Annotated in this window: 47 protein-coding genes, 2 tRNA genes and 3 pseudogenes (1 of these 52 running past the window's edge); 26 read left to right on the top strand and 26 right to left on the bottom strand. The window is 64.3% G+C overall.

Annotated elements, in window-relative coordinates; all coding sequences use genetic code 11:
* From hypF to B4N44_RS14375, 9 genes and pseudogenes are all read right to left on the bottom strand, one after another.
* A protein-coding gene (hypF, locus tag B4N44_RS14415; RefSeq protein ID WP_296702118.1) for a carbamoyltransferase HypF crosses the window boundary here: on the bottom strand, nt 1–1,859 show its 5' portion. 550 nt of this gene lie to the left of the window's left edge; 1,859 of the gene's 2,409 nt are visible here — the first part of the coding sequence; the start codon lies at nt 1,857–1,859; the stop codon falls past the left edge of the window.
* 57 nt (nt 1,860–1,916) lie between these two features.
* A pseudogene (locus B4N44_RS14410) lies at nt 1,917–2,120 on the bottom strand (DUF29 family protein); the annotation flags it as partial.
* 244 nt (nt 2,121–2,364) lie between these two features.
* Nucleotides 2,365–3,342: a sulfite dehydrogenase subunit SoeC gene (soeC, locus tag B4N44_RS14405; RefSeq protein WP_296702116.1), complete on the bottom strand. Its 978-nt coding sequence runs from the start codon at nt 3,340–3,342 to the stop codon at nt 2,365–2,367.
* A gap of 127 nt (nt 3,343–3,469) precedes the next feature.
* The gene (gene soeB / locus B4N44_RS14400; RefSeq protein WP_296702114.1) at nt 3,470–4,192 is read right to left on the bottom strand and encodes a sulfite dehydrogenase subunit SoeB; all 723 of its coding nucleotides are present in this window, start codon (nt 4,190–4,192) and stop codon (nt 3,470–3,472) included.
* A gap of 107 nt (nt 4,193–4,299) precedes the next feature.
* Nucleotides 4,300–7,212 (bottom strand): annotated as a pseudogene (gene soeA, locus B4N44_RS14395) (sulfite dehydrogenase subunit SoeA).
* A gap of 312 nt (nt 7,213–7,524) precedes the next feature.
* Nucleotides 7,525–7,800, bottom strand: coding sequence for a hypothetical protein (locus tag B4N44_RS14390; RefSeq protein ID WP_296702111.1), 276 nt, complete (start codon nt 7,798–7,800; stop codon nt 7,525–7,527).
* A 469-nt stretch (nt 7,801–8,269) separates the two neighbouring features.
* Entirely contained in the window at nt 8,270–9,361 is a 1,092-nt protein-coding gene (gene metA, locus B4N44_RS14385; protein WP_296702109.1) for a homoserine O-succinyltransferase MetA, read from the bottom strand.
* Between the two features lie 22 nt (nt 9,362–9,383).
* Nucleotides 9,384–10,256 carry an ATPase gene (locus tag B4N44_RS14380; RefSeq protein WP_296702107.1) on the bottom strand — a complete coding sequence of 291 codons (873 nt, stop codon included), beginning with the start codon at nt 10,254–10,256 and terminating at the stop codon, nt 9,384–9,386.
* A gap of 348 nt (nt 10,257–10,604) precedes the next feature.
* The gene (locus B4N44_RS14375; protein WP_296702105.1) at nt 10,605–12,521 is read right to left on the bottom strand and encodes an ATP-binding cassette domain-containing protein; all 1,917 of its coding nucleotides are present in this window, start codon (nt 12,519–12,521) and stop codon (nt 10,605–10,607) included.
* Between the two features lie 201 nt (nt 12,522–12,722).
* On the opposite strand from B4N44_RS14375, the gene B4N44_RS14370 reads away from it, so the two are divergent.
* The 6 genes from B4N44_RS14370 to cydX all read left to right on the top strand — a co-directional run bounded on the left by B4N44_RS14370 (nt 12,723) and on the right by cydX (nt 18,032).
* A complete protein-coding gene (locus tag B4N44_RS14370) occupies nt 12,723–13,433 on the top strand; it encodes a Crp/Fnr family transcriptional regulator (RefSeq protein WP_296702103.1) in 711 nt (236 codons plus the stop codon).
* Between the two features lie 292 nt (nt 13,434–13,725).
* Nucleotides 13,726–14,133, top strand: coding sequence for a DUF6858 family protein (locus B4N44_RS14365; protein WP_296702101.1), 408 nt, complete (start codon nt 13,726–13,728; stop codon nt 14,131–14,133).
* 45 nt (nt 14,134–14,178) lie between these two features.
* Complete coding sequence (locus B4N44_RS14360; protein WP_296702099.1) at nt 14,179–14,613, top strand: NifB/NifX family molybdenum-iron cluster-binding protein; 435 nt, start codon at nt 14,179–14,181, stop codon at nt 14,611–14,613.
* A gap of 250 nt (nt 14,614–14,863) precedes the next feature.
* The gene (locus B4N44_RS14355) at nt 14,864–16,483 is read left to right on the top strand and encodes a cytochrome ubiquinol oxidase subunit I (protein WP_296702097.1); all 1,620 of its coding nucleotides are present in this window, start codon (nt 14,864–14,866) and stop codon (nt 16,481–16,483) included.
* Between the two features lie 10 nt (nt 16,484–16,493).
* Nucleotides 16,494–17,636, top strand: coding sequence for a cytochrome d ubiquinol oxidase subunit II (gene cydB, locus B4N44_RS14350; RefSeq protein ID WP_296702095.1), 1,143 nt, complete (start codon nt 16,494–16,496; stop codon nt 17,634–17,636).
* 273 nt (nt 17,637–17,909) lie between these two features.
* Nucleotides 17,910–18,032, top strand: a complete 123-nt coding sequence (gene cydX / locus B4N44_RS14345; RefSeq protein ID WP_093028459.1) for a cytochrome bd-I oxidase subunit CydX — start codon at nt 17,910–17,912, stop codon at nt 18,030–18,032.
* 175 nt (nt 18,033–18,207) lie between these two features.
* On the opposite strand, the gene B4N44_RS14340 is transcribed toward cydX, so the two are convergent.
* Nucleotides 18,208–18,732 carry a hypothetical protein gene (locus tag B4N44_RS14340; RefSeq protein ID WP_296702092.1) on the bottom strand — a complete coding sequence of 175 codons (525 nt, stop codon included), beginning with the start codon at nt 18,730–18,732 and terminating at the stop codon, nt 18,208–18,210.
* Between the two features lie 277 nt (nt 18,733–19,009).
* On the opposite strand from B4N44_RS14340, the gene B4N44_RS14335 reads away from it, so the two are divergent.
* Nucleotides 19,010–19,306: a hypothetical protein gene (locus tag B4N44_RS14335; RefSeq protein ID WP_296702089.1), complete on the top strand. Its 297-nt coding sequence runs from the start codon at nt 19,010–19,012 to the stop codon at nt 19,304–19,306.
* Nucleotides 19,307–19,458: 152 nt separating this feature from the next.
* On the opposite strand, the gene kdsB is transcribed toward B4N44_RS14335, so the two are convergent.
* From kdsB to B4N44_RS14310, 5 genes are all read right to left on the bottom strand, one after another.
* A complete protein-coding gene (kdsB, locus tag B4N44_RS14330; RefSeq protein WP_296702087.1) occupies nt 19,459–20,244 on the bottom strand; it encodes a 3-deoxy-manno-octulosonate cytidylyltransferase in 786 nt (261 codons plus the stop codon).
* On the bottom strand, nt 20,237–21,232 hold the full coding sequence (gene lpxK / locus B4N44_RS14325; protein ID WP_349681095.1) for a tetraacyldisaccharide 4'-kinase: 996 nt from the start codon (nt 21,230–21,232) through the stop codon (nt 20,237–20,239). Before lpxK ends, kdsB begins: the two co-directional genes overlap by 8 nt.
* 236 nt (nt 21,233–21,468) lie before the next feature.
* On the bottom strand, nt 21,469–23,250 hold the full coding sequence (gene msbA / locus B4N44_RS14320) for a lipid A export permease/ATP-binding protein MsbA (protein WP_296702085.1): 1,782 nt from the start codon (nt 23,248–23,250) through the stop codon (nt 21,469–21,471).
* A complete protein-coding gene (locus B4N44_RS14315; RefSeq protein ID WP_349681094.1) occupies nt 23,247–23,765 on the bottom strand; it encodes a biopolymer transporter ExbD in 519 nt (172 codons plus the stop codon). Before B4N44_RS14315 ends, msbA begins: the two co-directional genes overlap by 4 nt.
* Nucleotides 23,762–24,388, bottom strand: a complete 627-nt coding sequence (locus B4N44_RS14310; RefSeq protein WP_296702074.1) for a MotA/TolQ/ExbB proton channel family protein — start codon at nt 24,386–24,388, stop codon at nt 23,762–23,764. Before B4N44_RS14310 ends, B4N44_RS14315 begins: the two co-directional genes overlap by 4 nt.
* A 242-nt stretch (nt 24,389–24,630) precedes the next feature.
* Here B4N44_RS14310 and B4N44_RS14305 point away from each other — a divergent pair, with 242 nt between their 5' ends.
* The 7 genes from B4N44_RS14305 (at nt 24,631) to B4N44_RS14275 (ending at nt 33,234) form a co-directional block, all read left to right on the top strand.
* Nucleotides 24,631–25,212 (top strand): LemA family protein, encoded by a 582-nt coding sequence (locus B4N44_RS14305; RefSeq protein WP_296702072.1) that lies wholly within the window; start codon nt 24,631–24,633, stop codon nt 25,210–25,212.
* A 192-nt stretch (nt 25,213–25,404) separates the two neighbouring features.
* The gene (locus tag B4N44_RS14300) at nt 25,405–27,321 is read left to right on the top strand and encodes a M48 family metallopeptidase (protein ID WP_296702071.1); all 1,917 of its coding nucleotides are present in this window, start codon (nt 25,405–25,407) and stop codon (nt 27,319–27,321) included.
* The gene (gene recJ, locus B4N44_RS14295; protein WP_296702066.1) at nt 27,321–29,048 is read left to right on the top strand and encodes a single-stranded-DNA-specific exonuclease RecJ; all 1,728 of its coding nucleotides are present in this window, start codon (nt 27,321–27,323) and stop codon (nt 29,046–29,048) included. Before B4N44_RS14300 ends, recJ begins: the two co-directional genes overlap by 1 nt.
* Nucleotides 29,049–29,079: 31 nt before the next feature.
* Nucleotides 29,080–29,607, top strand: a complete 528-nt coding sequence (gene yjgA / locus B4N44_RS14290) for a ribosome biogenesis factor YjgA (protein ID WP_296702063.1) — start codon at nt 29,080–29,082, stop codon at nt 29,605–29,607.
* A 92-nt stretch (nt 29,608–29,699) separates the two neighbouring features.
* Nucleotides 29,700–30,746, top strand: a complete 1,047-nt coding sequence (locus B4N44_RS14285; protein WP_296702060.1) for a glycosyltransferase family 2 protein — start codon at nt 29,700–29,702, stop codon at nt 30,744–30,746.
* A complete protein-coding gene (locus B4N44_RS14280) occupies nt 30,743–32,380 on the top strand; it encodes an ArnT family glycosyltransferase (RefSeq protein ID WP_296702057.1) in 1,638 nt (545 codons plus the stop codon). Before B4N44_RS14285 ends, B4N44_RS14280 begins: the two co-directional genes overlap by 4 nt.
* Before the next feature lie 2 nt (nt 32,381–32,382).
* Nucleotides 32,383–33,234 carry a phosphatase PAP2 family protein gene (locus tag B4N44_RS14275; protein ID WP_296702055.1) on the top strand — a complete coding sequence of 284 codons (852 nt, stop codon included), beginning with the start codon at nt 32,383–32,385 and terminating at the stop codon, nt 33,232–33,234.
* A 166-nt stretch (nt 33,235–33,400) separates the two neighbouring features.
* Here B4N44_RS14275 and B4N44_RS14270 read toward each other — a convergent pair whose 3' ends face one another.
* The 6 genes from B4N44_RS14270 to B4N44_RS14245 all read right to left on the bottom strand — a co-directional run bounded on the left by B4N44_RS14270 (nt 33,401) and on the right by B4N44_RS14245 (nt 40,284).
* On the bottom strand, nt 33,401–33,907 hold the full coding sequence (locus B4N44_RS14270; RefSeq protein ID WP_296702053.1) for a DUF302 domain-containing protein: 507 nt from the start codon (nt 33,905–33,907) through the stop codon (nt 33,401–33,403).
* Nucleotides 33,908–33,952: 45 nt separating this feature from the next.
* Complete coding sequence (locus B4N44_RS14265; RefSeq protein WP_296702051.1) at nt 33,953–34,600, bottom strand: c-type cytochrome; 648 nt, start codon at nt 34,598–34,600, stop codon at nt 33,953–33,955.
* A 212-nt stretch (nt 34,601–34,812) separates the two neighbouring features.
* The gene (locus B4N44_RS14260; RefSeq protein WP_296702048.1) at nt 34,813–36,135 is read right to left on the bottom strand and encodes a protoporphyrinogen/coproporphyrinogen oxidase; all 1,323 of its coding nucleotides are present in this window, start codon (nt 36,133–36,135) and stop codon (nt 34,813–34,815) included.
* Nucleotides 36,136–36,264: 129 nt separating this feature from the next.
* The gene (locus tag B4N44_RS14255) at nt 36,265–37,833 is read right to left on the bottom strand and encodes a cryptochrome/photolyase family protein (RefSeq protein WP_296702045.1); all 1,569 of its coding nucleotides are present in this window, start codon (nt 37,831–37,833) and stop codon (nt 36,265–36,267) included.
* Nucleotides 37,826–39,400: an ATP-dependent DNA ligase gene (locus B4N44_RS14250; protein WP_296702044.1), complete on the bottom strand. Its 1,575-nt coding sequence runs from the start codon at nt 39,398–39,400 to the stop codon at nt 37,826–37,828. Before B4N44_RS14250 ends, B4N44_RS14255 begins: the two co-directional genes overlap by 8 nt.
* Before the next feature lie 140 nt (nt 39,401–39,540).
* Nucleotides 39,541–40,284, bottom strand: a complete 744-nt coding sequence (locus B4N44_RS14245; RefSeq protein ID WP_296702042.1) for a ferredoxin--NADP reductase — start codon at nt 40,282–40,284, stop codon at nt 39,541–39,543.
* A gap of 279 nt (nt 40,285–40,563) precedes the next feature.
* On the opposite strand from B4N44_RS14245, the gene B4N44_RS14240 reads away from it, so the two are divergent.
* From B4N44_RS14240 to B4N44_RS14225, 4 genes are all read left to right on the top strand, one after another.
* A complete protein-coding gene (locus B4N44_RS14240) occupies nt 40,564–41,109 on the top strand; it encodes a glutathione peroxidase (RefSeq protein WP_296702040.1) in 546 nt (181 codons plus the stop codon).
* Between the two features lie 439 nt (nt 41,110–41,548).
* Nucleotides 41,549–42,889, top strand: a complete 1,341-nt coding sequence (locus B4N44_RS14235) for a heterodisulfide reductase-related iron-sulfur binding cluster (RefSeq protein ID WP_296702035.1) — start codon at nt 41,549–41,551, stop codon at nt 42,887–42,889.
* A 221-nt stretch (nt 42,890–43,110) separates the two neighbouring features.
* Entirely contained in the window at nt 43,111–43,692 is a 582-nt protein-coding gene (locus B4N44_RS14230; RefSeq protein WP_296702033.1) for a DUF3501 family protein, read from the top strand.
* Nucleotides 43,693–44,508, top strand: coding sequence for an HAD-IIA family hydrolase (locus B4N44_RS14225; protein ID WP_296702030.1), 816 nt, complete (start codon nt 43,693–43,695; stop codon nt 44,506–44,508). It begins immediately after the preceding gene.
* Nucleotides 44,509–45,009: 501 nt separating this feature from the next.
* Here B4N44_RS14225 and htpX read toward each other — a convergent pair.
* Entirely contained in the window at nt 45,010–45,897 is an 888-nt protein-coding gene (htpX, locus tag B4N44_RS14220) for a protease HtpX (RefSeq protein ID WP_296702028.1), read from the bottom strand.
* A 191-nt stretch (nt 45,898–46,088) separates the two neighbouring features.
* On the opposite strand from htpX, the gene B4N44_RS14215 reads away from it, so the two are divergent.
* The 3 genes and pseudogenes from B4N44_RS14215 to B4N44_RS19975 form a co-directional block, all read left to right on the top strand.
* A tRNA-Ala gene (locus B4N44_RS14215) sits at nt 46,089–46,161 on the top strand.
* Between the two features lie 58 nt (nt 46,162–46,219).
* Nucleotides 46,220–46,295, top strand: a tRNA-Glu gene (locus tag B4N44_RS14210).
* Nucleotides 46,296–46,566: 271 nt separating this feature from the next.
* Nucleotides 46,567–47,126 (top strand): annotated as a pseudogene (locus B4N44_RS19975) (restriction endonuclease); the annotation flags it as partial.
* A 355-nt stretch (nt 47,127–47,481) separates the two neighbouring features.
* Here the strand turns inward: B4N44_RS19975 and B4N44_RS14200 are convergent.
* Both B4N44_RS14200 and B4N44_RS14195 read right to left on the bottom strand, forming a co-directional pair.
* Entirely contained in the window at nt 47,482–48,165 is a 684-nt protein-coding gene (locus B4N44_RS14200) for a class I SAM-dependent methyltransferase (RefSeq protein ID WP_296702024.1), read from the bottom strand.
* Between the two features lie 307 nt (nt 48,166–48,472).
* Nucleotides 48,473–48,796, bottom strand: coding sequence for a hypothetical protein (locus B4N44_RS14195; protein ID WP_296702021.1), 324 nt, complete (start codon nt 48,794–48,796; stop codon nt 48,473–48,475).
* Between the two features lie 321 nt (nt 48,797–49,117).
* On the opposite strand from B4N44_RS14195, the gene B4N44_RS14190 reads away from it, so the two are divergent.
* The 3 genes from B4N44_RS14190 to B4N44_RS14180 all read left to right on the top strand — a co-directional run bounded on the left by B4N44_RS14190 (nt 49,118) and on the right by B4N44_RS14180 (nt 51,882).
* The gene (locus tag B4N44_RS14190) at nt 49,118–50,752 is read left to right on the top strand and encodes a winged helix-turn-helix domain-containing protein (RefSeq protein ID WP_296702018.1); all 1,635 of its coding nucleotides are present in this window, start codon (nt 49,118–49,120) and stop codon (nt 50,750–50,752) included.
* A 40-nt stretch (nt 50,753–50,792) separates the two neighbouring features.
* Complete coding sequence (locus tag B4N44_RS14185; RefSeq protein ID WP_296702015.1) at nt 50,793–51,317, top strand: class I SAM-dependent methyltransferase; 525 nt, start codon at nt 50,793–50,795, stop codon at nt 51,315–51,317.
* 280 nt (nt 51,318–51,597) lie between these two features.
* A complete protein-coding gene (locus B4N44_RS14180; protein WP_296702012.1) occupies nt 51,598–51,882 on the top strand; it encodes a hypothetical protein in 285 nt (94 codons plus the stop codon).
* Between the two features lie 79 nt (nt 51,883–51,961).
* Here B4N44_RS14180 and B4N44_RS14175 read toward each other — a convergent pair whose 3' ends face one another.
* Together B4N44_RS14175 and B4N44_RS14170 are read right to left on the bottom strand one after the other, a co-directional pair.
* Nucleotides 51,962–52,264: an RES domain-containing protein gene (locus tag B4N44_RS14175; protein WP_296702009.1), complete on the bottom strand. Its 303-nt coding sequence runs from the start codon at nt 52,262–52,264 to the stop codon at nt 51,962–51,964.
* A gap of 124 nt (nt 52,265–52,388) precedes the next feature.
* On the bottom strand, nt 52,389–52,745 hold the full coding sequence (locus B4N44_RS14170; protein ID WP_296702007.1) for an MbcA/ParS/Xre antitoxin family protein: 357 nt from the start codon (nt 52,743–52,745) through the stop codon (nt 52,389–52,391).
* Between the two features lie 528 nt (nt 52,746–53,273).
* Here B4N44_RS14170 and mfd point away from each other — a divergent pair.
* Together mfd and B4N44_RS14160 are read left to right on the top strand one after the other, a co-directional pair.
* The gene (gene mfd / locus B4N44_RS14165; RefSeq protein ID WP_414718153.1) at nt 53,274–56,738 is read left to right on the top strand and encodes a transcription-repair coupling factor; all 3,465 of its coding nucleotides are present in this window, start codon (nt 53,274–53,276) and stop codon (nt 56,736–56,738) included.
* A gap of 468 nt (nt 56,739–57,206) precedes the next feature.
* A complete protein-coding gene (locus tag B4N44_RS14160) occupies nt 57,207–57,650 on the top strand; it encodes an InlB B-repeat-containing protein (RefSeq protein WP_296702003.1) in 444 nt (147 codons plus the stop codon).
* Nucleotides 57,651–57,671: the final 21 nt, after the last annotated feature.

Here is a 57,671-nt window from a genome sequence, read left to right as displayed (position 1 = left end):
ATCCCGAGCGGCTTGGCGTCGAGCCGCTCGATCGGCGCGAGCCCGGCGAAGCGCTCACGCCACGCCGCCCAACCGCCCGCGCTCTCCAGGTGCGCGTAGAGGTTGCGCCAAGGCTCCAGGATCGCCCGTGTCCCGCCGGGCATGGCCACCGGCTTGAGATGGGCGATCCGCTCGAAGTCCAGATAGTCGCCGAGCAGAAACTCGCCACCCCAGAGTGTGCCGTCGCTGCCATAGCCGAGTCCGTCGAGCAGGATGCCGAGCACGGGTGCGGCGTCCAAGGGCCAGCCGTTGTCCGCCAGCGTGGAGGCCAGGTGGGCGTGATGATGCTGCACCCCGATCAGCGGGGAGCCGTCGCGCGCCGCCCGGTCGCGCCCGATCAGGCTTGATCGGTAGTCCGGATGCAAATCGACGGCGAGCGCCGCGGGGACGACCTGGAAGAGGTCGAGATAGAGTGCGAGGGTCCGCTCGTACTCGCGTGCGGTCTTGGCGTCCTCCAGATCGCCGAGATGTTGGGAGAGGATCGCCTGACCGTCGCGGACCAGGCAGAAGGTCGTCTTGAGCTCGCCGCCCAGCGCCAACAGAGGCGGCGCGTCCTCGAAGCCGGGCGGCAAAGGCAAGGGTGTGGGTGCATAGCCGCGTGCACGCCGGAGCAGGCGCGCCTCCCCCGCCATCACGCGAACCACCGAATCGTCGACCCGGTTGAGGATCGCCCGGTCGTGCAGCAGCAGAACATCGGCCAGCTGCCCAAGCCGCCCGAGCGCATCGGCGTTGTCGATACACTGCGGCTCCTCGCTCAGATTGCCGCTCGTCATCACCAGTGGCCGATCCCAGTCCGCCAGGAGCAGATGGTGGATCGGACTGTAGGGCAACATGACCCCCAAGGTCGTCTGACCGGGGGCGACATCCGGCGCCAAGGGGCACAGCGGATCGCCGCCCTGCTCCGCCCCGTCCAAACCGCCCCGCTCCAACAGCAGAATCGGCGCAGCCGGACACGCAAGCAGCGCCGTATCCCGCCCAGTCACCCGACAATAGCCCCGGATCACATCCAGGTCGCGAGCCATGAGCGCCAGCGGCTTGGCATATCGCCGCTTGCGCCGACGCAGCTCGGCGACCGCGTCCGGGTTGGTCGCATCGCACGCGAGATGGAAGCCACCGATCCCCTTGATGGCCAGGATCCGCCCCTCGGCCAGTTGCCGGCTCGCTGCGGCGATGGCATCCTCGGCACCGAGCGCCATAGGATCCAGGAGGCGCCCCGCGGCATCCTGAAGCCATACCTTAGGGCCACAGGCAGGACAAGCGTTGGGCTGGGCATGAAAGCGTCGGTCCGCCGGATCCTTGTACTCCGCCGCACAGTCCGGGCACATGGGAAAGGCCGCCATGCTGGTCCGGTCACGGTCGTAGGGGATTCCGGCGACGATGCTCAGACGCGGCCCGCAGTGGGTGCAGTTGGTGAAGGGATAACGGTAGCGCCGATCGACGGGATCTCGGACCTCGGCGACACAGGCTGCGCAGGTCGCCGCATCGGCGACGATTCCGGTATGCACGGCGGTCGCCGCGCTCTCCAGGATGACGAAGTCCCGGCTCTGCGCGAGATCGCCCAGCTCCTGCGCATCCGCGATCTGACGGCGTTCGATCGCATCGATGCGCGCCAGCGGCGGGCATTCCTCGCGCAGCCGTTTCAGAAATCCGCTCACGCCGGGATCGTCCCCGTCGTCGCTCCCGCACACCCGAATCAGCACGCCCTCGCCGTCGTTGCGCACATCGCCGGACAGGCCGCACGCGCGGGCCAGACGCCAGACGGTGGGCCGAAATCCCACGCCTTGGACCAGGCCACGGACCCGAATCGACTCGGCGGTCACGCTATTTCAGTCCGATGCTTATCAAGGTGCCGCTCGCCTCGTGCCGATACGCCGAGCTCAAGGATCGCCCGGATAGAAGGTCCGCTCGAGGATCTCGTCGCGCGAAGAGGAACAGTCCTGCGCAAACAGGTGCTCGGGAAGTCCTGTTTCGAAGACCGCACGCTCGACCACATCCGGATCCTCATCGACCAAGCCTTGGTGTAAGAACGGCTTCAGACTCGGGCCGAGCTTGATCGCACGCGCGATGTGGCGGCGCTGCTCCCGGACCGCACTGTCCGGACCACTTCAGTCGCCCGAGCGCGCCCTCGCGGCGGACTGAAGTCCGCTTTTCCGGGGGGCGACTGAAGTCGGCGTACCCGGGGGAGCAGCCGGGATAACGATCAAGGCCTGTGCCGGCTCGCAAGGATCCTCATGACGGTCCGCTTGCGACCTCGCAGTTGATGCAGGTTGCTCGTCTCTTTTTCGGGCATCACTCCGATTGCCGAGGGGGACTGGGACTCACCCGTCAGGAGATGCTCTGATAGTAGAGATTCTGCGGATGCTTGGCCTCGGCGAAGAAGTACCAGCGTTCGGCGATGAGCCCGAGGTACTGGATCAAGAAGGCAAGGATCGGCAAGGTCGTCGATTCGATCAGGTAGGCGCCGGAGATCAAGAGGATCGGAATCGGGAAGACCAGGACCAGGAAGCTGTTGCGCACGAGCCGAACGGTCTCGGGAGTGCGCCCGTGGAAAAACTCACGCGTGTTGAAGCTGCCGCCCATCGCGCCTTGCGCCTTCTGGACGACGGCGGTGTGACGCACGCCGATGGCGGTCTGCACCGTGCTCTTGTGCTTGAGCCGGGCGTTGCGTCTGAGATGCGCAACACGCGAGAGGAGTGCACCCAAGGTCAGCACCACGGCCCAGGTTCCGAAGAAGGACACCAAGGGGTTGCCGATATAGGCCGAGTAGGCGGCGGCCAGCATGAACCCGGAGGCCAGCCCCAAGAGCGTGAAGTTGACGACGGTGAAGGTCGAATGCCATTCCTCGAGGAATTTGACGCTCGCGTAGATCATGGCCGTGGAGACGAAGAGCGCGAAGGAGGCAATCGTCCCGAGCAAGCCCAAGAGCAGTGTTGCATCGACGCCGAGCACCTCGCCGATGTGGAACCAAGGCTGCGTCCAATGCATCAAGTGCGCCACGCTGTAGGCAAACACCAGCGCCATCAGGATCGGCAGGATGATGACCTCGCGCGACAACCACGAGGTGCGCCACATGGCGGCGGAGCGCCAAGCCCGCTCGGGACGCCCGAGATGAAAGAAGGAGGCGCCGAGACCGATCACAAGCAACACGAGCGCGACCAGGCTACCGAGTGCATAAAACTGGTCCTCCTGCGCGGGAAGGAAGCGGGCGAGCGCATAGAGTTGACCGGTGAACATGGCCAGAAACAGGCCCTGACCGGCACCGAGCAGCGTGGTCAGAAAGATGACGGAGAATGCGGGGTGCATGGGTGGATCCCTTTATCCTGAAACGAATGTCGCGTCGGCGCGTCGGATTGATCCGGGTCGGCTCGGGCTGCGCAGACGGGTGTCGCCGTGATCGGCCCGTCCTGCGCGCTCCGACCCGCGGGCATCTCTACCAGGCCACGTCGTCCAAGGTCTCCTCACCCGTGTAGGTGGTGAGATCCTCTTTGCGCAACGGATTGTCGACGCGCGTCAACTCGTCCGGACTGATGTACATCCGGTTCTTCTGACGCGGCAGATAATGATTGGCCGGCTTGGTACCCCATTCGGGCATCAACTGATAGCCGCCGCGCTCGCGGATCGCCACCGAGACCTCCGAGTCCGGGTCGTGGACGTCGCCGTAGAGCCGCGCACTGGTCGGACAGGCGAGCACACAGGCCGGCTGACGGTCGCGATCCGAGAGCGTGGCATCGGTGATGCGGTCGATGCAGAGTGTGCATTTCTTCATCACCTTTTCTTGCTCGTCCAGCTCGCGCGCACCATAGGGGCAGGCCCAAGAGCAGTATTTGCAGCCGATACACTTGTCGTAATCGACCAGCACGATGCCGTTGTCGGCCCGTTTGTGCGAGGCGCCGGTCGGGCAAACCGGGACGCAGGGCGGCTCCTCGCAATGCAGACAGCTCTTCGGGAAATGGACCGTCTCGGTGTTCGGGAAGACACCGACCTCGAAGGTCTGCACCCGATTGAAGAAGGTCCCCGTCGGGCTGCCGTCGTAGGGGTTCTGGTCGACCATCGGACCTGCCCAGCCGGAGGTGTTCCACTCCTTGCAGGAGGTCACGCAGGCATGGCAACCGACGCACACGTTCAGGTCGATGACCAGGGCGAGTTGAGTCATGTGTAAATCTCTCCGTTGTCGGCCGTCAGCCGCGGGATCGGACGTCGGCTTGCGAGCCCGCGATGGCCTTCATCGCCGAGCCCGGAACCGACCGCTGAGGACCGAAGCTACTTCTTCCCGAACACGCCGGCCACATAGGCCTGCCACTTGCCGCGCTGCTTCTCCTGACCGGGTAGGCGCGGCATGGCGTCGAACTGCGGCGAGGTGACCCGCGGCTCGTCCGGACCGGCCTTATAGACGCGGACCCGAACATCGAACCAAGCGGCCTGCCCCGTGACCGGATCCGAGTTGGAGAGATGCTCGCCGGCCGCGCTGGGCGGAAGCTCCTCGGCGATCAGGTGGTTCAACAGGAATCCCTTGCGCGACTCGTCCGCGTTGCCGCCGAGCCCCCAAGCACCGCTGGCCTTGCCGATCGCGTTCCAGGTCCAGACCGNNCGTGCCGGGCTCGACCGCCTCGGAGAAGCGACACATGCAACGCACCTTGCTCAGCGTGGACTCCACCCAGATCCAGTCACCGTCGGCGAAGCCGTGCTTCTTGCCCACCAGCGGATTGACGAAGAGATAGTTGTGGCTGTGGANNGGATCTGACGCAGCCAGGCGTTCTGGCTATCCCAGCTGTGATACATGGCCATGGGACGCTGGGTCAGCGCGTTCAACGGATAGCGCACCGTGTCGACCAGTTGGTCTTCCAAAGGCCGATGGAAGAAGGGCAAGGGGTCGAAATAGGTCTCGACGCGCTCGCGCAACCGGTCCGGCGGCTGTCGCCCGGGCCACTTGCCCTGCGCGGCCAGGCGGAACTTCTGCAGGACCTCGGAGTAGAGATGGATCGTGATGGGCTCGGCATAGCGGATCATGCCGTGCGCACGCGCCCAGTGCAGATAGCCCTTGTTCCAGTTGCGCATGTACTGGTAGCTGGGCGGCAGCTCGTGATGGAAGACGCAGCCATTTTTGGCATACATCTCCCATTGCTTCGGGTTGGGCTCGCCCTTGAGCACCTGATCGCCATCCTTGCCGCGCCAGCCGGCGAGGAAGCCGATGCCCGAGCCGGGCGAGGTCTCGTAATTGACGATGAAATCGGGATAGTCACGGAACTTTCGCTCGCCCTCGGCGGTGACGAAGGCCGGCAGCTTCAGGCGCGATCCCAGCTCGATCAAGACATCCTGGAAGGGCTTGCACTCACCTTTCGGCGGCAGCACCGGGATGCGTACGGCATCGACCGGGCCGTCGAACTCCGAGATCGGCCGATCGAGCATCGAGAGCGCATCGTGACGCTCGAGATAGCTGGTATCGGGCAGCACCAGGTCGGCGAAGGCGACGGTCTCGGAGGAGAAGGTATCGCAGACGACGATGAAGGGGATCTTGTATTTCCCCTCGACATCCTTGTCGACCAGCATCTTGCGCGTTTCGCTGGTGTTCATGGAGGAGTTCCATGCCATGTTGGCCATGAAGAGGAACAGGGTGTCGATCGGATAGGGGTCGCCGCGCCAGGCGTTGGTGATGACGTTGTGCATCAGCCCGTGCACCGAGAGCGGATACTCCCAGGAGAAGGCCTTGTCGATGCGCACCGGTCCGCCGTCGGCGTCGATGAACAGATCCTCGGGCTTGGCGGGCCAACCGAGCGGCATGCCGTCGAGCGGCGTGTTCGGCTGCACGGCCTCGGGTCCGTGCGGCGGCTTGGCGCAGGGCGGGATCGGGCGCGGGAAGGGCGCCTTGTGGCGGAAACCGCCGGGCCGATCGATGGTGCCGAGCAGGGTCATGAGCACACCGAGCGCGCGGATGGTCTGGAAGCCGTTGGAATGGGCCGCCATGCCGCGCATCGCGTGGAAGGCGACCGGGTTGCCGGTGACGGACTGGTGTTCGTTGTCCCAACAGTCGGTCCAGGGGATCGGCAGCTCGATCTTTTGATCGCGCGCGGTGACGCCCATCTCGTACGCAAGGCGACGGATGGTATCGGCCGGAATGCCGGTGATCTCGGCGGCCCACTCGGGCGTGCAGGACTCGAGCCGCTCCTTGAGCAACTGGAACGCCGGTTTGACCGGAATCCCGTCGTCCATGTCGAGCTTGTAGCTGCCCATCAGGCGCGGATCCGCACCCGGGGTGTGGGTGCTGATGGGGCCGTCGATGTTGCGATCCCACCAGAGCTTGTTCTCCGGATCGAAACAGCCCTCCTCCACGTACATTTCTGCCCGATAGAAGAGACCGTGATCCTCGCGCGCCGGATCGTCGATGACCAGCTCGGCCGAGTTGGTATAGCGCACCAGGAAGTCGCGATCGAACAGACCCTGCTTGAGAATCTCGTGCGAGATGGCCATCAACAGCGCGCCGTCGGTCCCGGGCTTGATCGGCACCCACTCATCCGCAATGGCCGAATAGCCGGTACGGATCGGGTTGACCGAGATGAAGCGCCCGCCGCGTCGCTTGAACTCCGAGATGGCGATCTTCAGCGGGTTGGAATGATGGTCCTCGGCGGTGCCGATCATCACGAAGAGCTTGGCGCGATCCAGATCCGGTCCGCCGAACTCCCAGAAGGAGCCGCCGATGGTGTAGATCATGCCCGCGGCCATGTTGACCGAGCAGAAGCCGCCATGCGCGGCATAGTTCGGGGTGCCGAACTGTTTGGCGAAAAGACCCGTGAGGGCCTGCATTTGATCGCGACCGGTGAAGAGCGCAAACTTCTTCGGATCCTCAGCACGCAGGCGCCCGAGGCGCTCCTCGAGCATCTCGAAGGCCTCGTCCCAGGAGATCGACTCGAACTCGGAGGTACCCCGCTCCGCCCCCGCCTTACGGCGCAGCGGCTTGGTGATGCGCCCCGGCGAGTACTGCTTCATGATCCCGGAGCTACCCTTGGCGCAGATCACCCCCTTGTTCAGAGGGTGATTGGGATTGCCGTCGATGTAGCGGACCTCGCCATCACGCATGTGAACCCGGATGCCGCAGCGGCAGGCACACATGTAGCAGGTGGTTTCCTTAACCTCGACTCGCCCGACCGTGCTGTCGGAGTGAGCAATGGGATCCTGCATGTAAGCACCTTTTGGCGAGGAGTGGGCCGGACGATTACTGCATTCTAATATTGGGGCTGTCTATGTTTCAAACTTGATGCCGGCCCGGGAAATTGCAGGGCCGGCCGAGCAGGAGCCCGGCGATCGGGACGCCGGCAGGCGGGAACGGGGACGATCGAGTCGCTTACGTGACGAAGATGTGAGCCGAGGGAGAGGGAGAGGCGAGAAGCCGCTGTACTGCAAACGCGCGCTCGCTCCTCCGGGCGAACGCCCGGAGGTGCGGGTCTCGAGGAGCCTGACGAGAGCCGGAGCCGGCGCGCCCGACGTCGCGGACTAGGCCGCTTGCGCCAGGGTCACCGGGAGCCACGCGGCCAGACGCTCGCGCTCTTGGGCGACGTCGATCGCGAAGAAGTGATTCAGCACCTCCAGTGCCTCGTCGAGATCCTCGCATGGCCACTCGCCGGCGATACTGCGAAAGGTCCAGTCTTCGACGTGGAAGCAGCAATGCCCGCCCTTCGCTGCGCCCTCGGCGTCGTAACGCAGCTTGAACCCGGTGTAGGTTCTGGGATTCCATTTGTAGCGGATCGCGTTTTCGGTTTGCTCGAACATGTTTTTCTCAGTGGAATCTGTTGCTTGGATGCCGATCATCCCGCCCGGGAAAGTCGGTTGAGCTGCCCGCTCGGCAACGAGAGAAACATACCGGCAACAGGCTGTTTCCTTTTCGTCACACACGGCATCTCATGCGTCAAGTTTAGTATCAAAACGCAACAAACAACAACCAGACAACAGCCTTTTTTTCGCTAAATCGATCACATGGGGTGAAAAAAGTCATCGAGCCGATCAGCGGTATCTTTCGAGACAGGAGGACGCACCTGTTGTCGAGATACAACGCGGCGACAATTAAAGATCCCGCGATCGACTTCCGTTCGCGCGTCGGTGGCGAAAAACCACTGAAAAGGACGGTCGCGACAAGGCCCGCTCGGCCTTGCTCATGGACCCGGAGAGGCCGCTCATTCGGATCGGCAAGGTAGACAAACGCGATCTCGAGGATTCCGAGCCGAACGAACCGGGCGCAATCTTAGGTTGAAGCGCGGGGTCGACGCCAACTGAGCGCAAGCGGATCGTCGGGATCCACATCCGCCATGAACGGAAGCCTACGGTCGTTGTTGGTGACCTGATAGATCAACCCCATCCAGTTGCCAAGCACACCTTCGCCGCTGTCGTGCCAGGTGTTGTCGAGCCTGCCGACGATGTGATGCTCGGGGAAGGCGGGCAGCTCGCGACCCTGATCGAGTGCATCGAGTATCCGCTCGCGGTGCTCGTCCAAGATGGCACGCGACTGGACGCCGAAATAGTTCTCGGGGACAGGCGGATACCGGTCGCGCTCTCCAGAGGCGAAACGGTTGACCTCGCGCTTGTACTCCTTGAGCAGCGAGATGATGTCGTACTCGGGGTGGCCCTGAAAGAACACCTGGCGGAAGCCGTCCGGGCTGACCGCGAGATGAACTCCGGCCTCCTCGCTCTCGGCCAGGATGTGCAGGCCGGCCGCCTCGAACTGGTCCCGGCCGATCTCGTTGAAGCGCGAATGCGGCACGTCGAAGCGCGTATTCACACTGCTCACCAAGGGATGGCTGCGGTCGATGACGCGATGCACGTAGACACCCCAGCGCTTCTCGCCGAGCGGACGGCGCCTCTGACCGTAGCGAAACTGCAACACCGCATGCGTCGCCAAGCACGAGCAGAGTGTCGAACTGACGTTGTGATAAGCCCAGTCGACCACCTCGATCAGCGGCTCCCAGAAGGTCTGACTCGCAAGGTCCGGACCCATGACATTGGCCCCGGTGATCACCAATGCATCCAGGCCCTCCGCCCGGATCTTCTCGAATGGCTCGTAGTAGCGCTCGACATACTCGCGGGTGATGGGGCCGCGCTCGAGCGCGTCGAGCGTGAAGGGGTGGACATAGAACTGCGCGATCTGATTGCTCTGACCGATCAGCCGGAAGAACTGTCGCTCGGTCGCCGCAAGCGCGGCATCCGGCATCATGTTCAGCAAGCCGATATGAAGCTCGCGGATGTCCTGCTGAAGCGCGTGATCGGGCGCGAGGATCTTGTGGCCCTCTTCGCGCAGACGCTCGAAGGTAGGCAGGTCGTTGTGGGCGACGATCGGCATGGGTTCGGTCCTGTCGTTCGGGTTACCGCATCTCGGGATCGAAGGCCGGCGTCTCGGCCTGTCCGATCGCCGATTCGATCAACCGCATGAAATCCTGCTCGTCGCGCACCTGCGCGACATCCTCGGACGAGACCGTATAGCCATAAGGACGCGCGATCGCCTCGTAACGCGGCACCCGCGAATGGAACAGGCGCGGGAAGACCCAGCGCGTGAAGTCATCCGGATCCACTTGCGCGACATAGTCGAGTCCATGGACCGACAAATAGTCCTTGAGTGCGGCACGCAGGAAATCGGGGCGATAGTAGAGCGGCTTGGGATCGGCCTGAGCACGTTGAATCAACTTGATCTCGTCCGCCTCCGGGACCCGGATGTAGAGGATCAGGCTGTGCTTGGCGAGTAGATCGATGACCCGCGGCTCATCGAGCTCGCAGAGACTCCCGCCGACGTCGTTGATCAGATGCGGATAGCTGTAGATCTCCTGCGCCTTTCGCACGAAATCGGGCACATCCATCATGGCCGCGATCTCCGCCTCGCGATACAGCGCCTGGCGACGGTTGAACTCGCCCAGCGGCAGCCCGCCGCGCTCGGGGTTACCGAGCTTGCCGACGAAGCTCAGAACAGGCCCCAAATCCTTGATCTTGATATTGTTGTGGATGGCGACCCAATCGTGGCGCAGGAGATCGCGCAGGAAGGGATCGCGCATCGCGTGCGCCTTGATGAGGTCGAGGATGTGCTCGTTGAGATACCGCGTCCCGATCCGGTAGTCGCCGGAGTAGTGAAACCAGTCGTTGCGACGCAACATCTCGGAGAGATGGGTCTTGCCGACCCCCGACATCCCGAGCAACGTGATGCACTTGTGCTTCCAGCTGCGAAATTCATCGACCTTGAACTTCATGGATTGAACCGCGTCCTGAGTGACAACCGATGTTTGGCGGGAAACAGCCGCGTGAGCACCTGGAGAGACTCATGCCCGACGCGGTTCAAATTGGTACAAATTTCACGCGTTGAACAGCGCATTCCGCGACCACAGTGGATTTGTGCGGAGCCGGGCCGACCGTGAAGCACCCGTGTGATGCGGAACACGCCATCGAGCAAACCCGGACCGATCGATGATGGTAGTTCAGGACGCGGACGGCGACAAACGCGCCGTTCGGCGTTCGTCCGTCGGTCGGGCCGAGCGGGAGCGAGGCCCGACACCCGCCGGTCGGTCCGGCTGCGCATGCACGGCCTCGCTCCCGCTGGATCAGCGCCGCGCCTCAAGGGTTTCCCAGCGCGCGTAGGCGGTTTCGAGCTCGGACTCCAACGCCGCCAGACGCGCCTTGACCGCAGCGACCTCCTCGCGAGCGGCCTGATAGAAGGCCGGATCGGCCAGGCGTGCATGCAGCTCGGTTTGTGCGCTCTCCAGCGCCTCGATTCGGGCCGGCAGCTCTGCAAGCTCGCGTGTCTCCTTGAAGCTTAGCTTCTCGCCCTTGGGCGCGGCCTTGGGTTGAGTCGACCCGCCCGCGGGGGCCGACACCGGCGTCCCGGAGTCCGCCGGTTTGGTCTTGAACTCGCCCGAGCGCCGCGGATCGCGTTGACGCACCCAGTCCTCGTATCCGCCGACATACTCGCGGACCCGGCCCTCGCCCTCGAAGACCAGGGTGCTGGTGGCGACATTGTCGAGCAGAACCCGGTCGTGAGAGACCAGCAAGAGGGTGCCCTGGAACTCGACCAGGAGGTCTTCGAGCAGCTCGAGTGTTTCGGTATCCAGATCGTTGGTCGGCTCGTCGAGCACCAGCAGATTGGCCGGGCGGGTAAAGAGCTTGGCCAGCAGCAAGCGATTGCGCTCGCCGCCCGAGAGCGCCCTGACCGGCTGGCGTGCGCGCTCGGGTGTGAAGAGAAAGTCCTTCAGATAGGAGAGGACGTGTCGGCTCTGGCCGTCGACCTCGACCTTGTCGCTGCCGCCCGCGACGTTGTCCTGGACGCTCTTGTCGAGGTCCAACTGGGCGCGCAGTTGATCGAAATAGGCCACCTGCAGGTTGGTTCCGCGTCGGATCTCGCCGACCTGCGGCTCCAAGCCACCGAGCAGCAGCTTCAGCAGCGTGCTCTTGCCCGCACCGTTCGGGCCGATGATGCCGATCTTGTCGCCGCGCAGGATCAGGGTACTGAAGTCGCGGATCACCGGGGTGCCGCCCCAGGCGAAGCTGATCTCGTCGGCCTCGACCACCAGCTTGCCGGAACGATCCGCCTCGCTCAGACGCAGACGCGCCGTGCCCTGCAGCTCGCGCCGCTCGAGACGTTCGCGGCGCATGGATTCGAGCGCGCGCACGCGGCCTTCGTTGCGGGTACGCCGCGCCTTGATGCCTTGGCGGATCCAGACCTCCTCCTCGGCGAGCTTGCGGTCGAACTGCGCCGCGGCCTGTGCCTCGGCATGCAGACGCTCCTCGCGACGACGCAGATAGTTGGCGTAGTCGCCGGGCCAGTCGGTGATCCGCCCGCGATCGAGCTCCAGGATCCGGGTCGCGACCCGTTGCAGGAAGCGCCGATCATGGGTGACGAAGAGCAAGGAGCCTGGAAAGTCGATCAGAAAGTCTTCGAGCCAATCGATCGCATCGATGTCCAGATGGTTGGTCGGCTCGTCGAGCAGCAGCAGATCCGGCTCGGTCACCAGCGCACGAGCGAGCAGGACGCGACGTTGCAGACCGCCCGAAAGCGCGCTGAACCTGGCCTCGGCGTCGAGCCCGAGGCGTGAGATGACACGCTCCGTGCGTTGCTCGATGGCCCAGCCGCCGCCGTCCTCCAATTGCTGCTGGACCCGTGCCAGACGGGTCAGGTCCTCCTCGCTCGGATCACTCCCCAAGCCGTGTGAGAGCCTGAAGTAATCGCTCAGAAGAACGCCCAGATCGCCCAAGCCGGCGGAGACGACCTCGAAGACGCTCCCCTCCTCTCCGCGCGGGATCTCCTGCCTCAGGCGCGCTACCTTGAGCCCGGCAGCCGCGCGGATCTGACCCGAATCGGCCTGGATCTCGCCGTCGATGATCCGCAGCAAGGTCGACTTGCCCGCGCCGTTACGACCGATCAGACAGAGCCGCTCCCCTCGCTCGATGCTGAATGAGATATCCTCCAAGAGCGGCGGCAGGCCATAGGAGAGGGCAACGGAGTCGAGGCTGAGCAAGGTCATCGGTCGTACCGTGTGGAATGAGAGGGGCCAATCCCGCGCGTGAACATGCGATGGGGCGTTCGTCGGGTGGCGGATCCGACAAGGTAGAGAGGGCGACGACGCGACGCAACCCCGCCTGCGCAATGATCTCCCCGAACCGATCGGCTACACTGGGCCATCAGGCACGGCCGTGCCGAGAACGACTGGAGTCCGACGACCCACATGGTAAAAAGTGTCACGCTGCGAGATGCCTGGTCGGGCGAGGCCGATTGTCTCAACTGCTCGCTCCGTACCACCGTTCTGTTCGCCGGTTTGGCCGAGGCCGATTTCGAGCGGATCCACGACCCGATCGACCAATTCACCCTGAAGCCCGGCACCAGTCTTTACCGTACGGGTGATCCGGCCGATCACATGTTTACCGTACGGACCGGTGTCCTGAAACTGGTGCAGTATCTTCCGGACGGGAGTCAGCGGATCGTGCGGATCGCACGGACCACCGATGTCCTGGGCCTGGAGGCCATGCTCGAGGGCGGGACCTATCAGCACGAGGCCGTCGCCCTTCAGCCAACCGAGGTCTGCCGCTTTCCCGCCCGATTGGTCCGCGATCTGGGGGGCAACAACCCGGATCTGCACCGCGAGCTGATTTCGCGCTGGCAACGCGCCTTGAACGAGGCCGACGCCTGGCTGACCGAGCTCTCCACCGGTTCCGCCCGCCAGCGCATCGCCCGGCTCTTGTTGCGCCTGGTGCGCGATCGCGAGAGCAGTGCCTGCCAATTGTTCAGCCGCGAGGACATGGGCGCCATGCTCGGCATCACCACCGAGACCGCAAGCCGCACCATCGCCGAGTTCAAGCGCCAGAGCCTTCTCGTCGAGACCAGCCCCAACCGCTTCCTGCTCGACATCCCCAACCTCAAGCGCATCGCGGAGGGTTGAAACGCGTCCGGTGCGATATGCCCTGTTCGCTGTGATGATCGGCATCGCGCACACCCATGAACCTCGCGAGAGACGCGTTTCAAGAGATTGATTGATTTTTTATCCTGAACCGCGTCTCCGCCGACCCTCTCGGCATGATCCGGCGGCATTTCCAGTGGATCGCCTCGAGGCATACCCCGGACGCAGTTCAGCAGGGTTGACCGATTTCAATGCCTCGAACACCTCCCACCCCCAATGATGGCGCATTCCGCGGTGCCGCACCGCCGCTTGACCGAGGCCGGGAGGGCAGATCATGAAACAGACCCTGCTGCAGGAGACCTTTCCGGTCTATGTGCTCGAGATCGATCGCGAGGAGACCCCGTTCGACTCGGTCGATGCGGTCTGCGGTTATTTCAGGGCCTGCATCGAGGCACATCCTTCGGCCATCTTCATTGCCGAGTTCGATCACCTCCGACACACCCGATCGCTCCCGGATGGACGCATCGGCGAAGGCATCCGCGCTGCTAAGAATCTGGTCTTCTGTTTCGGCATCACTCTGCAGAATCCGCAGGCACTCGCGATGCGCCCACGTTCGATCGGTATCGCCGAGACCGACGACGGCTTCGTGATCACCTTCATTGAATCACCCATGCCGGTGGCGAACGCAGCGATCGAGGACTGGGCGATGCGCCTGCGCCAAGCAGAGGCGGCACCGGCCTGAATCCCGCGGCAGGACAGTCCGACTATCCCACGAGATCCCAAATCCATGACCAAACGAAGCGTCCTCGCCATTCTGAACACGGGGAAATCCATGCGTATCGCCGTCACCAGCCAGAACTTTCGAACCATCACCGGACATGCCGGCAAGAGCCGTCGCTTCCTCGTCTACGAGGCGGACGCCGACGGCAATCCGACCGAGGTCGATCGGCTCGATCTGCCGATGGAGTTGTCCCTGCACGAGTACCACGGCGAGGATCATCCGCTGTTCGAGCTCGAGCTGAACGGGATTGTCACGCAGGGTGCCGGAAATGGTTTTCTCCAGCGGATGGCCCGCCACGGAATCCAGGTCTACACCACCAGTGCGACGGATCCGGTGCAGGCGGTATCGGCCATCTTTGCCGGACAACCCCTGCCCGCGGCGGCTCCGCACACCCATGACCATGACCATGGGGCCGGCGAAGGCGCACACCGTCAGGATTGACATGAGCCGCCAGCCCCGCTCGCTTCGGCGTCATAGCCGCCGAACCGGCCACGAAGCACGTCATCGGCTTTCCTGAAAAGCCTGTTGCGTTTCGTCATTTCAGCCATCTGATGACCGGCCTAGCCTAAGCACCTCCGACCGGCGGGCCAGCCTGATCCGGACCGTCGGCGATCTCCCCGATCGCCGACACCCTGCCCGGCACCCGACAGCCCTCCTCGCGTTCCTGATCTCCAACCTCGGGAATATCGCCATGCTTGACAGCACCATGATCGAGCTCTCGCGGTGGCAGTTTGCCATGACCGCGATGTACCACTTCCTCTTCGTGCCACTCACACTCGGCCTCGCCTGGATCCTGGTGATCATGGAGAGCGTCTATGTCATGACCGGACGCGAGATCTACCGGGACATGACCAAGTTCTGGGGCAAGCTCTTCGGCATCAACTTCGCGTTGGGCGTGACGACCGGGCTGACCATGGAGTTCCAGTTCGGGACCAACTGGGCCTATTACAGTCACTATGTCGGCGACGTCTTCGGCGCTCCGCTCGCCATCGAGGGCCTGATGGCCTTCTTCCTGGAGTCGACCTTCATCGGTCTGTTCTTCCTGGGCTGGGAGCGACTCTCCAAACGCCAGCATCTGACCGTCACCTTCCTGATGGCCCTGGCGTCCAACCTCTCGGCGCTCTGGATCCTGGTCGCCAACGGCTGGATGCAGAACCCGGTCGGCGCCGAGTTCAGCTACGAGACCATGCGCATGGAGATGACCAACTTCATGGAGGTCGTGGTCAACCCGGTCGCGCAGGTCAAGTTCGTGCATACGGTGGCCGCCGGCTATGTGACCGCGTCCATGTTCGTGCTCGGCATCAGCTCCTGGTACATGCTCAAGGGGCGGGATCTGGCCTTCGCCAAGCGCTCCTTCTCGGTCGCGATCGGCTTCGGTTTGGCCGGCATCCTCTCGGTCATCCTGCTCGGCGACGAGTCCGGCTACGAGGTCGGCGACGTGCAGAAGGTGAAGCTCGCGGCGATCGAGGCCGAGTGGCACTCGGAGCCCGCGCCGGCCGGCTTTACGATCATCGGCTTCCCGAGCAACGAGGACGAGGAGACCCACGGCGCGATCAAGATTCCCTGGCTCCTGGGGCTGATCGCCACGCGCTCGCTCGACACCGAGGTGAAGGGACTCAAGGACCTGATGGTGGACCACGAGATCCGCATCCGCAGCGGCATGATCGCCTACGAGTATCTGCAGCGTCTGCGCGGTGATGAGGACACGCCGGAGAACCGCGCGGTCTTCGAGGACCACAAGGCCGATCTCGGCTACGCGCTCCTGCTCAAGCGCTACACGGACGACCCGAGCCAGGCCACCGAGGAACAGATCCGCATGGCGGTCAAGGACTCGATCCCCGAGGTCGCGCCGCTCTTCTGGAGCTTCCGTGTGATGGTCGCGGCCGGATTCTGGATGCTGGCCCTGATGATCCTGGGATTCTATTTCAACGCCAAACGCGTCATTCAGGAGAAACGCTGGCTTCTGCGCCTCTTCCTCTGGAGCATCCCGGTACCCTGGATCGCGGCGGAGACGGGCTGGTTCGTGGCCGAGTTCGGCCGCCAGCCTTGGGCGATCGGCGAGGTCCTGCCCACCAGCATTGCCGCCTCGAGCCTGGCACCGAGCGACCTCATCATCAGCCTCTCGGCCTTCATCCTCTTCTACACGGTGCTCTTGATCATCGAGATGTATCTGATGTTCAAGTTCGGGCGGCAGGGACCCAGCTCGCTGCATACGGGCCGCTACCACCACGAAGAGGCGGCCAAGGCGTCCCGTTCGACCACCGCAGGCGGCCCGTCACCCGCGCTCGCACCGCAGAAACGGCAAGACTAGGGGACCGATCATGATCATCGACTACGAAGTCCTGAAGTTCATCTGGTGGGTGCTGGTCGGCGTGCTCTTGATCGGCTTCGCCGTGACCGACGGCATGGACATGGGCGTCGGCGCACTCCTGCCCTTCCTGGGCAAGACCGACGAGGAGCGGCGCGTCATCATCAACACCATCGGCCCGCACTGGGACGGCAACCAGGTCTGGCTGATCACGGCCGGCGGCGCCATCTTCGCCGCCTGGCCGCTGGTGTACGCGACCGCCTTCTCGGGGTTCTATTTCGCGATGCTGCTCGCGCTCTTCGCGCTCTTCTTCCGGCCGGTCGGTTTCGACTACCGCAGCAAGATCGCGGATCCACGCTGGCGCAACGCCTGGGATTGGGGGCTCTTCATCGGCGGCGTGGTGCCGGCGTTGGTGTTCGGGGTGGCCTTCGGCAACCTCTTGCTCGGCGTGCCCTTTCATCTCGATGACATGCTGAGATCCTTCTACACGGGCAGCTTCTTCGGTCTCTTCCATCCGTTTGCCCTGCTGGCGGGCATCCTGAGTGTGGCCATGCTGACCATGCACGGCGCGGTTTGGCTTCAAATCCGGGCGGCCGAGCCCATCGCTTCGCGCGCCAAGGCAGCGGCTCGGATCTTCGCACTCATCGGCATGGCGGTCTTCGCGCTCGCCGGGATCTGGCTGATCATCGGCATCGACGGCTTCAAGGTCGTCTCCATGCCCGCGCTCGATGCGACACCCAACCCGCTCACCAAGGAGGTCGTCGCGGATTCTTGGGCTTGGCTGGCCAACTACGGCGCCCATCCTTGGACGCTGCTCTTCCCGGCGCTCGGCTTCGCGGGTCTTTGGGCCACGATGAAGCTCGCCGCCGCTGATCGTCCGGGCTGGGGACTGGCGAGCGGCAGTCTGGCGATCACGGGCATCATCGTGACCGCCGGCGTGAGCCTCTTCCCCTTCATCCTGCCCTCGCGAACGGATCCCAACAGCAGTCTGATCGTTTGGGACGCGGTCTCCAGCCACCTGACCCTGACGGTCATGTTCTGGGCGGCGGTCATCTTCATCCCGTTGATCCTGGCCTACACCACTTGGACCTACACCAAGATGTGGCGGCGTGTGACGGTGGAGGAGATCCGGGAGCAGGAGCATTTGGCGTACTAAACCGCGTCCAGAGCGATTTGCGTCGTTTTCATTGTGCGTTTGGCTGCGCAGATATCCTCGATCCCAGTGAGACGCGGTTTAGAAGGGAAAATTTTCAATGCTTTAAACCGCGCCGGCTCCGATAGTCGTCGGAGCCGGCGCGGCCAAGCTATTCCGACAAATGACGCATACCGCACCGTGCGCGGTTTAAGGGGTTCATCGAGAAACGTCGGGGTCCGAGGTCGTCGCGGGCGACCCCGGACAATGAGCATCGATCACCGAGAGGACGATCCCATGTGGTATTTCGCTTGGCTCCTGGGTGTGCTGCTGGCCCTCGCCTTCGGCATCATCAACGTCATGTGGTACGAATCCGAGGAGTGTTACAGACACACCGGGGATGCGCGGCCCGATAATTAAGGGCATGTCCGAGAAAAGAACGACCGGCGTGTAGGTGCGAATTTATTCGCACAGCCTAGGTGGTGGCGTCTCCGAGCGCCTCGCGGGGAAACCGGCGTGTGTGCGAATAAATTCGCACCTACAACCCTTTCGGTTCCTCCGCGCATGCGCAGTCGAGATGAACGTGGCCCGTGCCTTATCGGCTGTTCGAACCCCGGCTGAGCCGCCCCGGCGCCGTTTGACTGCGCCGCGCCCGGTCCATCTGCATCTGCAGGCGCTGGCTCTGTTGTTGCGCCTCCAACTCCATCAACTGACCCTGCATCCGCGCCCGGCCGGCCCGACCGTCCGGCATGACACCCGCACCGGTTCGGGGCACCAGACGATCTTGCCGACGGGCCGAGTCGATGGCGCGATTCTGCTGCTGAAGAAGCTCGCGGTAGCGGATCGCCTCGCTCCACTCGAGCGACTGCCGCCGAGCCGCGTCGGGAGCCGACAGCAGGCCGGCCTGCTGTCTCGCCGCGCGTTGATCCTGCTGCAATCTCAACCAACCGGCCGCAGCCCGCTGTGATTGAATCCCCTGCGCCCGCATCACGTCCGTCTCGGCAGCGACCGGCATCGCCAGCCAGAGTGTTGCGATGACGACAAAGAGACAGGCCGTTTGTCGCGAATATCGCACCGTTGCGGTGCGGAAGGAACCTGCGCGCGTCTTCAACCTGTGCATGGCTCGGCTCCCATCGTCGACTCAAGCGACTTGCGCCTCCGCAACCTATTGTTTCGATGAGATCACGGCACGAAACAGAAAATTGGCATCCGTTCTGCATTGTTAGAACCAAGACAGACGCTTCCGTTCTCCGGTTTCATTCTCTGACCTCCTCAGTGGTGATTCGCCCCGCATCAGCGGGGTTTTTTTATCGATGAAAAATCGCTTTCGGCTGCCATCTTAGTCGTTTAGGGTGTAGCGGATTCGCCCCTTGGCCAGCCCAACAGCCGGAGCCGAAATGACACAGACCCATGCGATCGATCCCGCGCTGATTCAGCGGCTCAGGATGTTGATCGGCCATCGCTGCGAACATGACGGGCAGGTCTGGCGCCTGATCGACATCCTGCCCGGCGAGGGGCTGGCGGTGCTGGAATCGGATCTCGCCCGACCTCCGATTCAGATGGACCAATACGGCCGCGCCAGCCATCGCGCCAACGCGATCATACAGGTCCGAATCCTAGACCCGGTCGAGAGCGAGCTCACGCTCGAGATGCAAGATCTCCTGGACTGCCTGCAATCGACGCCACGGGCCTGAGTCACGGCGAAGAAGCCTCGTCGCGCCACACAGACAGACCGCAGCGATCGTCACATCGAGAATGTCCCATCACAACCGCGTCCCCGCTAAGAGCAGTGGATGCAACGAACGTCGAGATCACTCGAAAATCAGCATCTCGCTCTGGACGCGGTTTACGCCAGATGCCGCTCGGCCTTCAACAGATCGGAGGCCGTATCCACACCCGGGCCTGGCTCGGCGGCGGCGATCGCCACATGGATACGCTCGCCGTGCCAGAGCACGCGTAGCTGCTCCAGTGACTCGGCCATCTCCAGGGGCGACGGCGCCCACGTCAGATAGCGTTTCAGGAAGCCGACGCGGTAGGCATAGAGCCCGATGTGGCGCAGAAAGGCGACCGATGTCGGCAGCTCGTCACGATCGGCGAGGAACTCGTCGCGGTGCCAGGGCATCGGCGCACGCGAAAAATAGAGTGCGAAGCCCTTCGCGTCCGTGACCACCTTGACGACATGCGGATCGAAGAGGGTCGCGCGGTCCGAGATCGGGGCAGCCAACGTCGACATGCCGAGATCGGCGATGCCGGCCAAGTCGCTCGCGACCTGATCCAGCAAGGCCGCCGGCATCGCCGGCTCGTCGCCCTGCAGGTTGACCACCACCACGTCATCGCGCCAACCGCGCAACTCGATGACCTCGGCGATGCGCTCGGACCCGCTGCGATGCGCGCTGCCGGTCATCACCACCTCGGCGCCGAAACCCTGACAAACCTCGGCGATGCGCCGGTCGTCGGTTGCGACCAGGATCTCCTCGGCGGCGCTCGCTCGCGCGCGCTCCACGACATGCTGGATCATCGGCTTGCCGGCGATCGGCAACAGGGGTTTGCCCGGAAGGCGCGTCGAGCCGTAGCGCGCGGGGATAACGACCTTGAATCCTAGGCGTTTATCGGAAGTCTCTCGGTCAGACATGGGTCCGTGCCTCCAGCGTGCGAAAGAATGCCTCGACGAATGCCGTATTCAGCTCGGCCTCCACGGGCAGAAACCAGTGATCCTCGCCGGCAAAGGGCGCGCACTTCACGGCGTCCTTCTCGGTCATAAGCACCGGGCCGGGCGGCCAAGCCACAAGATCCGACGGTGCAAAGGGATAGTGATCCGGGTAGGCGCGACCCTCGACCTCGAGACCCAAGCCGCGCAGCATGGCGAAGAAGCGCTCGGGGTTGCCGATCGCCGCGACCGCAAAGACGGGCCGCCCGAGGAAGTCGGCGATCGGCTTGGAGACGCAGGGGTCACGGAGATTGACCGCCGCACCCGGAACCAGACGCATCCGGTACCCACTGCCGGTGTCGCCGCCGTTGGTCAGCACCAGATCGACCGTGGCCAGACGCCCGCGCGGCTCGCGCAACGGCCCGGCGGGCAGGCAGCGCCCGTTGCCCAATCCGCGCACGCCGTCGATGAGCGCAATCTCGATGTCTCGAGCCAAGCGATAGTGCTGGAGCCCGTCGTCGGCGAGCAGGATGTCCACGTCGCCCCCGGACAGTGCGAGCGCGCCGGCGGCAACGCGATCCGGTCCGGCGACGACCGGGCAGCCGCTGCGACGAGCCAGCAGCACCGGCTCGTCCCCGAAATCGGCGGGCTCGCCGTGCGGAGGAACGCGGCGCGACGCGACCGCGCCCCGTCCTCCCCCTCTTCCCCCATAACCTCTCGTGATGATCCCGGGACGCCAACCGCGCGCCATCAGCAGCTCCGCGAGCTTCAAGACGACGGGAGTCTTGCCGGTCCCGCCGACGGTGAGATTGCCGACCACCACGACGGGCACCGGCAGGCGCCGGCTCGCGAGCCAGCCTTTGCGATAGCCCAGACGGCGCAGTTGGACCACCACACAATAGAGCCAGGAGAGCGGCGCGAGGATGGGACCGAGCGGATGACGGCCGTACCAGATCGCGTTCGGGTCAATCACCTCAGCCCGCCCGCCGAGCGGATTGTGCTTACTGACGTCAGCACAACTTAAGCCGTGTCTAGAGCGACCTGCGTCATTTTCATTTTGCATTTGGCTTTGGAGATGTCCTCGATCTCGGTGAGACGAGGTTTAAAATTCAATATTTTTAATCTCTTAAACCGCGCCGACTCCAACGCTCGTCACCTCTGCCGGGGCCGACCCCATCCAAAAACATCGCATACCGCGCCGGGCGCGGTTTAAGACGCGGCCGGAGGCTCGCCGGCATCGTGGAATTGCAGACGATGCAGCCGGGCGTAATAGCCGTCCTGCGCGAGCAATTCGCCGTGGGTGCCCTGCTCGACGACCTGTCCGTTGTCCATGACCAGGATACGGTCGGCATTCTCGATGGTGGAGAGACGATGGGCGATCATCAGGGTCGTGCGGTTCGTCATCAACTCCTGCAGGGCGGCCTGGATATGGCGCTCGGACTCGGTGTCGAGTGCGGAGGTCGCCTCGTCCAGGATCAGGATCGGGGCGTCCTTGAGCATGGCACGGGCAATCGCGAGACGCTGGCGCTGCCCGCCCGAGAGCATCACACCGCGGTCTCCGATCCGCGTGTCGAAGCCCTCGGGCATGGCCTGGATGAAGTCGAGCGCGTGGGCGTTCACGGCGACGCGCTCGAGCGTCTCGCGGCTCGGCGGTACGGCCTGGCCATAGGCGATGTTGTTGGCGATGCTGTCGTTGAAGAGCACCACGTCCTGACTGACCAGCGAGATCTGGGCGCGCAGACTCGCCAGGCTCAGCTCGTGGATCGGGATGCCGTCGATCAGGATCTCGCCCGCGGTCGCATCGTAGAAGCGCGGCAGTAGGCTGGCGACCGTGCTTTTGCCGCTGCCCGAGCGCCCGACCAATGCGACACGCTCGCCCGGAGCGATGACGAGGTCGAGATCCCGGATCGCCGGCGGCTTGTCGGGCGAATAGACATGGGTGACGCCGCGATACTCCACGCGCCCCTCGGCACGGTCCAACGTCCGACGTCCCCGATCCCGCTCCTCCTCCGCATCCAACAGCTCAAACAGGCTCTGGGCGGCGATGATGCCGCGCTGCAGATGGGCGTTGACCGAGGTCAGACGCTTCACCGGCGGCAGAAGCAGACCCATGGCGACCACGAATGACATGAAAGTGCCGACCGAGATGTCCTCCTTCAGCCCCTGCATGGTCGAGAGATAGACGATGACGGCGATCGCCACGGCCGAGATCAACTGGACCAGCGGCACGCTCGCCGCCTCGGTTGCGATCATCTTCATCTGCAGCGAGCGCGTCTTCTCGTTGATGGCGCTGAAACGTCGCGCCTCCAGCGGCTGCCCGCCGAATGCCTTGACCACCCGATGGGCCTCGATCGCCTCTTGGGCGACCTGGGTCAACGCACCGACCCGGTCTTGGATGCGGCGGCTGTGGCGGCGAAAACGCTTGGTCGCGTATTTGACTGCGCCGGCCATAAGGGGACCGATCACCAGGAAGATCGCCGAGAGTGCTGCGTTCAGATAGAGCATGTAGGCCATCAGGCCGATGACCGTGAAGCCGTCACGGACTAGGGTGGTGATCGCCGATGTGGCCGCGGTAGCGACGTTTTCGACGTTGTAGGTAAGCTTGGCGAGGATGTGTCCCGATCCCTGATTGTCGTAATAGCGCGTCGGGGCGCGCAGCAGGTGCTCGAACATCTTCTGGCGCAGGTCCGCGACCACACGCCGCCCGACCCAGCTCAGAGAATAGTTGTTGATGAAGCCGGCGATCCCGCGAAACACGAAGAGCGCCACCAGCACGAGCGGCATGAGGCGGACGATCTCCTCGTTGCGATCCACGAAGCTGCCGTCGATCAGCGGCTGCATCATGGCCGCGAAGAGCGGCTCGGTGGCCGCGAAGGCAAGCATGGCGACGATCGAGACGGTGAACATCCGCCAGTAGGGTTTGACGTAGCCGAGCAGCCGGCGATAGATGGGACCCGCCTCGACCTCGGAGCCTGATGCATCATGGGTCATTCAGCGACCTCCCCTGTGGATGGCTGAGCGGGCTGAGGACCGGAAGGCGGGGCGAATTGCCCGGACGGGGTTCGCGCCGGTTCGGCATCGGCATCGTCCTGCGGGGCACGCGTCGCCGCGAATGCGATCCGCACCAGTCCGGCCTGACTGGCCGCATCGAGCGCCGTCATCACCGCCTGATGCGGCGTCTCGGCATCCGCCTGGATGAGCACGGGCAGAGGCTCGCGCCCCCCCAACCGCTCATTCAAAACCTCGACCAGGGTCTTGGTCTCGCGATCGCGCACGGCCCGATCGTCGACATTGAAGGCCCCGGTTCGATCGATGACGAGCCGGATCATCTCGGGCTCCTCGACCGGGATCTCCTCGCCTTGAGCCTCGGGCAACTGCACACGCAGGCGCGCCTCGTCCTTGAAGGTGGTCGAGACCATAAAGAAGATCAGCAGTAAAAAGACGACGTCGATCAGTGGGGTGAGATTGATGTCGGCCGGATCCCGACGGTGCGGACGCAGATTCACGCGGAGACCTCGCCGGCCTCGCGCTCGCCCTTCATCACCTCCACGAGCCGCAGCGATTGCTCCTCCATGTCGAGTGCGAGCCGTGCGACCTTGTTGTCGAAGAAGCGATGGAACATCAGCGCCGGGATCGCAACCGACAGGCCGGCCGCCGTCGTGATCAGCGCCTTGGAGATCCCGCCGGCGAGTACGGCAGCATTGCCGACACCCGCGTCCATGATGACGCCGAAGACGTCGATCATGCCGATCACGGTCCCCAACAGGCCCAAAAGCGGTGCCACCGAGGCGATCGTTCCCAGACTGGTCAGAAAGCGCTCCAGCTCGGCCACGACCTGTCGGCCCGTGTCCTCGATCGCCTCCTTCATGATCTCGCGCGAGTGGTTGCGATTGATGAGTCCGGACGCAAGCAGGCGCCCGAGCGGCGAGCCGGTGCGGATCTCCTCGATCCGCGCATCGGTCAGCTCGCCCCGACGGTGCCATTCCCAGATCCTGACGACCAGATTCGCCGGCATGATCCGCGAGCGGCGCAGCATCCAGCTCCGCTCGAGAACGACGGCGGTGGCGATGATCGAGCAGGCGACGATCGGCACCATCAGCCAACCGCCGGCATACATCACTTCAAGCAAGAGTGGAGCTCCTTATTCTCTATCAGTCGCATCGAGGCACGCTCAGGTGCCGCATGGACGCAATGGTACTCCCTCGACCCGCATCGGCAACCCGGCGCAACGCGGCGGGCTCAGCACCGATCCGTTTCCGAAGTATGTTAGCCTTTCGCCGCATTGCCGAAGGCCGCGCTCCGGCCTCGGCCAGACACCTGACCCGGCGACTGCCGGGCTCGGGGGACAGTCATCAGCGTGGGGGAACACCGATGGGATGGACACTGCTTGGCCTGATCCTGCTCGCCGCGATTCTCGTCGTCGTCATCTACAACCGTCTGGTTGCCGGACGCAATCGCTACAAAAACGCCTTCGCTCAGATCGACGTCCAGCTTACACGCCGCTATGACCTCATCCCCAATCTGGTCAAGGTTGCCGAGCGCTACATGACCCACGAGCGCGAGACGCTCGAGGCCGTCATCCAGGCCCGCAACCAAGCGGTCGGCAGTCTCGAGCAGGTCGCGGCCGATCCGAGCGACGGCGCCGCGGTGGCGATGCTGGCCCGGGCCGAGATGGGCGTGGCCGGAGCACTGGGCAAGCTGTTCGCACTCTCCGAGGCCTACCCCGACCTCAAGGCCAATCAGAACATGATGCAGCTCTCCGAGGAGCTGGTCAGTACCGAGAACCGCGTGGCCTTCGCGCGCCAAGCCTTCAACGACGCCGTCATGGGCTACAACAATCTGCGCGAGGTCTTCCCGAACAACCTGATCGCCCAGCGCTTCGGATTCACGGCCGCGCAGTTGCTGGAGATCGAGGCGCCGGAGAAACGCGAGGCCCTTCAGATCTCCTTCTGAACCGCGCTTGTGGGCACATGGAAGGATTGCGTTCGGGAAGGACCTCTCCGCGATCCAAAAGCGCAGCCGGCGCGGTTCAGGATATTGTCTGTTTTTTAAGGACTTAAACTGCGTCCGCTCCAACGCCTGCAGATGACACCCAAGACCTCACCCAATTGAAAACCCCACATGAACACGAAGGACGCAGTTTAATTGGACTTCTTCGCGCATCAGGACCGTGCCCGTCGGCGCACGCATCTCCTGCTGGTGCTCTTCGCGCTCGCCGTCGTCGGCATCGTGGCCGTTGTCGACCTGATCGCGTTCGCCTTCCTGGGGCTCGGCACGGATCCGGACGGTCTCGGTGTCTCGTCGGTGTTCTCGCCCGCCGCGGTTCGCGAAGGCCTCCCGCTGCTCATCTGGGTCTCCGTGCTGACCGCGGGTGCCATCGGGCTGGCCAGCCTCTTTCGGATCCTCACCCTGCGCAACGGCGGCGGGGCGGTCGCGCGCGGGCTCGGCGGTGTCATGGTCAATGCGGACACCAGGGATCCGCAGCTGCAGCGGTTGTGCAACGTGGTCGAGGAGATGGCCATCGCATCGGGTGTTCCGGTGCCCCAGATCTATGTGCTCGAGCAGGAGGACGGCATCAATGCCTTTGCTGCGGGCTATTCGACCGCCGATGCGACGATCGCCGTCACCCGGGGCGCGCTGCGGACGCTGAGCCGCTCGGAGCTTCAGGGTGTCGTTGCACATGAGTTCTCGCACATCCTCAACGGCGACATGCGGCTCAACATTCGGCTGATCGGGATCCTGTTCGGGATCCTGGTGCTGGCCATCATCGGCCGACTCATGCTCTCGGTGCGGCATGGCCGGGCGAGCAAGTACACCGCCGCGATCGCCATGATCGGCCTCGCCCTGGTCGCGACCGGCTCTATCGGGCTCTTCTTCGGCCGTCTGATCCGGGCGTCGGTGTCGCGTCAACGCGAGTTCCTGGCCGACGCCTCGGCCGTTCAGTTCACCCGCGAGCCCGAGGGGATCGCGGGCGCCTTGAAGAAGATCGGCTCGGCGCCGGCCGGATCGGTGCTCTCGGCCGACAGCGAGGAGATCGGGCACATGCTCTTCGCTGCGGGGCTCACGCGTCGCCTCTTGGCCACGCATCCGCCGATTGCGGATCGCATTCGTGCGATCGAGCCGGGTTTCGACGCGACGGAGCTGGAGAGAATGCGGGCGATGCAGACCCCGTGTGCACCGAGCGAAGCCGGCATCGTCGCCTCGATCGCCGAGCCCCGGCCGGCCATCGAAGGTCGACCGAGCCCGTCGAGCCTCGATGCGGATCGCATCGTCGGCGCGATCGGTCGGCCCGATACGGCACGGATCCAGGACGCGGCTCGTCTGAACCGGGCGATCCCGGAGCCGCTCGCGCACGCCGCCCGCTCCACCGAGTGGGTGATGACGCTCGTCTGCTATCTCCTGATCGACCCGGAGGCCGAGATCCGCGAGCGCCAGCTCTTGATGGTCGCCGAGACGCTCGGCAGCGAGCATGAGCGTCAGGTCGGCACGCTCCTCTCTGCAGTACCGAGCCTGGCCGCGGACCTGCGCATCCCGCTGCTCGAGATCGCCTTTCCCACCCTGCGCCGGCGTCCGCAGACCGAGCTGACACGCTTGATGGGGCTGCTCGATCGTCTGATCCATGCCGACGGACGGATCGATGTCTTCGAGTATGTCCTTGCACGCCTGCTCGCGCAGCAGATCCAAGACACCATCGCCCCGAGCGATGCGCACAGCGCCGGGAGCGCATCCCTCTCCGGCTGCGAGAACGAGATCCGCGACCTGCTGATCATCCTGGCGGTGCACGGCAACCCGGATCAGCGCACCGCACGGACCGCCTTCGCCACCGGTCTGGCATCGCTCGGGATGCGTTCGCGCGAGATGACCCCGATCGGATCGAAGGACTGGCCGGATCGCCTCGACCGTGCGCTTGCGCGGCTCGATCGTCTGCGTATGGACGAGAAGCAGCGCCTGCTGCGTGCACTGATCGCAACCCTACAGCAGGCCGGGATCAATCGGACTGAGATCGAGCTGCTGCGTGCCGTCGTTGCCGCGCTGCATGTCCCCATGCCGGTGTTGCACTGATGTCGCGCCCCGTGATTCGACGCGCGCCGAGCGCCGCGGCGCTCGCCGCCGCCCGCACGCCGGCCGAGCTGCTCTCCAGACTCTATTCGAATCGGGGTCTGGATGGCGCCGAGGAGTCCGCGCCCGGGCTCTCGGCGCTTTACCCGGCGAGCGCGCTGCACGGCATCGATGACGCGGTCGATCTGCTGGTGCACCACATCCGCGGCGGCGGCCATCTGCTGATCGTCTCGGACTACGACGCCGACGGTGCGACCGGCGGCGCCTTGGCGGTCCGAGGTCTGCGCAGCCTGGGCGCAACACAGGCCTCCTATCTGATCCCGAGCCGATTCGCATTCGGATACGGACTGAGTCCGGCGGTGGTCGACGCCGCCGCACCGCGCCGACCGGATCTGCTGATCACGGTCGACAACGGCATCGCCAGTCTCGCCGGGGTCGCGCGTGCCGCTGAGCTGGGTATCCAGGTCCTGGTGACGGATCATCATCTGCCCGGCGAGCGACTCCCGGGTGCCGCGGCGATCCTCAACCCCAATCAACCGGGCTGTCGCTTTCCGAGCAAGCACCTGGCCGGTGTCGGCGTCGTCTTCTATCTTTTAGTTGCCGCACGTGCCCGTCTGCGCGAGCAAGGCTGGTTCGGTGCGGGGCGATCCGAGCCCAACCTGGCGGATCTGCTGGACCTGGTCGCTTTGGGCACGGTCGCCGACGTGGTGACCCTGGACCGCAACAATCGGATCCTGGTCGAGCAGGGGCTCAGACGCATCCGCGCCGGGCGGTGCAGTCCGGGCGTGCGCGCATTGCTGACGATCGGCGGCCGTGACCCGAGCCGGGCGACGGCCACCGATTTGGCCTTCATCGCCGCGCCACGACTCAACGCCGCCGGGCGGATCGAGGACATGTCGGTGGGCGTCGAATGCCTGCTGACCGACGACCCACAGGTCGCCGCCGACCTTGCCGCGCGTCTCGACACGCTGAACCGACGACGCCGCGAGATCGAGGGCGAGATGAAGGACGAGGCCGAGGCCTCGCTCGCGGGGCTCTGTTTGGATGGCACCGAACTGCCGCCCGGACTCTGCCTGTTCGGCGAGGAGTGGCATCAAGGCGTCTCGGGGATCGTCGCGGCGCGGATCCGCGAGCGGTATCATCGCCCCGTCATCGTCTTTGCGAACGGTGGTGATGGGTTTCTGCGCGGCTCGGCGCGATCGGTCGAAGGGGTCCATGTCCGAGACCTGATCGCACTGGTGGATCGCCAGAATCCGGGCTTGATCGAGCGCTTCGGCGGGCATGCCATGGCCGCTGGATTGAGCATTCGCCCGGAGGCCTTGCCCCGGTTCCGGGATGCCTTTGCGGAGGCGGTCCGCGCGGTGGTCGGCGACCGGCCGCCGCAGCCGGAGATCGCATCCGACGGTGCGCTTCCGCAACGGCTCATGACACTGGAGACCGCCGAGACACTGCGCGTGGCTGGCCCTTGGGGCAAGGGCTTCCCGGAGCCCCGCTTCGACGGCACCTTCGAGGTCTTGAGCGCACGTCTGGTGGGCGAGCGTCATCTCAAGCTCAGTCTCGCCGGACCCGCGGCCGAGGAGGGACCGATCGAGGCCATCGGCTTCAACCTGGGCGAGCAGATCGCGGAGGCCGGCGGCGCCGTGCGGCTCGCCTACCGATTGGACGTCAACGACTACCGAGGCAACCGCTCCGCGCAATTGATCCTCGAGCATCTGGAGCCGGCTGCATGAAGACTGTCGAACCGCCTATTTGGATTTCGGGATGAACGATACGATCGACGACGACGAAGACGACTTTCAAGAGGAAGAGCGCGGCCCGAGCAAGAGCCAGCTCAAGCGCGAGAAGTTGGCCCTGCAGGCCCTGGCCGAGCGCATGGCCGGGATGCCTCGGGCCGAGCTGGAGCGTCTGAACCTCAGCGCCGCGACCTGGGTCGCCTTGGACGAGACCCCTCGGATCAAGGATATCCGTGCCCGCGGTCGCCACTGGAAGCGCATCGCCAACCTGCTCGAGCGCGAGGACATGGCCGCCGTGCATGCCTTGGTCGACCAGGCCGAGGACCGCGAGCGCCAGGCGGCGGCGCACCTACATGCGTTGGAACGCTGGCGCGAGCGACTTATCGCCGACGACGAGGGTGCACTGAGCGAATTCATCGACGCATGCCCGGATGTCGACCGCCAGCAGCTGCGCACCCTGATCCGCGCCGCGCAACGCGATCAGGAGCGCGGCCGGCCCGACGCACCGCGCAAGCTGTTCCGTTTCCTGCGCGACAGCCTGGAGTCGAGCGCGTAAACGAGGATGGGTCGAGCGCAGCCAAACCCATCCTACAGTTACGGGCTTTTCCAGGGCTTGGAATTCGCCGGCCGTGACTATTTGGAACTCACATGAACACCTCGATTGAACCGGCGCCTGCGACGACGATCTCGACCGGACAGCCTCCGGCGCGCCATCCGTCGCTCTCCGTCGTCATCCCCATGTATCAGGAGATCGACAACGTCGAGCCTATGCTGAAGCGGGTCCATGAAGGGCTTGCGGATTACCGAGGCGCCTGGGAGCTGATCTGTGTGGACGACGGCAGCCGCGACGGCACGGGCGAGCGTCTGCGCAAGGTCGGCGAGCGTTACGGCCCGCACGTTCGGGTGATCCGGCTGAGGCGCAACTTCGGTCAGACCGCGGCCATGCAGGCCGGCTTCGACGCAGCCCGCGGCGAGCTGATCGCAACCCTGGACGGTGATCTGCAGAACGACCCGGCCGACATCCCGCGTATGGTCGAGGAGCTGCTCGCACGCGACCTGGATCTCCTGCAGGGCTGGCGCCGTCAACGCCAGGATGCGCTGGTCATGCGCAAACTGCCCTCCAAGATGGCCAATGCACTGATCGGAAAGGTCACCGGGGTCGCCCTGCACGACTACGGCTGCAGCCTCAAGGTCTATCGCGCCGAGGTGATCCAGGAGGTCACCCTCCTCGGTGAGATGCACCGCTTCATCCCGGTCTGGGTCGCCGGAGTGACCGCGCCCGAGCGTATCGGCGAGACCGAGGTCGCCCATCAGGCGCGCCGCTTCGGGACATCCAAGTACGGGATCTCGCGCACCTTCCGGGTGCTGATCGACCTCCTCTCGGCCTTCTTCTTCCTGCGGTTCGGATCGCGACCGGGGCACTTCTTCGGCTCCATCGGGATCCTCTTCGGTGTGGTCGGGAGCATCCTGATGGCCGACATGCTCTGGGTGAAATTCGGGCTCGGACAGCACATCGGGACACGGCCGATGCTCTTCGTGGCCATCCTCTTCCTGGTCATGTCGATCCAGTTCCTCACCACCGGGGTGCTCGCCGAGCTGATGACGCGCACCTTCTACGCCTCGGGCGAGCACACCCACCACCGGATTCGCTGGCAATCGGATCCCGCGCACGCGGATTGGAGGCACTCGGCATGAACCAGACCATCGCCGATCGCGGCCCGAGCGGGATACTCGGGCGCATCCTGACCTCGCCCTGGCTGCTCGTCGCGGTCGTGCTCCTGAGCTTTTACTGGCAGTTGGGTGCGGTGCCGCTCTACGACCTGGACGAAGGCGCCTTCACCGAGGCGACCCGCGAGATGCTCGCGAGCGGCAACTTCATCACGCCGCACAAGGACGGGGAGCCGCGCTACGACAAACCGGTGCTCATCTACTGGTTGCAGGCGGCCTCGACGCAGGCGTTCGGATTCAACGAGCTGGCACTGCGCCTGCCCTCGGCGCTCGCCGCAACCCTCTGGGTGCTCGCGGTCTGGGGCTTCGTGCGCGAGCGCCTGGATCGCGAGAGCGCGGTCGTCGCCGGGCTGGTGATGGCCTTGAGCCTCCAGGTCTCGGTCATCGCCAAGGGGGCGGTCGCCGACGCGGTGCTCAACCTCTTCATCGCGCTCGCCTTCTTCGAGATCTACCGCTATTACCTGGACCCGAATCCCGCGACCAACCGCCGCTTCGTGCTGCGCGCCTTCCTCTGGATGGGGCTCGGCTTCCTGACCAAAGGCCCGGTGGCGGTCTTCTTTCCGGTGCTGGTCAGCCTGCTCTTTTTCGGGTCGCAACGTGAGCTGGGACGCTGGGCGCAGGCGGCCTTTGCACCGAAGGGTTGGCTGGTCTTCGTGGCGGTCGCCCTGCCCTGGTATCTCGCGGTCTATCTCGACGACGGCCCGGGGTTCTTCCGCAGCTTCTTCCTGGAGCACAACGCCGGGCGTTTCGGCGATGCCATGCACGGGCATGCGGGGTTTCCGGGCTATTACCTGGTGATGCTGCCGATCATCCTGCTGCCCTTCACCGGCTGGTTCCTGCGTCTCTTGCCGGGGCTGCGTGCTGCTGGGTCGGACCCGCTCGAGCGCTTCCTCTGGATCTGGTTCCTCACCGTCTTCGTCGTCTTCTCCTTCTCCGGGACCAAGCTGCCGCATTACCTGCTCTACGGGGCCACGCCGCTCTTCATTCTCATGGCTAAACATCGGGCTTTGCTGAAGGGCCGTTGGCTCGCCTTCGCGGCACCGCTGATCTTCCTCGGCCTGCTGGTTGCGCTGCCCGGGGTCGTCGGCCTCGCCGAATCGCAAGCCGACCGGGCCCATGAGGTCGCCATGTTCCAAGAGGCCCGCGGGGTCCTGGGGCTCGACTATCTCGGCGCCATGCTCGCCGGACTGGCCGCGATGATCGGTTTGCTCCTCTGGTCGCGCCCGCCCCTGTGGCAGCGACTGATCCTTGCCGGCGTGATCCAAACGCTGGTGGTCTACGGGGTCCTGGTCCCGCGGGTCTTCGAGGTGATGCAGGCGCCCGTGAAGGAGGCCGGTCTGCTGGCGCGAGAGATGAACCTCCCGACGGTGGGCTACCGCACCTCCATGCCGAGCTTCAGCGTCTATCGCGATGCCGTCACGCCGAATCGCCCGCCCTTGCCCGGCGAGCTGGTCTTTCTGCGCGTCGACAAGCTCGACGCCTTGGCGACTGATTTCCCCGGCCTGCAACGCGACCTCGTCTATCGTCGAGGTCCGGTCGCCCTGGTGCGCATGGGACGAACGGACGACACGGGCGCCGTCGGCACTCAACCGGGACGATGACGATGCGCACTGATTTCAGCACATTCTGGAAACATGCCCTTCGCGAGCGTTTGGACACGGGAGCCGACCGAACCCCGCTCAGGTCGCCGAGCGGCGCGGTCTGGTTGTCGCGCTGGGCGTTGGTCTGCCTGATCGTCGGCCTGACCCTTTATCTTGCCGTCGGGTACGACGCCGGTTTCATCCGGATCAACGCCGCGGCGGCAGCCTATCCAGACTGGCTTTGGCAGTGTCTGACGGTCTTGGGCGACGAGCGTGTCCCCTTCGCCTTGGCGCTCATCTTCGCGCTGCGCTACCCGAGGATCTTCTGGGCACTGGTGCTCGCGGCCCTGGTCGCGGCCGCCTACAGCCGAGGGGTCAAGGCGCTCTTCGACGCGACGCGCCCGCCGGGAGTGCTTGCGGCGGACGCCTTCAATCTCATCGGGCCGAGCCACACCCGCGCGAGCTTTCCGTCGGGTCACAGCGTGACGGCCGCGGTCTTCTTCGGGGTCTTGATCTACTACACGCGCTGGACGGCGCTGCGGGCGCTGTTCCTTGCGCTGGCCGTGCTGGCCGGGTTGAGCCGAGTGGCGGTCGGGGTGCACTGGCCGGTTGATGTAGCGGCCGGACTGTTCGGGGGGGCACTTGCGGCCTGGCTCGGTGGCCTGCTCGCAGCCCGGTGGCCGGGGCCGGCGACGAATCTATGGGTTCATGTGGCCGTCGTAAGCTTGGCCGTGATGTTGGCGATCACATTGATTTTCGACGATGCGGGATACCCTGCGGCGGCAACGCCCCTGGCCGTGCTCGGCGTCCTCGCGCTGGGGGTCGCGGGGACTCAGTATCTGCTTCGACCTTGGCTGGGATATCGGCGAGGATAAACGCCCGCGCGGCGGGTCTGGTGGACACGCGAGTTCCAAGTTCACCGAACCCCGCGCCGGCACTGGTGGACTGCGCTGGGTTTGTCCCCACAGGCGTGTCCGCCCTACCGGCTTGTCCGCCCTTCCGGCCGGCCTCAGGAGCAAGACCGACCCGAGGGGCGAATGATCAGAACTCCCCGGTCGCGCCGGCGGTGATGATGTCGAGCATCTGGCCGTTGATCCCGAGTGCGAGGGCCTGGAGCTCGGGCGGCAAATCATAGGCGCTGATCAACATATCCAGGTTGAGCATCTGCAACCAGATCCGACCGTCGTTGTCTTCCACGAGCGCGATGCTGCACGGCATGTAGGCCGCGAAGATGGTGTTGAATCGAGCCATCTTGACCGCGTCTTCCGGATTGCAGAATTGGAAGATCTCCAAGCGCATCGACTCGATGCCGCGATTACCGACCTCTTGCCCGACATTGAGATGCGCGACCAGGCGCATGTTGAGTTCGACCGCCTTCGAGAGCATGGCCTCGCCCGCGGCATCGGCCGAGACGCCGGGGGCCAGGCCGATCTTGAGTACGGTATGCTCGACATCCGACACCCGGATCTCGGGAGCGGCGTCCTCGGCCGCCATCAGCGGCATCGACGCGAGCAGGGTGAGTGCAACGACAAGGCTCAGGTGTTTCATTCTTGTATCCTCTTGATATTCTTATGGATGCGTCCGACTCGGTGCTCAGTTCTTGTCGTCGATCGTGGTCACGAAGCCGATGATATCGAGGATGTCCTGGTCACTGTAGTCCACGAAGGTCTCGTCGTCCGGGTCATTGGCGTGCATCCGCTTGCCGGCCTTGAACTTCTCGATCTGCCGGAAGAGATAGCCGTCGTACTGGCCGGCGAGCTTGGGGCTCTCCTTGCGCTTGTTACCTTCGGCCGCACGCCCGTGGCAGGTCTTGCAGTCGCTCTGATAGATCTCCTCGCCGTTCTCGACGTCCGATCCTTCCGGGGTCGGGACATCGAGCGGATGGACGGCATCTAGATCGATGCTCGCGATATAGGCGGACAGACTGGCAAGATCATTATCCGATAAGGTGCGTAGACCGCCGACCACCGTCATGGCCGCATGCTCGCGCACGCCATCGCGATAATCCGTCAGGCTCTTGACCAGATAATAATCGGGCAAGCCCGCAAGACGCGGATATTTTCCGCCCAGGATGCCCTGTGAATACTGGCCGTGGCAGAGCGCGCATTGGCGATGCAGACGCTGACCGAGATCCAGATCCGGCTCCGATTCCGAGGTGCTGGCGACAACCGACGGGGTCACTGCCAGAGAGCCCGAAAAGGCGAGGGAGAGGGCCAGCGCGCGGACAATCGTAGATCTCATACTCCAAACTCCAGGTGGATGATTGTTCTCGTGAGCGGCTTACGATAGGAGATCGGCCGCATAGGTGCAACCCGTTCAGGACCTTGGATTTTCTCGCCGACAGAAGTCCTTCTGTTCAAAGGGTTTGAACTCGCCGGGACGGCATCCGAAGGGACGGCCAAGCCCGTATGCGCATCGGGCGACAGGTCCTCGGATGAATTGACCGGGGGTGGTCAAGAATCGGCCGAGGGCAGGCTGGGTGTACGCGTGCCGGCATCCGACTTTCCAAGCCCATCGCCGTCGCGATTGCCGAGGAGGCCGCTCGCGATCTCCTCCCCCGCACGACGCCCGGAATGCAGCGCCCACTGGATCGATGGCGCCGATCGATACTCCCCGCAGGTCCAGAGCCAATTGGATTGACGCAACCGCACCGCACCCGGATAGGCGACAGGAGGCGACTGAACCGGCAGGGCACGCGGCAGCCGGTACACCGCCAAGCGCTTCCAGGCGAGGACCTGATCGCCGAACCAGCCGATCAGCTCGCGACGCAGGTCGGTCTCGAGCGCATCCGGGTTGTGCTCCGCCCCGTGCACGTTGACCGCGATGAGGCTCTCGTTCCGCGGGGCATAGTGATCCGAGAGATTGCTCGGACACAGCAGGCTGTTGATCCGCCCTCGCCCCTCGCCGTTGACCATGAGATAAGGCCCTTCGATCGGCGGTGCGCTCGCCGCGAAATAAAAACAGGTGGTTCCGCGCCCCGCCACCGCCGCGCTGTGCGATCGACCCAGGAGACGTGCCGTCTCGTTGCCCTCGGTCGCCAGCACGATGGTGCCCGCCCGCAGCCGCTCGCCCGTGTCGAGCACGACTTGTTGGTCCAGAATACGCTCCACGCGCGCGCCGAGGCGGATGGACTCCCGAGGCAACCGCTGCGCGAGCTGCGCAGGAAGCTCACCCATCCCGTGCGCCGGCAGGGCTGTGTCGCCCAGCGCAAAGGCGCGAAACACGAACTCGAAGGCGCGCGAAGACACCCCCAGCCCGGGCTCGAAGAAGACGCCGCTGAAGAAGGGCTTGAAGAAGCGCTCGATCATGCGCGCGGAGAAACCAAGCTCGCGCAGCAGGCTCAATGCCTCGCGCTCCGGACGCGAATAGAGCGCTTGGAGGTCGCCCGCCAGAGCCCGGCGACGCAGCGCGAGGAGTCTCAGCTTATCGCCGAGGCTCCCGACCGGAGAGACCAGCATCTCGGGCACACGTGTCGGACGGCGCCAGATATCGCTGACGCGCTGAAAGCGCTGCTGCGTGCGCACGAGCGCACCCGGATAGAAGGGACGCAGATCCAGGCGTGCGTAGTCGAAGAACCGCTGCGCCTCCGGATACCAGGTCTGCAGGACCTGAAAGCCGCGATCCAGGAGAAAGCCGTCGCGTCGATCGGTGCGTACCCGCCCGCCGGGGGCGTCCGACGCCTCGATCAGCAGAGGCTCGAAACCCCGCTCGCGCAACGTGACGGCACAAGCCAGTCCGGAGAGACCGGCACCGATGATGATGACGTCTGTGCTCATGGTTAAACCGCGTCCGCAGTGTTATCGGTTGTGTTCAATCCGGCTTGGTCTCGGGGCCATCTGCATCGACGAGAGAGACGCGGTTTCAGTGATAGCCGATCGCTGAAGACTGACAGTCTTGCCCCACCCTCAACCGCGCCCTCCCGTCGCCAAATCTGCGCGAAGCACCTCCGCGCGCCGACGAATCGCACCGAGCCGCTCGGGCTCCAGCCGGGCGAGATTCCGCCATTGCAGCGCGGTACGCGGATGGTTGGCGAACCGATCCCGGTGCCGATCGAGAAAATCCCAGTAAAGCGTCGTGAACGGACAGGCGCCCTCACCGACGGCCTCCTTCGGATCATAGCGGCAGTGCCGACAATAGTTGCTCATCCGATCGATGTATTGGCCGGTCGCGACATAAGGTTTGGAGGCCAACAGCCCGCCGTCGGCGTATTGGCTCATCCCGATCACGTTGGGCGCCTCGACCCATTCGACGGCATCGACGAACATCGCCAGGTACCAGGCATGGACCTCGCGCGGCGCGACCCCGAGCAGCAACGCGAAGAGCCCGGTCACCATCAGGCGTTGGATATGATGGCCGTAACCGTATTCGAGTACCTGTCCGAGCGACGCCTCGAGACAAGCGTATTCGGTCTTGCCGGTCCAGTAAAAATTCGGGAGCCGACGATGTGCCTCCAGGACATTCGCTTCGAGATAAACCGGTCCCTCGCGCCAATAGATCCCGCGCACGTACTCGCGCCAACCGAGGATCTGGCGGACGAAGCCTTCGACCGACGCAAGCGGTGCCTGGTTCGCCTCGAAGGCCGCGATCGCGGCATCGATCGCGGTACGCGGATCGAGCAGCTTGAGATTGAGTGCGGCAGAGATCCGCGCGTGATAGAGATAGGGCTCGCCGGTCCACATGGCGTCTTGCCACGGGCCAAAGGCGGGAAGGCGGTTGCGGATGAAGTCGTCGAGCGCCTCGCGGGCTTGGGCCGCGGTCACCGGCCAGTCGAAGCGCTCCAAGGAACCCGGTGCATTCGGGAAGCGCTGCTGGATCAGTGCAATCAAGCCCCGCGTGATGGCGTCGGGTGGAAATCCGATCGGTTCAGGCACCATGCCCGGACCCTGCCGACCGAAGGACTTGCGATTCTCTTGATCCAGGTTCCACTGGCCTCCGACGGGCTGCGCGTCATCCGCCGGGCCTTCCATCAGGATGTCTTCGCGCTTGCGCAGAAAACGGTAGAAGTGCTCCAAGCGGAGCCCTTTGCGACCGCTCGCCCAGCGATCGAACTCGGTTCGCGAGCAGATGAAGTGCTCGTCCGAGCGGATCTCGAGCGGCACTGCGCTGGCCTCGGCGACGCCGTGTAAAGCCGCGAGGACACGATGCTCCCCCGGCTCGGTCAGGATCAAACGCTCGGGACGCAACGCCCGGATCGCCGCGGCAAGACCGGCAGCGAGCGACGGATCGGCCTCGGCATCCAGCGCACGATAATGGACGCGGATCCCCGCGGCCTCCAAGGCGTCTCGGAAGTGCCGCATGGCGGACAGAAACAGTAGGATCCGCGCCTTGTGCGCAGGAACATGGGTCGACTCCTCGACCGCCTCGCACATCCAGACCCGATCGCGTGCAGGATCAAGGTCGCGCAAGGCCAGGGCCCCGGCATCGAGCTGATCACCGAGCACCGGCACCAGATGGCGACAGCGTCGATCAGCCATGGCTACCCGAGGCCGAATAGGCGATTTGGCGCCGAAAGAGCGCTTGGACCGTCGCGATGTCGTCGGCCTGATCTGCAGTCTTGTCCGGACGATGGCGTTTCACACGCGCGAAGCGCAAGGCAAGCCCGCCGGAATACTGCGCACTCTCCTGAAGCTCGTTGAAGGCGATCTCGACGACCAGTTCGGGCCGCACATGCACCACCTGGCCGTCCTGCGCCACCGCGAGCGCGCTCAGACGCTCGGTCTGCCAGGTCAACATGGCATCGGTCAGACCCTTGAAGGTCTTGCCCAGCATCACGAAGCCGCCCGCAGGATCGCGCGCCCCGAGATGCAGATTGCTCAGCCAACGGCTGCGCCGACCGCTGCCCCGTTCCGCGGCCAAGATCACCAGATCAAGCGTGTGGGTCGGCTTGATCTTGAGCCACTGCCGACCGCGCGCACCGGCCGCATAGGGCGCCGCCGGGTCCTTGGCCATGATGCCCTCGTGACCCGCGGCGAGTGCCTGATCCAGAAAGGCACGGGCCTCGGCTGCATCGCTCGGTTGCAGTCGCGGGATCAGTGCAGGATCCGGAATCACCGACGCGAGTGCGCCGAAACGCTCGCGCGCCGGAGCATCAATCATGAGGGTCCCGTCGCATTGGATGCAGTCGAAGAAGAAGACACTTAGGGGCAGCTCGGCCCGCAGGCTCGCGACGTCGAGCCGCCGACCGAAACGGCGCATGCTGGTCTGGAAAGGATGCGGTCGCCCGTCCGCATGCAGCGCCAGCACCTCGCCGTCGAGCACCAGATCCGCAACGGGAAGGGTCGCGATCAACTCGGGGATCTCGGGCACCGCTGCGGTCACCTCATGGCCCTGCCGGCTGTAGACCCGCACCTCTTCGCCTCGCTTGTGGACCTGAACCCGGGCGCCGTCGAGCTTGAATTCCAGGTCGGGCGCCGCGAGCCGGGCGAGCGCATCGTCGAGATCCTCCGCGGGTTGGGCGAGCATCGGCAAGATCGGGCGAAACAGCTCGAGACCAATGGCGCGCAGCCCCGCGGCACCGGAGTCGAAGGCCGTGCGCGTCACCCGCGCCGCATCACCGCTCAGCATGAGGGCGCGCCGAACGAGTCCGGGATCCAACGCGGCCGCCTGCGCGACCGCCTCCATCACCAAGCCCTCGACGGCACCTTGACGAAGCTCGCCGAGCATCAAACGGGCGAGAAATCCCTGTTCCTCGCGGGTGGCCTGCTCGAACAGACGCTGCAACAGTGACCGCCGCTTTGCCTGTGCTCCGGCTCCCTTGACGGCGAGCAGGGCGTCGAATGTCCGATCCAGGTCACCGAGGGTCAGCTGCCCGCGATCGACCGGCGCCAGACCGCGGAGTGCTTCCACCTGCGCCGGTCCGACCCCGACGCGACCTTGCGGGATCTCACCGGCGAGATAGCTCGCGGCAAGCGAGGTCTCGTCCCGATCCAGCCGACCGAGCAGATCCGCGATCAGGCCGATCTTGTCGCGCCGGGAAGAACGGGCGGCCACCACGTCCGAAAGTCGGACCAGCGTCTCGAGCGTCGTTGAAAACGTGACCATCCCTTTCCGACTCTTAAAAGCGATCGGTTGCGATCTCCGGAATCGGCATCCCTATCGACTCAACCGCGTCCCTGCCAAGGGCTATGGATGCACCAAACGTCGAGCTCACTCGAGAATGAGCGCCTCGCTCCGGGCGCAGTTTAATGGTACTGCTCCGTCGTGTACTGACCGGGCGCGTGCCGCTTGTGACGGGCCAGACCCCGCTCTTCGAGGATGACCTTCGCGTCCTTGATCATATCCGAGTTCCCACAGAGCATCACGTGACTGCTGTGGTGGTCGATAGCCGCGCCGACGTGTGATTCCAAGCCGCCGCCTGTCAAGAGGTCGGTGATCCGGCCGGACAATGCACCCGGAACAGACTCGCGACTGACCGCCGGCACGAACTTGAACCGCTCGCCACGGCGCTCGGCGATCGCGGCAAGGGTCTCGCCATAGGTCAGATCGGTGGCCTGTCGTACTCCGTGAACCAGGACGACGCGCTGAAACAGGTCCCAAGGTTCCGGGGAGCGCAGGATCGAAAGATAGACGCCGAGCGCGGTGCCGGTTGCGAGCAACCAGAGCGTCTCGGCGGGCTCGACCGTATCGAGCGTAAAGATCCCGCCAGGTTTCTCCGAAAGCCAGACCTCGTCGCCGGGATTCAGATCGGACAGACGCGGCGTCAGGGGACCTTCCGGCACCTCGTTGAAATAGATCTCCACAGGACGCTCCTGCGGCGGATTGACCAGCGAATAAGGTCGTCCCACTCGATCACCCTCGATATCCAGGGCGACCTTGATGTACTGCCCCGCCTTGAAGTCGGCGACCGGACCTTCGAACTGCATGCTGTAGAGTCCGTCCGTCCAGGCATGCTTGCCCGTCACCTTCGCTCTTACCCAGTCGCTCATAACCGATCCTGCTCCTCGTTGACCCCGAAAAATCCCGACACCATGATCGCACGGGCGGTGTCGCCGAGGCCTGAACGGCACTGGCAACGACACCCCGCAATAGTGCTTGCAGTTTGGTGCCCACCACCCGTTTTCAAATCATCCTCATCGGACATACCCCGTCCTTGGCGGGGAGGCAATCTGTCGCCTCCCCGCCAAGGACGGGATTGTATTCGCCATTTTGTGCATTACCTCGCGTAGGACGAAGCTTGACCGAGGACGGAGAGAACTCCCCCGAACATGAAGACCACACTATTCGCACTAGGAATCGCCGTCATGAGCACCACAGCAAGCGCCGCCACCCCACCCTGCTCGCCCTTGCTCGATGTCGAGGTGCGTCGACTCGCGGGACAAGAGGTCGTCAACCTCTGCGAAGCCTATCAGGGCAAGGTGGTTCTGATCGTCAACACCGCCAGCAAGTGCGGCTTCACCTCGCAGTACGAGGGACTCGAAGCCCTCTACAGCAAGTACAAGGGTCAGGGGCTCGTCGTGCTGGGTTTCCCGTCCAACGACTTCGCGAACCAGGAGCCGGGGAACGAGGAAGAGATCGAGAAGTTCTGTCGCCTGACCTACTCGGTCGAGTTTCCGATGTTCGAGAAGGTCAGCGTCAAGAAAGGCGCGGCATCCCCGCTCTTCGAGCGACTGGCCATTGCCGGTGCACCCTACCCGAAGTGGAATTTCTACAAGTACCTGATCGATCGCGACGGCAACCTGGTGGACCATTATGTCAGCTTCACCAAGCCGGATGATCGAAAGATCGTGAAGGCGATCGAGAAGCTGCTGTAACCGACCCGGAGCGCGCGCCGGCTGCCGCAAGGCCGTCGTGTCAGGACAAGCGCAGCGCGGTCCACCAACGCAGGCGCGTGGCTCGGTTTACGGGCGAGTTCACGCCGCAAATCGGGCGCCGCGCATTGCCGGACGGCACCCAAAGGGTTTGTCTCGACGATGATTCCGATTCGCCTTATCGATTGGTACGCAGACACCGGCCCGTCTACAGTTGTACCGAGTACAGGTGGGTTCTTTGCACATCAGGGTGCATCCCGCATGTGCTCGGTATCGAGGATCTCGGAAAGCGACGACGGCCGCCGCTGTCGGCCGGATCGGTTGATCGAGGTCCCCGAGAGCGTCCCGCGCACGAGAAGCGATCGGCTCGGCGCCCGAAGGGCACGAGGCGGCCTCGACGCGCTCGGACAACGGATACGACCGATTCAGGGGAGGTTCACGCATGGCGACATCAATGAAGCGGGAGGGAAGTCTCGAAGCCCCGACCCGTCACCCGCTCGACTGGCAAAGTGCTGATTTCTACGACCAGACTTCGCTCGAGGAGGAGCTGGAGCGTGTCTTCGACATCTGTCACGGCTGTCGCCGCTGCGTCAGTCTCTGCCAATCCTTCCCGACGCTGTTCGATCTGGTGGACGAGTCCGAATCGATGGAAGTCGACGGTGTGGCCAAGGACGACTACTGGAAGGTGGTCGACCACTGTTATCTCTGCGATCTGTGCTACATGACCAAGTGTCCCTACGTGCCTCCGCACGAGTGGAACCTGGACTTCCCACACCTGATGCTCCGCGCCAAGGCCGTCAAATACCGCCAAGGCAACGTCAAGATGCGTGATCGCATCCTCACCAGCACGGACACCGTCGGCTCGCTCGCCGGGATCCCGGTCGTCAACGGGCTGGTCAATGCGGTCAACACCAATTCGGTCGGACGACAGGCGCTCGAGGCCGTGCTCGGGGTCCACAAGGACGCGCGTGTTCCGCCCTACGTGAGCGACACACTGCGCAAGAGCGAGAAGGCGCGTGTCGGACGCTCCGCCGTCGGCGAGCCGGCCGGTCCGACCAGCGGCAAGGTCGCACTCTTCACCACCTGTTACGGCAACTACAACGAGCCCGGCGTGAACGCCGACCTGATCGCCGTCTTCGAGCACTCGGGTATTCCGGTCACACTCCCCGAGAAGGAGCAATGCTGCGGCATGCCCAAACTCGAGCTCGGCGACCTGGAGGCCGTCAAAGCCGCGAAAGACGCCAATATCCCGGTGCTCAAGCGTCTGGTCGACGAGGGTTGGGACATCGTCGCCATGATCCCCTCGTGCGTGCTGATGTTTAAGCAGGAATTGCCCCTGATGTTCCCCGAAGACCCGGACGTTCAGGCGGTCAAGGCGCGCATCTTCGACCCCTTCGAGTACCTGATGCTCCGTCACAAGCACGGCAAGCTCAACACGGATTTCAAAAAACCGCTGGGCAACGTCATCTATCAGGCGTCCTGCCATCAGCGGGTCCAAAACATCGGGCAGAAGACCCGTGAGGTTCTGGCACTGGTGCCGGACACGACAGTGGAGATCATCGAGCGTTGCTCGGGCCACGACGGCACCTACGCGGTGAAGAAGGAGTTTTACGCCTCCGCGATGAAGATCGTGCGCCCGGTCGCGGGCCGCGTGGAGAAGGCCGCACCGGATCACTTCGGCAGCGACTGCCCGATGGCCGGCGCCCATATCGCGCATGCACTGGGTAAGGACGGCGAGCAGCGGCATCCGCTGAGTTTGTTGCGGATGGCCTACGGGCTCTGAACCGCGTCCTGCGCGATACCGGAGTCCGGCGTATCGAGTCGATCTTCGTGGACCATGCCGGCACCGGTAGCGACGCGGTTCAGGATGAAAGGGCCTTGTTGATTCGGGCGGGCAGGGGCAACACCGGAGGTCGTCGGATCGTCGCGAAGCGGCGACCGCCCGGGATCGACGACGTGCATGAGCGCGGCGGCATCGACATTCCAATCGGTTTGGAGACGACTATGCATTTGACACGAGACGACCTTTACAGCCTCGAGAAGTACGCGGAGGTTCGCGGTGACTTCCGGGCTCGCGTCATGGCCCATAAGAAACATCGGCAGGTGGCGATCGGTGCCCATGCCACGCTCTATTTCGAGGATCGCCTGACCATGCAGTATCAGATCCAGGAGATGCTGCGTGCCGAGCGCATCTTCGAGTCGGCAGGGATTCAGGACGAGCTCGACGCCTACAATCCGTTGGTCCCGGACGGGAGCAACTGGAAGGCGACCTTCATGATCGAGTACGAAGACGTCGAGGAGCGGCGCGATGCCCTGACGCGGTTGCGCGGGATCGAGGACCGGGTGTGGGTCCAGGTCGCCGATTTCGATCGGGTCTATGCGATCGCCGACGAGGATATGGAGCGCGAGGACGCCGCCAAGACATCGGCCGTGCATTTCCTGCGGTTCGAGCTGACGGCGCCCATGGCGGCGGCGATGAAACAGGGCGCGAAGCTCGCGCTCGGGACCGATCACCCGGAGTACAGCCATCACGTCGAAGCAACACCCGAGGTCCGTGACTCGCTCGCACGCGACCTTGCCGACTAAATGAAACGCCCGCAGCCTCGCGCCCTGCTGCTCGACATGGACGGCCTCCTCTTCCACGGAGACCGTCCGCTCCCGGGCGCGCAGCGGCTGCTCGACCGACTGAAAGCGACACCCTACGCCTTCGTCACCAATAACCCGATCCGTACGCCCGAGCAGGTCGCAGACGCCTTCGCCGCGATGGGGCTACCGCAACCGGAGACGGAGCGGATCATCACCTCGGCCTTGGCCACGGCGCGCTGGCTGAGCCACGTTCGACCCGGATTCCGTTATTTCGCTGTCGGAGCCGGCGGGTTGGACGCGGCTCTGCGCTCGGTCGGAACGCCGGACGCCGTGCGCGCCGACGTGGTCGTCGTAGGCGAGGGACCGGGGCTCGACTTCGAGCAGCTTACCGTCGGCATCAATCTCATCCTGAGCCGTGGCGCCCGCCTGGTCGCCACGAATCCGGACACCGCCGTCGACGGTGTGCGCGACGGCCGTCATGTCGTACTGCCCGGCGGAGGCGCGTTGGTCGCACCCTTTGCGGCCGCGACCGGGGTGACGCCGACCTTCGTGGGCAAACCCGAGCCCCTGCTCTACGAGATGTCGCTTGAAATCCTCGGCTGCACGGCGGGGGAATGCATGATGATCGGCGATCGTCCGGACACGGACATCGCGGGGGCAGAGCGGCTCGGCATGTGGTCCGCACTCGTACGCACCGGACGGTTTACTCCGGGTCGTCCCTGGATCGAAGGCATGCCGCCACCGGATTATGATCTGAACAGCCTGGATGATCTGATCGACGCGTTGGACCGGGATGTTCCGGGCCTGCTTGCTTGATCCGTTCCCCGACACCGGGCGAACGAACGAAGACCGCCAAGGCGCCGTCAACGTTGCGTCGTCGATGATGTCGGCGTGTTGCTGCTGCGCTACCGTGAGGGTGTTTCGAATCGTCACATCGCCCTTGTGCATGCCCCGGGTGCAGACATGTGCCCTGACACTCGACTCCGCCGCCAGCCTCGCCGACATCACGACCCGCCCGCAGATGTTGTCGATGACTTCGATCGTACGTTCATCGAAGCCGGGATGACGATCTGAATCGTGATCGGCTGGCCCAATCCTCCCGCCGGTGATACCGGGGCAATCGCAAGTAGAAGCAGGCCGATCAGGGCGACGCGAGATTGCATGGCGCGGTCTCGTCGGTTGTTTCGAGTGACTGAATCATGACGCCTGCACTCTACTGCCGAACCACAAAAAAAGCGCCCGGCTGAAACCGGGCGCTCGTTAAAGAACCGAGGTCGGCGACGACCCGCTCAAGTCGGCGAGTCGACGCCTCCCGAATCAGTCGCGCGCCTGCTCGAGGGCGGCGATCCGCTTCTCCAACGGCGGATGGCTGGAGAACAACGCCTTCAGACCTTCGCCGATATTCCCCGAGATGCCGAAGGCCGCGAACTCGCCCGCCGGCAGATCGTGCGGCTGATGGACACGCTGCAAAGCACGCAGCGCATTGGCCATCTGCGTACGGCTGCTCAAACGCGCCCCGCCCTCGTCGGCCCGGAACTCGCGGTACCGCGAGAACCACATCACGATCATGCTGGCCAGGAAGGAAAGCAGGATCTCGGCCACGATCGAGACGACGAAGTAGGCGATGCCGTGGCCCTCTTCGTTCTTGAAGACGACCCGATCGACCGTGTGACCGATGATGCGCGCCAGGAACACCACGAAGGTGTTCACTACGCCCTGGATCAACGCCAGCGTCACCATGTCGCCGTTCGCGACGTGACTGATCTCGTGGCCGACAACCGCTTCGACCTCTTCCTTGGTCATGTGCTGCAGGAGCCCGGTGCTGACCGCCACCAAGGCATCGTTGCGATTCCAGCCGGTGGCGAAGGCGTTGGGCTCGGGCGAGTCGAAGATGCCGACCTCCGGCATCTTGATGCCGGCCGCTTGAGACTGACGTGCGACCGTTTCCATCAACCAGCGCTCGAACGGGGTAGACGGCTGCTCGATGACCTGCACACCCATACCACGCTTGGCCATCATCTTCGACATGAACAGCGAGATCAGCGATCCGCTGAAGCCGATGATGGCCGCCATGATCAGGAGCGCACCCATGTCGAGCCCGCCGCTCTCGAGCAGCAGCCCGTCGATCCCCAGCAACCGGAAGACCACGCTGATGACGACGAGAATCGCCGCGTTGGTCGCGAGAAACAATAAGATCCGCATCATAGATTTAGGCTCCTTGAGGGTAAGTTCGAAAGCGCGCTTACCATGCACCGGAGGCGCGCGCCGCACAAGCCCGCGAGCGGGCTTGCGACAAGTTGCAGAGCATATTGGGTCGCGCCGCCCGCAACAAAGCATGAAAACCGGTCTGGACAAACGAAAAGTCCGCCGGTAATATTCGCCGTCTCGACGATATCGGGGCCATAGCTCAGCTGGGAGAGCGCAACACTGGCAGTGTTGAGGTCGGCGGTTCGATCCCGCCTGGCTCCAAAAATCATCAAAATGATCCGGCACCATGATCACGGTCGGATCTTGGCAAACGGTCACCGTCCCCATCGTCTAGTGGCCTAGGACACCGCCCTTTCACGGCGGTAACCGGGGTTCGAACCCCCGTGGGGACGCCAATCAGAACAAAGGCATGCGGCAATGCATGCCGTTTGTGTGCTCGCGACCGGCGCCAGCAAGGCCACGCTCATGGCCATGTCGATCGCCTGGCAGACCATCAACGCCGTGCAGCGGCCCAGCACAAGCGCTTCAGCCGCGGCTTTCTCATCGTCGCGCCCGGTCTGACCATCAAGGACCGCCTGCGCGACCTTCAACCCAACGACCCGGATAGCGACTACGCTAGTCGCGAGCCGATGCCCACGGATCTCCTCGAGGAGGTCAACCGCGCCAAACTACATCTCCGGATTTCAGCGCGAGCGACAGGACGGCAGCACCCAGCCGGAGCCTGGTCGCCTGCCCCTGTTCAGCAATCACGACGAGCACGGCAACCCGCTGCCGCGCCCCGAACCATTTCGATCGACAGCAAGCAACTGGAATCGGGCGAGGTGCTGGATGCCAACTTCCGCGCCATGGCGTCGGACGAGATCGAGCGCTTCCGCCGCCAGATCATCGAGCGCACCGGTGACGCCCGTCAGGCCGAGAACCTGACCGACCCGGACCTCTTGCGCGAGGTCATGACCACCGTCGGCAAGCCCGGCCGACTCGGGGCCGACATCCGCTGCGTCGTCTCCGTCTCCATGCTCACCGAGGGCTGGGACGTCAGCACCGTCACGCACGCCCTCGGCGTGCGCGCCTTCGGCACTCAGCTCCTGTGCGAGCAGGTCATCGGCCGGGCGCTGCGCCGCCAGTCCTACGATCTCAACGAAGAGGGGCTCTTCAACGTCGAGTATGCCGACGTGCTCGGCATCCCCTGCAACTTCAACGCCACGCCCACGCTCGCCCCGCCGCACGAGACCGGCGCATCGCGCATCAATGGCTCGACGCCTCTCTGCGATGCAAGGGCAGCACCTATCCGGCTCAGCTCAAATACAAGACGGCTTGACCCAACGGAAGGATCTCATCCAAGTAAGGCTTAAAGGCATTGATTGCCCGTGAAAGCGCTCGTCGTCTCGCACGTTTAGTCGGATCTCGACTGCTTGGTCATCGAGTCCGAGGTTGCCGACCGTGCGGCCGAGATGGCACGGCTGCGGCGCGTACTGCGTCCCCTGCACATCCCCGCCGACATCCTGGTGTACTCGCGGAAAGAACGCTATCTGGACCTGATCTGGCCGCAGGTAGGAGCGCCGATCGGACAAATAAGGCTGATTATCCACTTGACTTCTCGGCAACCATCACGGAAATCAAGGCATGTTTGTAGACGCATTCGACGGTCCTAAATCCGGCATCTCGAAGCCATTGGATCTGATCCGACAGCTTGGCCTCCTTATCCAATTGTCTTCGACGCATGAGGCGATCCATATCCTCCCGAGAATGCTCGAAACGATCCACGAAGTCGCGCCAGTAGCCTTCGAACCGCTCCGCGTACCTGCTTGACTCGGCGAGATGCTGGTCGGCGTTGACGAACATGCCGTGCGGCGCCAGAGCCGCATAGACGTTTTCGAACACGCGTTTTTTGTCGTCATCCTCGAGATGATGAATGGACAAGGCCGAGATGATCAGATCGAATGTCCCGCTGATTCCCGATGTGCAATAATCCGCGACGACGTAGCACACATTGCTGTTTCCCGCAAACCTGCCCCTTGCGACGTCGAGCATCTTGTCCGAGACATCCAGCAGCGTGACCCGGGCGTCGGGATATTTTTTCAGAATAAACGCGCTGAACAATCCTGTTCCGGCACCGAGATCGAGAATGCGCGGCGTATCCGTGATGGATTCGGCAAAGTAGGTCGCCGTCCCGTAAAAGTCGTCGAAGCCGGGGACGAGCTTTCGTCGCTCTCCGTCATAGTGCTTCGAAACCACATCGAACTGTTCCTTGACGTCGTTTTCCATTCAGCCTTCTTCACAAAAGGGTGTCTTTTCGGCCTCCTGTGTCAGTCCGATAGAGGCCGATCTCGACGCTTGGCGACGGGTTCGCCGGGGTTATGCAGGATCCTCGAAATCGCCTTCGCAAGGAAGTGCAAACCTTCTCCTTGGTTCTCCGCATCCTTCGTGACTTCGGGCTTCGAACTCCCTTTCCCGACCAACGGACCAAGCCATGGCCCCAGGCCGCGACATCCGCGAACAGATCGATGCTTTCCGTATGCCAAGGCCTTTCCGCCCGCGACGCCGGGGGCATAGCACACCCCGGCATCGAGCGCTACCGGCTGCTCCTCTCCACCGCAGTAATCCCCTTCTCCGACCGATCCTTCAACGCGACAGGCTCCCAGACAAACCGGTCGAGCTCATAACCGAGGACCATCGACTTGCCGTCGACCGAGACCAGGATCTCGACCCGCTCGGGCGAGCGTATGGTCCGATTCTCGACCGCCTTGATCGACTCCGGGAAGCGCTTCTCCAAGTCGCGGCAGACCAGCTCCGCGTCGGGGCCGATGTCGCCGATCTCCGGTGGATCGGGTATACACATGGCCAGGCCTTCGAACGTCGCGAACGACAGGCCGACAATCAGGGGTAGCTTCGTCATGGTGGTATCCTCTTCGCCGGTGGTCGACAGATCCCGCCGTCCAAGTCCGACACCCTATTGCCGAACTCGCAGGACCGCGGGGGTTGCTTAAGGCTTAGGCGAATCCGCAGCGCTTGTCCGGACGAAAACACGCCGAAAGTCGGATGATTCGCCTCCGTGCATTCCATCGTTTCTCCGTCGGCTAAACTCAGACCCATGAGCAAGCCCGAGACCGTATCAGAGCCGACGCCGAGCCGACGAAGTGCCGGCATATCTCCCGCGACGAGGGGAGAGGATGTCTTTCGGGTCGGCTCCTGGTTGGTCGAGCCGAGGGGAGATCTCTTGCGCCGAGGTACTCACCTGGTCCGGGTCGAGCCCAGGGTGATGGATGTCATGGTCTACTTCGCCGGGCGCGCGGGCGAGGTGGTCTCGCGGGAGGAGCTGGAGCGCGACGTTTGGCACGGCGCCTTGGTGGGTTACGACGCGGTGACCAAGACGGTCAACAAGTTGCGCCACGCTTTGGGGGACGATCCCCGCAAACCGCGGTATATCCAAACCGTGCCCAAACGGGGTTACCGGTTTGTCGCCGAGGCCGAACGCCCCGATCCACTCGAGGGCTCGCAGCCCGAGGCGCTCGACCCCATCCGGAGACCGCTTGATCCCCCGCGAGCTCTGTGGCTCGTGGTCGTCATCGGGTTGGCTGTCTTAGCCTCGCCTCTACTCTATCTCGGGGCGCTCCGGCCTTTCGGCTGGCCCGTCGGTGTACCTGGCGAGGTGATGGAATCGATCGGTTCGACCAGCCCCGCTCCGGCAGCGATGACCCGTGTTCTGGTCCGACCTTTCGATGTCTTGGGCGAAGATGCAGACCAGCTCCATCTCGCGCGTGGTCTCACGGCCGACCTGATCGCCGACCTGTCCAAGCTCTCGGGTTTGTCCGTGACGGAAGTCGATAGCCGGAGCAAAGCGGCGGATATCGAAGAGGCTGCATACCCCGGCATTCGCTACAAGGTCTGGGGCGGCGTAAAGCGCGCGGGCGATCGCATCCGCGTCGAGGTCCGTCTCACGGATGCGCTCAGCGGTCGCCAACTGTCCGTCGAACGCTACGACCGACCGTTCACGGATCTATTCGAGGTCCAACGAGACATCGGAAACCGATTGGCACGCGCCCTCTCGGTCACGCTGACCGAGGTCGAGAAAGATCGGGTCGCGCACCGCTATACCCGCTCCGTTCAGGCCTACGACCTCTTCCTTCGTGCACAGTCCCAGCAATTGGTCCGCCGCAAGGACGAAAACGGGCGCGCACGGGATCTCTACCTTCAGGCCATCAGGCAGGACCCCGATTTTGCGCGCGCCTATGCAGGGCTCGCACTCACCTATGCCTACGCGTACCGCAATCAGTGGACCAGCAACGGCCCAGCCGAACTCGAGCGGGCGTTGACGATGGCCGAGACCGCCGCGGAGATCGACCCGACCCTCCCGGAAGCCCATTGGGCGCTCGGCTATGTGAAGGTCCAGCAACGTCGACACTCAGAGGCACTGACACACCTCGATCAGGCGCTTCGTCTGGACCCCGGGTTTGCCGACGCTTTGGCGCTCAAGGCCAGCATCGAGACCTATACCGGCCGGCCTCGAAGGACTATCCCGCTTGCCAGGGTCGCCATCCAGCGCAATCCGAGCGCGGGTTATCTTTACTATATGATCCTCGGGCGGGCCTATTTCTTCATCGACGACCATGTCCAAGCGTTGATCAACCTGCGGGAGGCGGCGATGCGAAACCCCGAGATGTTGGATGTCCATGTCTTTCTCGCGGCAGCCCTCGAGCTCGGCGGGGAGCACCAGGATGCCGCTTGGGAAGCAGAGGAGATTCTCGCCATTCAACCCGATTTTATGACCGACGCCTGGCTGGAGACCTACCCTATGACGGACCGGGATCAGCAACATCGGCTCGTCACAACCCTGGCGAGATTGGGACTTTGACCGACTCAGACGAACCCTTCGGAGTCAACGCTTTCGAGCCATGACCCATCCAACCTCGCCAAACACACCAGACGACTTCGTTCGCTCCTGGGACGCGCGTTATGAAGGCGCAACAGTCGTCCCGAAACCGGCCCTGGTGTTGCGCCAATGGCCGCACTTGCGACCCGGGGGAGGCACCGCCCTCGACCTCGCCTGCGGACTCGGCGGCAGCGCACTTTGGCTGGCCGAGCGGGGTTTCCGGGTCTCGGCATGGGACTTGTCCCCGACCGCCATCGCACGGCTCCGGGAGGCGGCGCGCCTACGAGGACTTCACCTTGATGCCCGGGTCCGTGACCTGATCGCCCTGCCGCCGAGTCCCGAGAGCTTCGACCTGATCCTGGTCGCACACTTCCTGGATCGCGATCTGGCCCCGAGCATTGCTGCCGCCTTGCGTCCCGGCGGTCTGCTCTTCTATCAGACCTTTGCGCGTGAGTCGCACGGCAGCCGCGGCCCGACCAACCCGGCCTATCGCCTTGCCCGCAACGAGCTGCTCAACCTGTTTCCCGACCTGACCATCCGCGCTTAACGAGCCGAAGGTCGACTCGCCGCGCCCGAAAGCGGCTTGAGCGACCTGGCCTTGATGGTCGCCCAACGGATTTGAGCGGCGGAGATCGGCATAAGCGCGAGACTGCACATCCAATCGCGCCGCGGCCTCCGCACGCGCGTCGAGTCCGGTCTCCTCCAGCCCGAGGGGATGCATGTCGATGACGGCATGATAGCCGGGCATGGCGGCCGACCATGAGGTTAAGGCGCGCGCGATGCGGTCGCGCAGCAGACGCGACGCGCCGGTATATGAAGTCCACGACATGTCCGACCTGCAGCGCGAGGGTGTCGTGCGGGTGCTGGATGGCGATATCCTCCGGGATCCGAGAGGCGACATGCCACTCGCTCGCCGGGAGGTGTTTCACGACGCTCAGATGGGCACGCTTGTACGCCGTGCTCGGGAGGATTTCGGCGGTCTCCAGGTCAGTGCGGGCCACGGCGAATCCGTCCGGCTCGATCCCCAGCAGATGCAGATAGGCGTGGAGAACCCGGGCCATGACGAGAAGAGCCTACGTCGCGCCCGTCATTCGGCCGTGAAACCGGCATGAAAGACGGGGTAAACATGCGGACAACCGGCAGCGCAACTTCGGTGCAGCGGCGCCCGCACCCGACGCAAAGGCTTCTTCCTCAACCCGCCGGGAGCGGCAGCGCACCTTTGACCGTGAAGAGATCGACCGGAAGGACGTGCAGCTCTCGTTCGTCTTCGGACACGAAGAGGATGCGATCGGGACGGGTCTCGCACAGCCAGGCACGAACGCCGAACGGGGCGCGGCTGGTCAATGCCTCCGGCCCGAGAAGTGCGACATTGATGCCGCGATCCGGGTCGCGCGCGGAGACGAACTCGAAGGCGCCGACATCGCTCTCCCGCAGTGTGCTCCCCAGACGTTGACAGGCACCGTAGTCGCTCGGGTGACGCAGTTGTGAGGTCATCGACAAGCGAAGTCGTCGCGATCTGTTGCTGACTCTCGACCATGCGCAACAGTTTGCCGCCGATGGGAGCGATGTGGATCGTCTCGCGGCATGCCGGCCAGAGATCCATCATCTCGGATCCGGCTCAGGCGTTGCCGCGCATCGCGTCCAGATATTCGACGACGCGCACGAGACCGGCGACCGAGCGCACCTGCTCCGCAGGAACGCCGCCGATGTCGCGATTTGCGGTATGCATCCAGTGACGCATGTCCTGCCGCCGGCCGCCGACCAGGGAGTAGAGACTGCGGTAACAGCGGAGCAACAACAAGGCGAGCTCGCCGGCCTTGCTGTCGGGATCGAGACCCCGGGCGATGGAGCTGCGGTCACGCCCGACGATGTCGCCGAGCGCCTCCTGCGAGAGACCCAGCGCGCGGCCGGCGTTCAATAGGGCCTTCGCGAGAACGACCCGCGGGTCAGGGTTGGGTTTGGCAGCAAGCTCCATGTTAATTCGGCTGCAGATCGAATGTTGCATTTACACCTTTTAGGCCGCTGATCGCGTATTTGCAAAACGCCATCGATCCGCTGTTCGTACCCGACGGGGCCCTAGCTATGCGGGGCAGACAACGGTTTCCCGGCTAGACCGAGCGTACGCGATCGCTGCTGCGACGCGCGACGCCGAGGTCATGGGCACCGGTAACGTCGGCTTCGCGCGGATCGATCGACATCTGTTGCCCCATGACCCGATGAATGTCTGGCTCGTCGCACGGAAGGGCTGAGGCGCGCGAAATCGCGAGCTGCTTCCCCGCACCCGGTCGTCGCCGCCGGCTCGGCGGCGCGCACGACGCCGTAAAGCGGAGCGCGCTCGGACCGCATCACAGCCAACGGACATCGTCGCACCGGAGACATCCCCACTCGATGCCTGCGCCGCCTGGAGCGCATGCACTGCAACCGCGGCGACGCTGTGCGAGAATCCTCGCCCTGTTGTTGTCGCGAGGTAATGCCGTCCATGCACCCGGTGGCCCTAAACAAGATGCCGTCTCCGCTCGGCCCGCCGCTGCCCGGTCGCCCCGGCGAGCGCCTGCTGTGGGGGCGGTTGTACGGCGCGAGCGTCGCGCTCGCGATCGCCGAGGCCGCCCGCACGCATGCGGGGCTGATCCTCGCGGTCGTGCCGGATGTCCAGGCCGCGGCCCATCTGCGCGCCGAGCTCGGCTTCTTTCTGGCCGGGAGCGCACTCCCGCTGTTGGCCTTCCCGGACTGGGAGACCCTGCCCTACGACGTCTTCTCGCCCCTTCCGGAGCTGGTCTCGGAACGGCTCCTGACACTGCACCGCCTGCCGGGCTTGGAGAAGGGCGTGCTGGTCGTGCCGGTCGCAACCCTGATGCAGCGCTTGCCGCCGCGCCGGTATGTGGACGGGCAGTCGCTGGTCCTTGCGGTCGGCGATCGGCTGGACCTGGATGCGACCCGGCGCCGACTGGAGCGTGCCGGCTATTCCTGCGTCTCCCAGGTCATCGGCCACGGCGAATATGCGGTGCGCGGCTCCCTGCTCGACGTCTTTCCGATGGGCAGCGAGGTCCCGCTGCGCATCGACCTCTTCGATCAGGAGGTCGAGACGATCCGCACCTTCGACCCGGAGACGCAGCGCTCGCAGGAGAAGCTGGAGCGGGTGCGGATGCTGCCGGCGCGTGAATTCCCGCTGACGGAGGAGGCGATCTCCGGGTTTCGCCAGCGCTATCGTGCGAGCTTCGAGGGCGACCCGCAGGCCAGCCTGGTGTATCGCGAGGTCTCCGAGGGGCGCACGCCGGGCGGGCTGGAATACTATCTGCCGTTGTTCTTCGAGACGACCGCGACACTCTTCGACTATCTGCCCGCAGGCGTCCTGGCCCTGGAGTCGGATACCTGCCGGGAGACCGCCACAACCTTCATCGCCGGCGTTGCCCAGCGCTACGAGCAGCGTCGTCACGACATCGAACGCCCGCTCCTGCCGCCGGCCAAGCTCTATCTGCATCCTGACGAGATGGCCGGCGCACTGAATCGGCTGTCGGGCGTACTCTACCAATCCCCGGAGGTCCCCGAACGCCGCAAGGGCTATGCGGCCTTCCACAACTTCGCGACCACCACCCTGCCCCCGCTCGCCATTCAGGCGCGTGCCGCACAGCCCGCGCAAGGCTTGCAGGACTTCCTGAGCACGCCGGGGCGGCGGGTCCTGTTTGTCGCCGAAAGCACCGGACGGCGCGAGATGCTCGCCGAGCATCTGGCCGGGTTCAATATCCGGGCGCGTCAGATCGAAGGCTGGCAGTCCTTCATCGACGGCGATCTCGACCTGGCGTTGACCGTCGCGCCGCTGGAGCGCGGACTGCTGCTGGACGATCGCGGCATCGCCCTGGTCACAGAGACTCAGCTCTACGGCGAGCGTGTCCGCCAGGAGCGTCGTCGTCGTGCGCGCGAGCGCGACAGCGACGCCATCGTACGCAACCTCACCGAGCTGACCGAGGGCGCGCCGGTCGTGCACGAGGAGCACGGCGTCGGGCGCTATCTGGGGCTGCAGACCCTGCAGGTCGGCGGGATGACCACCGAGTTTCTGGCGCTTGAATATGCCAACGGCGACAAGCTCTATGTTCCGGTCAGCTCGCTGCATCTGATCTCGCGCTACACCGGCGCCTCGCCCGAGAACGCGCCCCTGCATCGGCTCGGCGGCGAGCAGTGGGATCGGATCAAGCGCAAGGCCGCACAAAAGGCCCACGACGTGGCCGCCGAGCTGCTCGATATCTATGCACGGCGCGCCGCCCGCGAGGGTGTCGCCTGCTCGGCCCCGGGCGACGACTATGCCGCCTTCGCTGCGGCCTTCCCCTTCGAGGAAACACCGGATCAGCTGCGCGCCATCGAGGGCGTGATCGCCGACATGGAAGACGCCAAGCCGATGGATCGGGTGGTCTGCGGCGATGTCGGCTTCGGCAAGACCGAGGTCGCCATGCGGGCGGCCTTCATGGCCGTGCAGGGCGGACGGCAGGTCGCGGTGCTGGTGCCGACCACACTGCTCGCCCAACAGCATTTCGAGAACTTCTCCGACCGCTTCGCCGACTGGCCAATCAAGATCGAGAGCCTGTCGCGCTTCCGCACCGCCAAAGAGCAGAAGAAGGTGCTGGAGGGTCTGGCCGACGGCACGGTCGATATCCTCGTCGGCACCCATAAGCTCCTGCAGCCCGATCTGAAATTCAAGAATCTGGGATTGGCGATCATCGACGAGGAGCACCGCTTCGGGGTACGCCACAAGGAGCAGTTGAAGAATCTGCGCAGCGAGGTGGACATCCTGACCCTCACGGCGACGCCGATCCCGCGCACGCTCAACATGGCCATGTCGGGCCTGCGCGATCTGTCCATCATCGCCACCCCGCCGGTCGAGCGTCATCCGATCAAGACCTTCGTCAGCCCCTGGAGCGACGGACTGATCCAAGAGGCGGTGCTGCGCGAGCTCAAGCGCGGCGGTCAGGTCTATTTCCTCCACAACGAGGTGGAGACCATCGAGAACCAGGCGCATAAGATCGAGGCCCTAATCCCGGAGGCGCGCGTGCAGGTCGCACACGGGCAGATGCGCGAGCGCGATCTCGAGCGGGTGATGCGCGACTTCTATCACCAGCGCTTCAACCTGCTGGTTTGCACCACCATCATCGAGAGCGGCATCGACGTGCCGAGCGCCAACACCATCGTCATCAATCGCGCCGATAAGCTCGGCCTGGCTCAGTTGCATCAGCTGCGCGGACGGGTCGGGCGCTCGCACCATCGCGCCTACGCCTATCTGATCACGCCGCCGACCAAGACCATGACGGCGGACGCCAAAAAGCGGCTTGAAGCGATCGAGTCCATGGAGGATCTGGGGGCCGGCTTCACGCTCGCGACCCATGATCTCGAGATCCGGGGCGCCGGCGAGCTGCTCGGCGACGAGCAGTCCGGCCAGATCCACGAGGTCGGATTCTCGCTCTACATGGATCTGCTCGAACGCGCAGTCCAAGCGCTCAAGGCCGGCCGTACGCCCGAGCTCGACCGTCCGCTCAGCCACGGCGCCGAGATCGACCTCGGCCTACCCGCCCTCTTGCCGAGCGACTATCTGCCCGACGTGCACGCACGTCTCGTCATGTACAAGCGAATTGCGAGTGCCGACACGCCCGGCGATCTGCGGGAGCTGCAGGTCGAGATGATCGACCGTTTCGGTCTGCTGCCCGAGCCGGCCAAGAACCTGCTCGAGATCACTGAGCTGAAGCTGAAGGTCCAGCCCTATGGGATCCGCAAGATCGAAGCGGGGCCGGCGAGCGGCCGAATCCTCTTCGACCCATCACCGACCATCGACCCCACCAACCTGATCCGACTGATTCAGCAGAAACCGAAGGAATTCAAGCTCGACGGCAGCGACAAGCTGAGGTTCTACCGCGACATGGCCGAGCCGCAAAGACGCCTACGGCAGGTGAACGAGGTGGTCGCACAGGTGGTCGGCCAGGGATAAAGCGGAAATTCAAACCGCACAGGACGCAAAGGTTCTTTGCGATTCACCGGGAGCTTGATCGTGCCCGGGTGGCGCTCGCCAGAACACCCAACGGGGTTTGCGCCTTGGTGATTGACCCCGTACCTCGTCTGGAGGGGTAAGGGATAGCATCGGTAATCTTTGGTTTCGGCGTCCTCCGGGATTCCCATCCGCTAAAGAACGCGGGTTTGCCAGGCCAGCGAAGCGACGAGTCCCCGGGGACGGCGCATTCAGGTCGTACACGCCTGAACTTGGTGTATGACCACGGACGTTGTGCACCGCGGGACTGTGTGAGGTTCCCTCGGTTTTTCGTCTCCAATATGACAGAAAGTCTACGTCATCCTTGGAAGACTAAATTTCGGGGAAACCTCATTGCACGCGACATCGTAATTCGACGCGGTCTTCGTCGACTGGACGGGCGATCTCGACTGCGCGGACGGCGAGCTTCTAATGGACGGCAACCGCTCCTGCACCGCGACCTTCAACGCCGTGAGACAACTCACGGCCAGCAAGGCCGGTGAAGGCGAAGGGACCATCACCTCGACCCCGTCCGGCATCGACTGCGGCAGCGCCTGCGCGGCGAACTATCTGCTCGGCACCTCGGTCAGTCTCACCGCGACGCCGAGCGCGGGCGCGCGCTTCGACGGCTGGAGCGGACATGCCGACTGCCAGGACGGGCAGATCACTCTCGACGCTGACCGGCAGTGCACTGCGACTTTCGCCAGGATTACCGAAGGCACGCAAATCAACGCAGCCATCTTGCCGTATGCGCGCGCCGTTGCAATCGGCGAAACCGCAACCGCATTTGCGAGCATCATCAACGGCGGCAACGCAGCGGCGACCGACTACTCGATTGCACTGCCGGGCGGGCCACCGGCGTACTTCAGTTACTAGGAGCCTGTCCGACTTGTCGGC

This window comes from Thiocapsa sp. UBA6158 (assembly GCF_002423035.1).
GTDB lineage: Bacteria > Pseudomonadota > Gammaproteobacteria > Chromatiales > Chromatiaceae > Thiocapsa.
This window is presented reverse-complemented; position numbering and strand designations above follow the sequence as displayed.

Excerpts from the sequence above, each read along its gene's own strand:
- soeC (WP_296702116.1), bottom strand. The coding sequence starts at position 3,342 with ATGCACCCCGCATTCTCCGTCATCTTTCTGACCACGCTGCTCGGTGCC.
- soeB (WP_296702114.1), bottom strand. The coding sequence starts at position 4,192 with ATGACTCAACTCGCCCTGGTCATCGACCTGAACGTGTGCGTCGGTTGC.
- B4N44_RS14390 (WP_296702111.1), bottom strand. The coding sequence starts at position 7,800 with ATGTTCGAGCAAACCGAAAACGCGATCCGCTACAAATGGAATCCCAGA.
- metA (WP_296702109.1), bottom strand. The coding sequence starts at position 9,361 with ATGCCGATCGTCGCCCACAACGACCTGCCTACCTTCGAGCGTCTGCGC.
- B4N44_RS14380 (WP_296702107.1), bottom strand. The coding sequence starts at position 10,256 with ATGAAGTTCAAGGTCGATGAATTTCGCAGCTGGAAGCACAAGTGCATC.
- B4N44_RS14375 (WP_296702105.1), bottom strand. The coding sequence starts at position 12,521 with ATGACCTTGCTCAGCCTCGACTCCGTTGCCCTCTCCTATGGCCTGCCG.
- B4N44_RS14370 (WP_296702103.1), top strand. The coding sequence starts at position 12,723 with ATGGTAAAAAGTGTCACGCTGCGAGATGCCTGGTCGGGCGAGGCCGAT.
- B4N44_RS14365 (WP_296702101.1), top strand. The coding sequence starts at position 13,726 with ATGAAACAGACCCTGCTGCAGGAGACCTTTCCGGTCTATGTGCTCGAG.
- B4N44_RS14360 (WP_296702099.1), top strand. The coding sequence starts at position 14,179 with ATGACCAAACGAAGCGTCCTCGCCATTCTGAACACGGGGAAATCCATG.
- B4N44_RS14355 (WP_296702097.1), top strand. The coding sequence starts at position 14,864 with ATGCTTGACAGCACCATGATCGAGCTCTCGCGGTGGCAGTTTGCCATG.
- cydB (WP_296702095.1), top strand. The coding sequence starts at position 16,494 with ATGATCATCGACTACGAAGTCCTGAAGTTCATCTGGTGGGTGCTGGTC.
- cydX (WP_093028459.1), top strand. The coding sequence starts at position 17,910 with ATGTGGTATTTCGCTTGGCTCCTGGGTGTGCTGCTGGCCCTCGCCTTC.
- B4N44_RS14340 (WP_296702092.1), bottom strand. The coding sequence starts at position 18,732 with ATGCACAGGTTGAAGACGCGCGCAGGTTCCTTCCGCACCGCAACGGTG.
- B4N44_RS14335 (WP_296702089.1), top strand. The coding sequence starts at position 19,010 with ATGACACAGACCCATGCGATCGATCCCGCGCTGATTCAGCGGCTCAGG.
- kdsB (WP_296702087.1), bottom strand. The coding sequence starts at position 20,244 with ATGTCTGACCGAGAGACTTCCGATAAACGCCTAGGATTCAAGGTCGTT.
- msbA (WP_296702085.1), bottom strand. The coding sequence starts at position 23,250 with ATGACCCATGATGCATCAGGCTCCGAGGTCGAGGCGGGTCCCATCTAT.
- B4N44_RS14305 (WP_296702072.1), top strand. The coding sequence starts at position 24,631 with ATGGGATGGACACTGCTTGGCCTGATCCTGCTCGCCGCGATTCTCGTC.
- recJ (WP_296702066.1), top strand. The coding sequence starts at position 27,321 with ATGTCGCGCCCCGTGATTCGACGCGCGCCGAGCGCCGCGGCGCTCGCC.
- yjgA (WP_296702063.1), top strand. The coding sequence starts at position 29,080 with ATGAACGATACGATCGACGACGACGAAGACGACTTTCAAGAGGAAGAG.
- B4N44_RS14285 (WP_296702060.1), top strand. The coding sequence starts at position 29,700 with ATGAACACCTCGATTGAACCGGCGCCTGCGACGACGATCTCGACCGGA.
- B4N44_RS14280 (WP_296702057.1), top strand. The coding sequence starts at position 30,743 with ATGAACCAGACCATCGCCGATCGCGGCCCGAGCGGGATACTCGGGCGC.
- B4N44_RS14275 (WP_296702055.1), top strand. The coding sequence starts at position 32,383 with ATGCGCACTGATTTCAGCACATTCTGGAAACATGCCCTTCGCGAGCGT.
- B4N44_RS14270 (WP_296702053.1), bottom strand. The coding sequence starts at position 33,907 with ATGAAACACCTGAGCCTTGTCGTTGCACTCACCCTGCTCGCGTCGATG.
- B4N44_RS14265 (WP_296702051.1), bottom strand. The coding sequence starts at position 34,600 with ATGAGATCTACGATTGTCCGCGCGCTGGCCCTCTCCCTCGCCTTTTCG.
- B4N44_RS14260 (WP_296702048.1), bottom strand. The coding sequence starts at position 36,135 with ATGAGCACAGACGTCATCATCATCGGTGCCGGTCTCTCCGGACTGGCT.
- B4N44_RS14255 (WP_296702045.1), bottom strand. The coding sequence starts at position 37,833 with ATGGCTGATCGACGCTGTCGCCATCTGGTGCCGGTGCTCGGTGATCAG.
- B4N44_RS14250 (WP_296702044.1), bottom strand. The coding sequence starts at position 39,400 with ATGGTCACGTTTTCAACGACGCTCGAGACGCTGGTCCGACTTTCGGAC.
- B4N44_RS14245 (WP_296702042.1), bottom strand. The coding sequence starts at position 40,284 with ATGAGCGACTGGGTAAGAGCGAAGGTGACGGGCAAGCATGCCTGGACG.
- B4N44_RS14240 (WP_296702040.1), top strand. The coding sequence starts at position 40,564 with ATGAAGACCACACTATTCGCACTAGGAATCGCCGTCATGAGCACCACA.
- B4N44_RS14235 (WP_296702035.1), top strand. The coding sequence starts at position 41,549 with ATGGCGACATCAATGAAGCGGGAGGGAAGTCTCGAAGCCCCGACCCGT.
- B4N44_RS14230 (WP_296702033.1), top strand. The coding sequence starts at position 43,111 with ATGCATTTGACACGAGACGACCTTTACAGCCTCGAGAAGTACGCGGAG.
- B4N44_RS14225 (WP_296702030.1), top strand. The coding sequence starts at position 43,693 with ATGAAACGCCCGCAGCCTCGCGCCCTGCTGCTCGACATGGACGGCCTC.
- htpX (WP_296702028.1), bottom strand. The coding sequence starts at position 45,897 with ATGATGCGGATCTTATTGTTTCTCGCGACCAACGCGGCGATTCTCGTC.
- B4N44_RS14200 (WP_296702024.1), bottom strand. The coding sequence starts at position 48,165 with ATGGAAAACGACGTCAAGGAACAGTTCGATGTGGTTTCGAAGCACTAT.
- B4N44_RS14195 (WP_296702021.1), bottom strand. The coding sequence starts at position 48,796 with ATGACGAAGCTACCCCTGATTGTCGGCCTGTCGTTCGCGACGTTCGAA.
- B4N44_RS14185 (WP_296702015.1), top strand. The coding sequence starts at position 50,793 with ATGACCCATCCAACCTCGCCAAACACACCAGACGACTTCGTTCGCTCC.
- B4N44_RS14180 (WP_296702012.1), top strand. The coding sequence starts at position 51,598 with ATGTCCGACCTGCAGCGCGAGGGTGTCGTGCGGGTGCTGGATGGCGAT.
- B4N44_RS14175 (WP_296702009.1), bottom strand. The coding sequence starts at position 52,264 with ATGACCTCACAACTGCGTCACCCGAGCGACTACGGTGCCTGTCAACGT.
- B4N44_RS14170 (WP_296702007.1), bottom strand. The coding sequence starts at position 52,745 with ATGGAGCTTGCTGCCAAACCCAACCCTGACCCGCGGGTCGTTCTCGCG.
- mfd (WP_414718153.1), top strand. The coding sequence starts at position 53,274 with ATGCCGTCTCCGCTCGGCCCGCCGCTGCCCGGTCGCCCCGGCGAGCGC.
- B4N44_RS14160 (WP_296702003.1), top strand. The coding sequence starts at position 57,207 with ATGGACGGCAACCGCTCCTGCACCGCGACCTTCAACGCCGTGAGACAA.